Below are 54732 nucleotides of genomic sequence, written 5' to 3'. Positions count from 1 at the left end.
CGCCTCCACGCTCGGCCTCGCGCCCTGGCTCGGCGGCTGCGAGCTGATCGAGGGCGGCCCGAGCCGGCCCGGCCTCTACGGGTTGAGCGATACGCTGACGCTCGCGACCCAACGCTTCCTGCTGCGCGACCAGCCGCTCGTCCGCGAGTTTCCCCCCGAGGCGATCTCCAAGATCTTCCCAACGATCAACACCACCGATCCGGACAACCCGGATTACCGCCGCTCGAAGGCGATTGGGTTTTCCGATTGGCGCCTGCCGGTCAGCGGCCTCGTCGAGCGCCCGACCGCGTTCTCGCTCACCGAGCTGAAGGCGATGCCGGCGCGCACGCAGGTGACGTTGCATTCCTGCGAGCAGGGCTGGTCGGCCATCGGCGGCTGGACCGGCGTTCCGCTCTCGCACGTGCTGGCGAGTTGCGGCCTCAAGCCCGAGGCCCGCTTCATCGTGATCCGCACGGTGGACGGCTGGTGGGACAGCTACGACCTGTTCGACGCGCTCCATCCGCAGACGATCCTGGCCTACGGCATGAACGGCGGCGACCTCCCCATCGCCCACGGTGCCCCGGTGCGCCTGCGGGTCGAGCGCCAGCTCGGCTACAAGTCGCTCAAATATCTCAGCAGCATCGAGGCGACCGACCGCGTCTCCGGGCTCGGTCAGGGCCGCGGCAGCATGGTCTCCGAACTCGGTTTCTCGTGGTACGCGGGCATCTAAAGCGCGCCTTCGGGAGGCGGCAAAAAAGCGGGCGCGCGGGGCCGGAGGGGCTTGAGTCCGCTCCGGCCTGCGCTTATAGAACCGCTCGTCGGCGGCGGGCACCACCCGCGGCCAAGATGTCGCCGAAACCTCCAGCGGTTCGGCGAGAGAGGTTGGGGCCTTAGCTCAGCTGGGAGAGCGCTTCCATGGCATGGAAGAGGTCATCGGTTCGATCCCGTTAGGCTCCACCATTCCTCTGCATTGGGTACGTTGACGACGAGACCTTGCCGAGACCTCCAGCGGTTACGGCGAGACGGTTTGGGGCCTTAGCTCAGCTGGGAGAGCGCTTCCATGGCATGGAAGAGGTCATCGGTTCGATCCCGTTAGGCTCCACCAAATTTTCCGCTTCGCAGACAGCCGCCTCCGGGCGGCTTCTTCGTTTCGGCACCTGCTCTACGCCGCACGGGAATGGACCTTTCGAGGCCAGCGACGTATGCGCTGCACCATGGATGCGGCGGCCAGGATGTTGATGGCGGGACTCGCGACGGCCGGTGCGCTGGCGCCGCCGGCCGAGGCGCAGACACAGGAAATCCGACGAGAGGCGCAGGATGAGGCCGGGACGCGCGCGGTGATCGAGACCCTCAGCGCCCGCCTTCTCGCCGCGCCGAGCGCCACCGCCGTGCTGGAGGCGTGGTGCGCCGAGCGCGGTCTGGCCGCCGACCCCCGCCTCGTCGCCGTGCGGGTGCCCGGTATCGACAAGGCGCCGAGCCCGCTCCAGCGCGAGCGCCTCGCGGTCGGGCCGGACGAGACCGTGCGCTACCGCCGGGTCCGCCTCACCTGCGGCACCCACGTCCTGTCCGAGGCCGACAACTGGTACGTCCCCGGCCGGCTGACCCCTGAGATGAACGCGGCCCTCGACGGCACGCAGGTGCCCTTCGGCGCGGTGGTGCGCCCGCTCAAACCCAGCCGCCGCAACCTGTCGCTGCGCATGCTGTGGCGCCCCGAGGACGGCGCCGTCCCCGGCCCCGACGCGCCGCTGTTCTCGGTCGAGGCGGTGCTGTCGACCGGCGGCGTGCCGTTCTGCGAGGTGGCCGAGACCTATACCGGGGCGGTGCTGGCCCGCGGCGACCGCTGAAGCGACGCTTCAGCAACGGCTTGATGCGAGCGTCCCACCCATCCCTGAGGTGCTGAAGCGAAGCGGAAGCCTCGAAGGAGGGCTCCAGCGGATCGCGCGATCCCTGGAGCCCTCCTTCGAGGCTGCTTCGCAGCACCTCAGGATGAGGGAGATGGGTGGGAGGATCGAGCCGGGCAGGCGCTTAGAGCCGCGCCAGCAACTCCGTCTTCTTCTGCGCGAACTCGGCCTCGGTGAGCACGCCCTTGCGATGCAGCTCGGCCAGCCGTTCGAGGATGGACAGGGTCTCGTCGAATCCGCTTGTCCGCGGGGCAGGCTTGGCCGGGGCCGGCGTGTCCGGGCGCGGGGCGGGAGAAGGCTCCGGCGTGAGGGATGCCTCGACCTTCGGCGCCGCCTTCGCGGCCTCGGCTTCCTTCGCTTCGGCTTCGACCGGCGTCAGGTCGCCCAAGGAAAAACTGCCCGCCGGGCCGCTGAACCGGAACGATCCCGTGCCGCCCTGCTGCTGCGACACGCCGGTCACCTCGCGGTCGCCGAGGTCGTAGAGCTTGACCCGTCCGCCGGTCTCGACCGCGAGCCGCCGGCTCGTCGGGAAGAACGCGTAGCGCGTCCCGTCCTGCGCGCCGACGCTGGAGGGCACGCCGAGCCCGTCCGGCCACCAATTGCCCGCGCCGGGCAGGCCGTGCGTCTCGGGCGGCGGCAGGGTGGCGGCGAGTTCGGTGCAGAGCGCATCGACCCGCGCCTTGAGGGCGTGGTCGTTCATCCGCCCGACCATGATCATGCCGCCGCGCGACCACTGCCCGAGGCCGCCGAGGTCCGGATGGTCGAACTGGGCCATGTTGCCGTGGCCGGCCTCCAGCGCCCGCACGAGATGCTGCACCACCTCGACGCCGACCCCGTGCCGCTCGGCGACTGCCGCGAGGTTCGTCCGCCGCTCGGCCGTGTCTTCGCTCATGTCCGACCGCTCCTGTCGTCTCGCACCGCGGGAAACGCCTTCGTCCATGCCGGGTTTCGTGTCCTGGGCGCAGGCGAGCGTTGCCACATCCGCTCGCTGCCCGGAAATAATTGCTGCGATGCGGCTTCCGCAGGGGAGCTTCACCGTTGCGTGAACGTTCACAGACGCGACGGGGCCACCGCGGGGGGCCCGCCACGCTGACAAGTGGAATGACGATGGCCGATCAGGACAGGATTGTGGGCACGAAGCCGCGCACCGCGCGCTCGCGCATCCGCGAGGGCTCGCCCCATCCCCGCGGGGCCACCTGGGACGGGCGCGGCGTCAACTTCGCGCTGTTCTCGGCCCACGCGACGAAGGTCGAGCTGTGCCTGTTCGACGATGCGGGCGAGAAGGAGATCGAGCGGATCGAGCTGCCCGAATACACCGACGAGGTCTGGCACGGCTACCTGCCCGACGCGCGCCCCGGCACGATCTACGGCTACCGGGTGCATGGCCCCTACCAGCCGGACGCCGGCCACCGCTTCAACCCGAACAAGCTGCTGATCGACCCCTACGCCAAGGGGCTGGTCGGCACCATCGAGTGGAACCCGGCGCTGTTCGGCTACAAGATGGAGACCGGCGACGACCTCACCTTCGACGAGCGCGATTCCGCTCCCTACAACCGTCGTTCGCGCGTGATCGACCCCGCCTTCACCTGGGGCCGGGACGAGAAGCCCCGCGTGCCGTGGGAGCGCACGATCGTCTACGAGACCCACGTGAAGGGCTTCACCAAGCTGCATCCGGCGGTGCCGGAGAAGCACCGCGGCACCTATGCCGGCATGGGCCACCCGGCCGTGCTCGACTACATCAAGAGCCTCGGCATCACCTCGGTCGAGCTGCTGCCGGTGCATTCCTTCGTGCAGGACGACTACCTGCAGCAGAAGGGCCTCATCAACTACTGGGGCTACAACACCATCTCGTTCTTCACGCCCGCCCGGCGCTACGCCGCGGTGCCGGACTTCGCCTTCTCCGAGTTCAAGGAGATGGTCGCGCGCATGCACGGCGCCGGCCTCGAAGTCATTCTGGACGTGGTCTACAACCACACCGCCGAGGGCAACGAGAAGGGCCCGACGCTGTCGTTCAAGGGCGTCGACAACGCCTCCTACTACCGTCTGCTGCCGAACCAGCCGCGCTACTACATCAACGACACCGGCACCGGGAACACCTTCAACCTGTCGCACCCGCGCGTGCTGCAACTCGTCACCGACAGCTTGCGCTACTGGGCGACCGAGATGCGGGTCGACGGCTTCCGCTTCGATCTGGCGACGATCCTGGGCCGCGAGCCCTACGGCTTCGACGAGGGCGGCGGCTTCCTCGACACCTGCCGCCAGGACCCCGTGCTCAACGACGTGAAGCTCATCGCCGAGCCGTGGGATTGCGGCCCCGGCGGCTATCAGGTCGGCGGCTTCCCCCCCGGCTGGGCCGAGTGGAACGACCGGTTCCGCGACGACGTGCGCGGCTACTGGAAGGGCGACGGCGGCCTGCTGCCGGGGCTGGCCTCCCGCATCACCGCCTCGGCCGACAAGTTCAACAAGCGCGGTCGCCGGCCCTGGGCGTCCGTCAACTTCATCACCGCGCATGACGGGTTCACGTTGAACGATACGGTGTCGTACAACGAGAAGCACAATATGGCCAACGGCGAGGACAATCGCGACGGCCACGGCCACAACCTGTCCTACAATTACGGCGTCGAAGGCCCGACCGACGATCCGGCGATCCGCTCGGTGCGCCTGCGCCAGATGCGCAACCTGCTGGCGACGCTGTTCCTGTCCAAGGGCACGCCGATGCTGCTGGCCGGCGACGAGTTCGCCCGCACGCAGAACGGCAACAACAACGCCTATTGCCAGGACAACGAGGTGTCCTGGGTCGATTGGGGCGCCATCGGCGAGGAGGAGCGGGATCTCGCCGAGTTCACCCAGCGCTTGATCCTGCTGCGCAACGCCCTGCCGATGCTGTCGCGCGGTCGCTTCGTGACGGGGGCCTACGACGAGGATTTCGGCGTCAAGGACGTGACGTGGCTGACGCCGGCCGGCACCGAGATGGCGCCGGAGAACTGGAACGACGGCAATTCCCGCTCGCTCGCAGTGCTGCTCGACGGGCGCGCCCAGCCCTCGGGCATCCACCGCCGCGGCGAGGATGCCACGCTGCTCCTATTCTACAACGCCTATCACGACGTCGTCGGCTTCACCTTCCCGGACACGCCCGGCGGCACCGCCTGGACCCGGCTCCTCGACACCAACCTGCCCGACGATCAGGAGGTCGCGAGCTTCAAGGTCGGCGAGACCTACGCGGTCACGGGTCGCTCGATGCTGATGTTCGTCCTGAAGCCCGACGAGGGCGAGGACGGCGAGCACAGCGCCACCGAGCGCTCGTACCAGTTCGTCATGCAGGCGTTCGAGCGGGCCAACGTCGAGAGCGTGCGCTTCGGCATCGACACGGAGGAATGACGCCGCCCTGGCGGGCGGGGGACTCAACCTCCCGCGCCCGCCGTGGCATGAGACGCACGAAGGGGGGACGGGACGCCGGCCACCCCGCGCCGGAGGACGGCCCGTCGATGACCGATATCCCCGAGAAGCCGTCCCACAACGCCCATCCGCGCGTCGAGGCGGGTCTCGCCGGCCACGAGTTCGAATCGGGCAGCGGCATCTTCTTCGCCGCCGTCGAGATGACGCGCATGCCGATGACGGTGGTCGATCCCAACCTCCCCGATCAGCCCATCGTCTTCGTCAACCAAGCCTTCCTGACGATGACCGGCTACGAGAATGAGGAGGTCGTCGGCCGCAATTGCCGCTTCCTCCAGGGGCCGGACACCGACCCGGAGGCGAAGGCGAAGCTTCGCGCCGCGATCGACCGGCGCGAGGACATCTCGCTCGAGCTGATCAACCACCGCAAGGACGGCTCGGCCTTCTGGAACGCCCTGTTCGTCAGCCCGGTCTTCAACGCGGCCGGCGACCTCGTGTACTTCTTCGGCTCGCAGCTCGACATCACCCGCCGCAAGCAGGCGGAGGAATCGTTGAGCCACGCCCAGAAGATGGAGGCGCTCGGCCAGCTCACCGGCGGCATCGCGCACGACTTCAACAACCTGCTGCAGGTCATCCTCGGCTACGCCGATTCGCTGGCGACCAATCTGGAGCGGCCCGATGCCGACCGCGCCCGGATGGGCCGCGCCGTCGGCAACATCCGCGAGGCCGCCGAGCGCGCCTCGACCCTGACGGCGCAGCTCCTCTCCTTCGCCCGCAAGCAGCGGCTGGAAGGCCGCACGCTGAGCCTCAACACGCTGGTCGAGGAGATGCGCCAGCTCGCCGGGCGGACGCTCGGCGAGACCATCGCCATCGAGACCGACCTCGCCCCCGGCCTCTGGCCCTGCCGCCTCGACCCGACGCAGGCCGAGGTCGCGCTGCTCAACATCCTGATCAACGCCCGCGACGCCATGCCGGAGGGCGGGCGCGTCACCATCGCGACCCGCAACCGCGAGCCGAGTTCCCCCGGTGGCGCGCGCTGCGTCGCCGTCGAGGTGACGGATACGGGCTCGGGCATCCCCTCCGACGTGCTGGCGCGGGTGATGGACCCGTTCTTCACCACCAAGGAGGAAGGCAAGGGCACGGGCCTCGGCCTCTCCATGGTCTACGGCTTCGCCAAGCAATCCGGCGGCACCGTGCAGATCGAATCGGTGGTCGGCGAGGGCACCACCGTGCGCCTGCTGTTTCCGGCGAGCGACGAGGCCGCCGCCGAGGCGTCGTCGAGTGCGCCGACATCGACCGAGCCGCAGCGCGGCAGCGAGACCGTTCTGGTCGTGGACGATCGCGCCGACGTGGCCGAACTCGCCCGCGCGATCCTGCGCGATTACGGCTACGGCACGCTGCTCGCCCGCCACGGCCGCGAGGCGTTGGAGATCCTCGACGACCATCCCGAGATCGACATCCTGTTCTCCGATCTCATCATGCCCGGCATGGACGGCCTCAGCCTCGCCCGCGAGGCGCGCCGCCGCCGCCCCTCGCTCAAGGTCCTGCTCACCACCGGCTACGCCGAGGCCTCTCTGGAGCGAACCGGATTGCCGCGTCCGGAGTTCGAGATTCTGAACAAGCCCTACCGCCGTGCCGACCTGATCCTGCGGCTGCGGGCGGTCCTCGACGCGCCGGGAGTCTGAGCGGCGCCGATCACGGGAGAGTCACATGGCCCGCGGCGACAAGTCGAAATACACGGACAAGCAGGTCCGCAAGGCCGAGCACATCGCCGAATCCTACGAAGCCCGCGGCGTGCCCGAAAAGGAAGCGGAGTCCCGCGCCTGGGCCACGGTCAACAAGGACGACGGCGGCGGCAAGAAGCCCGGCGGCTCCGGCCGGGGCAAGGCCACGGACCATCCGGCTGCGCACAAGGGCGGCCGCACCGGCGGCACCGCTTCCGCCGCCCGCACCCCGGAACAGCGCTCGGCCTCGGCGAAGAAGGCCGCCGAGACGCGCAAGCGGAACGCGGCGAAGAAGGCGGGGTAGGACGGTTCTCGACCGGCCGCGGGCCACCAACCGCTCCGGGTACCCGCTCCGTCATTGCGAGGCGGAGCCGAAGCAATCCAGGGCTCCGAACCATCCGGAGAGGTCTGGACCGTTCCGTCGGCGAGGTCTCGCCCCCTCCGAAAAGGTCACGCCCTGGATCGCTTCGGCTCCGCCTCGCGATGACGGCGCGGGGCGGATTTCGAGTCGATCAACCGGATAAGATGCGGGAGACGAATCGGAGTGAAGACGGATGCGCCGGGCTGATCGCGGAGGTATCGGAAGCCTCGGTTACGCGAGCGCCTTCGTCCTCCTTCTCGCAAGCGCCCCGATCTTCTCGATCGCCGCCCACGCGGCCTCCGGCCCCTTTGACCGCCAACAGGCGGAAGCCGGCCACGTGATCTACAACGATCACTGCGCCGAGTGTCACGGCCCCGAACTGGCCGGCGCCCTCGGCGCCTCGCTGATCGATCCGGCCTTCAAGGCGAAGTGGGGCGGCCGACCGGTCTCCGACCTCCGCGACTGGATTTTTGCGAACATGCCGCCGAACGCGCCGGGCACGCTGCCCGACGCTCAGCTCGATCCGATCGTGGCGTGGATCCTGATGAAGAACGGCGTCGCGCCGGGGGCGACGCCGCTGAGCAAGGCGAATGCGGGCGCGGTGTTTCCGAAGGAGTGATCGATCCAGCGGAGCGCGTCGCCGCCTAAAAACCCTCCCCCCTCCGCGGGGGAGGGTGCCTCGCGGATGCGAGGCGGGAGAGGGGAGCGACGATGCCGGATAATGCGGAGCCGGCCCCTCACCCGCCCGCTCCGCGGGCACCCTCTCCCGCGGAGGGGAGAGGGTTGAGCGGTGGCGTTACGCCATCGCGGCCTTCAGGTTCTCATCGACCTTGTCGAGGAACCCGTTCGTCGTCAGCCACTTCTGATCCGGGCCGACCAGCAGCGCCAGATCCTTCGTCATGTGACCGGCCTCGACGGTGTCGACGCAGACCTTCTCCAGCGTGGCGGCGAACTTGGCCAGATCGCCGTTGTCGTCGAGCTTGGCCCGGTGCGACAGGCCGCGGGTCCAGGCGAAGATCGAGGCGATCGAGTTGGTCGAGGTCGCCTTGCCCTTCTGGTGCTCGCGGAAGTGGCGCGTCACCGTGCCGTGGGCGGCCTCGGCCTCGACGGTCTGGCCGTCCGGCGTCATCAGCACCGAGGTCATCAGGCCGAGCGAGCCGAAGCCCTGCGCTGCGGTATCCGACTGCACGTCGCCGTCGTAGTTCTTGCACGCCCAGACATAGCCGCCCGACCACTTGAGGCATGAGGCCACCATGTCGTCGATCAAGCGGTGCTCGTAGACCAGCCCGAGCGACTGGAACTTCGACTTGAACTCCTCGTCGAACACCTTCTGGAACAGGTCCTTGAACCGGCCGTCATAGACCTTGAGGATGGTGTTCTTGGTCGACAGGTAGACCGGGTACTTGCGCGCGAGGCCGTAGTTGAACGAGGCGCGGGCGAAGTCGATGATCGACTGGTCGAGGTTGTACATCGACATCGCGACGCCAGCGTCCGGGAACTTGAACACCTCCTTCTCGATGACGGTGCCGTCGTCGCCCTCGAACTTGATCGTCAGGCGGCCCTTGCCCGGCACCTTGAAGTCGGTGGCGCGGTACTGGTCGCCGTAGGCGTGGCGGCCGATGACGAAGGGCTGGGTCCAGCCCGGCACGAGGCGCGGCACGTTCGAGCAGATGATCGGCTCGCGGAAGATGACGCCGCCGAGGATGTTGCGGATCGTGCCGTTGGGCGAGCGCCACATCTCCTTAAGCTTGAACTCCTCGACGCGGGCCTCGTCCGGCGTGATCGTGGCGCATTTCACGCCGACGCCGTGGCGCTTGATCGCCTCGGCCGCATCGACCGTGACCTGATCGCCCGTCGCGTCGCGGTGCTCGACGCCGAGATCGTAATAGTCGAGATCGAGATCGAGGTAGGGGTGGATGAGCTTGTTCTTGATCTCCGCCCAGATGATCCGGGTCATCTCGTCGCCGTCGAGTTCGACGACCGGATTGGCCACCTTGATCTTCGCCATGTCGGTCCCTCAGTGACCCGGGCGCCTACGCGCCCGGCCGGCTGCCGTCCGCGTCGTCCCGGAACCTCGTCGCCGCCCCTATAACGCAGCGCAGCAACACGACAAAGTCGGGCCGCGACGGGCTGTTTCGGATGGGCGATTCTGTCACCGCCCCGCTTGCACACTTCTGACGCGAGAACCGCGCCAGATCGGAGGGCCGACCCGAGTCGGCGTCGCTTCCGGACAAGCGCGCGGGGCCGCATCGCCTTATCCGGCCTGGACAAACCCGCCCGGCGCTGCGACGACCCGCGCCGGATCAAGGCTTTAAGGAGACACCATGAGCGACCGCATCATCCTACGCGCCGGCGAAGCCCTCGTCGCGGGCGGCCCGCCCAACACCGCCGCCGAGCCCGAGGTCATCATCGGCGAACTCGACGGGCCGGTCGGCACCGCGCTCGCGACCCTCACCGGCGATCAGGTGGTCGGCCATTCCCGCGTGTTCGCGCTGCTCAACACCGACATCATGGTGCGCCCGGTGACGCTGTGCGTCTCCAAGGTGAGCGTGACCGAGAACAAGTACACCTCGATCCTGATGGGCACGGTGCAGTACGCCATCGCCAACGGCGTGCTGGACGCCGTGCGCGCCGGCTACATCCCCAAGGAGAAGGCCAACGATCTCGGCATCATCTGCTCGGTCTGGCTCAGCCCCGGCATCATCCAGGACCAGAACATCGACCACAAGGCCCTGTTCGACATCCAGCGCCGCGGCATGACCGAGGCGATCCGCAAGGCCATGACCAACGAGCCGTCGATCGACTGGCTGTTGGAGAACCAGGACAAGATCGTCCACAAGTATTACCAGATGGGGTTGGACGGGAAGATCTGAGTTTATTGGAGAGTTTGCGCCGCCGGCTTCGCTGGCGGCGCGCTCCGCTTGGACTGCGCGGTCGTCGCAGATATCATGACGCGTCACCGCGTCAGCGAGAGGCTTATGTCCGGCAGCGCCGATCTCGGCCCCCACATCGAGAGCTACGTCGCCTCTCTCGTGCGCGAGGGGCGCTACGGTTCCCGTTCGGACGTTCTACGTGAAGGCGTCAGGCTGATCGAGGAGCGTGAGAAACGCCTCGCGGCGCTCGATGCTGCCCTGGACCGTGGCATCGCGGACGCCGATGCCGGCCGCGTGATACCGGCCGACGAGGTTCGGTCACGCCTGATCGCAAAGTACGAGGCGTTGGACGCGTCGTCGGCGCGGAAGGGATGAAGGTCGTCTTCTCCGAGGCGGCTCTGGCCGACCTCGAAGCGATCGGCGACTACATCGCCCGCGACAACCCGCGCCGTGCCGTCAGCTTCGTCGATGAGTTGGTCGCTTGCGCCGAGCGAATCGCCGACGCGCCCGAAGGCTTCCCGCTGATCGAGCGCGACCGCCGCCGCGGTATCCGCAAACGCGTGCACAAATCCTATCTGATCTTCTATCGGGTCCGAGGGGACGAGATCGAAATCCTTCACGTCCTGAACGGCGCGCAGGACTGGGACGCCATGGCCCTCGCCGCGGATTGATGACATCACGCGCGCCATCGCCCCCGAACCCGACGCGCGAACCAACGCCCATGACCGCCCCCATCGTCATCCTGGTCGAGCCGCAACTCGCGGAGAACATCGGCATGACCGCCCGCGCCATGGCGAATTTCGGCTTGTCCGAGCTGCGGCTGGTTGCGCCGAAGAACGGCTGGCCGAAGAAGGGCGTGCGCGAGGCGGCCTCCGGCGCGACCCACGTGCTCGACGGGGCCAAGGTCTACGCCACGCTCCCCGAAGCGATCGCCGACCTCCACGCCCTGTTCGCCACCACGGCGCGCGAGCGCGGGCAGATGAAGCGCGTCTTCGCGCCCGAGCCCGCCATGGCGGAGGTGGCCGGGCGGATCGGGCGGGGTGAGCGGATCGGGCTGATGTTCGGGCGCGAGCGGGTCGGGCTCACCAACGACGAGGTGTCGCTCGCCGACGCAATCGTGACGTTTCCGGTCACGGAGGAATTCCCCTCGCTCAACCTCGCCCAGGCCGTGCTGCTGATGGGCTACGAGTGGCGCCGCGCCGCCGGCCTCGCGACCCTGCGCTTCTCCGGCGAGATGCTGTCGCCCCCCGCCACGCGGGAGGCGCTGCTGTCGCTTTTCGCGAGCCTTGAGGCGACGCTGGAGCGGGCCGGGTTCTACCCGCCGGAGAAGCGCGAGATCATCGCCCGCAACATGCGCGATATGCTCCACCGCATGAGCATGACCGAGCAGGACGTGCGCACCTTCCGCGGGGCCCTGCGGGCGTTGAAGCCCCGCAATGGGACCGATTAGTCGATCCGGATCACGATCTTGCCGACATGGCTCGCCTCGGCGAGCGCGGCGAGGGCCGCGGGCGCCTCCTCGAAGGCGAAGGTGCGGTCGATGACCGGCGCGATCCCGTGCAGCGCGATCACCCGGTTCATGTCCTCGAACATCTCCCGCGAGCCGACCGCGACGCCGCGCACGAGGCAGCTCGCACCCAGGATCGCCAGGGGGTCGATCGCCTCGCCCTCGGCGAGCAGGCCGATCAGCCCGATATGCCCGCCGGCCCTGGTCGAGGCGATGGAGCGCGGCAGCGTGCCGGTGCCGCCGACCTCCACCACGTGATCGACGCCCGCACCATCGGTCAGGCGGCGCACCTCGCGCTCCCATTCGGGATGGCTGCGGTAGTTGACCGTCTCGTGCGCGCCGAGCGCCTTGGCCCGCTCCAGCTTGGCGTCGCTCGATGAGGTCGCGATCACCCGCGCCCCGGCGGCCTTTGCGAGTTGGATCGCGAACACCGAAACGCCGCCGGTGCCGAGCGCCAGCACGGTCTCGCCGGCCTTGAGCGGCTTGCAGCCGTAGAGAGAGTTCCAGGCCGTCACGGCGGCGCAGGGGAGGGTGGCGCCCTCCTCGAAACTCAGATGGTCGGGCAGGCGCACGAGGCCGTCGGCATCGAAGACCTGATATTCGGCGAGCACCCCGTCGATGGCCCCGCCCAGCGCCGTGTGCCACATATCGTCCACCTGCGCGCCGCCGAGCCAGCTCTGCGCGAAGATGGCGGCGACCCGCTCGCCGCCCCGAAACCGGCGCACGCCCTCGCCGATGGCGACGACCTCGCCGGCCCCGTCCGAGACCGGGATCAGCCGGTCGAGATTGACCGCGAACGGGTAGCGGTTCCGGGCGATCAGCAGGTCGCGGTAGTTGAGCGCGGCGGCGCGCATCCGCACCAGCACCTGCCCGCGCCCCGGCTCGGGCTTTTCGCGCTCACTCAGGCTCCAACTCTCCAGTCCCTTGGCGGCGGACATCTCGTAGGCGCGCATCGAGCGTTCTCCGTAGCTGCGTCGCGTCGGCATATGGGGAGAGGCCGCCCGAAGGCGATTTTTTTCCCGCGGCAGCCTTGGCGACCCACCCCGATCTCACCGCCTGCCCGGAATGGTGCGACTCAGCCTTGACTGTAAGTTTGCGCTCCGCCTATCAGATATAGCAACATGCATATTGATCGGTGCGAGCCCGCCTTGAAGCGCCTTCCCTCCCGGTTCATCCCGGCACTCGCCGCCCTGCTGCTGTCCGCCGCCCCGGCCTCAGCTTCCGGTCACGGCATCGACACCGAGCATCTTTTCGGCTTCACCGAGGGCTCGGACATCGGCGCGCCTCCGGAGAAGGAACTGGAATCCGAGACCACGGCGCGGCTCGGCAAGCGCGGCGGCGCCTTTCGCGCGCTCGATTCCGCCCTGGTACTGAAGGTGCCGCTGAGCGACCGCTTCCGCCTCGCGCCGGGGCTGGCCTTCGCGGGCTACACGATGCGCGGCGTGCCGGGCCTCGACGACCGCGAGGTCGCGGCGCTGGCCGGCGGCTTCATCGAGACGCGGGCGCGGATTTTCACCCGCGACGAGGCTCCGTTCGGGCTGACCCTCAACACGGTGATCGGCGCGATCCGGCTCGATGCGGCGACGGGGCTCGGCGCCCGCGGCCTCTCGATCGAGACCGGACTGCTGATGGACCGGGAGATCGTGCCGGGTGAGGTCGTGGCCGGCCTCAACGTGGTCTACGCGCTCGGCCGCTCACGGCTCGACGGAATCGCGGGCGACCAGCAGGCCTCGAACCTCGAAGTCGCCGGCGCGGTGGCCAAGCGCTTCGGGCCGGGCTTCTTCCTCGGCCTGGAGGCCCGCTACCTCCGCGCCTATTCCGGCCTCGGCCTCGACCGCTTCGCCGGACAGGCGGTGTATGTGGGTCCGACGTTCTACCGGGAACTGACGGAGGAGACGTGGGTCTCGTTCACCTGGGGGACGCAGGTGGCGGGCAGCGAGGCGCGGGCTGGCCAGGATCGCGACCTGACGAACTTCGACCGGCATCAGGTGCGGCTGCGGATCGGCACGCATTTCTGAGAGACGGTACCGGTTTATCCCACCCATCGCCCTCATCCTGATGTGCCGCGTCAGCGGCCTCGAAGGAGGGCTCCAGAAGTCTCGGCGATCACTGGAGCCCTCCTTCGAGGCTCCGCTTCGCTGCGCACCTCAGGATGAGGGGGATGGATCGGAGGCTCCGCGCGCGATGTCCGAACCCCTCAGGGCCGGATCTCTATCGGCGTACCGACATCGACCTTCGAGAAAATCTCGCGCATCTCGGCGTTGGTCACGCCGACGCAGCCCTGGGTCCAGTCCATCATCCGGTGCAGCGTCCCGGCCCAGGAGAACCCGTTCATCAGGCCGTGAATCATGATGTCGCCGCCGGGCGGCTCGCCGCGGGCCTGCGCTGCCGCGGTGTCGGCGGGGGAGGGGTAGGAGACCTTGAGCGAGAGGTGGGCGACGCTGCGCGGGTTGCGATACGAGATCGCGTAGACGCCCTCGGGCGTGCGGCCGTCGCCCTCGCGGGTCTTGTGGCCCGTGGGCGTGAAGCCGAGCGAGACCGGGTAGGTGGCGAGCACCGTGTCGCCGCGGAGGAGCGTCAGGCGGCGGGCCGCCTTCTCCACGAGGATGCGGTCGGCCCGCTCGGGCTCGGGCACCAGCGGCGGCTCGGTGCGGCCGATCTGGAGATAGTCGGCGGCCACGACGCCGCCCGCGCCGAGCCCGAGGAGAGCGAGAACGGCGAGGAGGCGGCGCATGGCTCAGGCGACCTTGGCCAGCGCCTGCTCGATGTCGGCGATCAGGTCCTCGGGGTCTTCGAGGCCGATCGACAGGCGCACCGTCTCCGGCCCGACGCAGGCCGCCGCGCGCTCCTCGGCGCGCAGCTGCCGATGGGTGGTGGTGGCCGGGTGGATCGCCAGCGTCTTGATCTCGCCGATGTTGACGAGGTGCGAGACGAGTTCGAGCGCGGCGATGAACTTCAGCGCGGCCGGCTCGCCCCCTTTGAGCGCGAAGGTGAAGATCGAGCCCGGCCCCTGCGGGCAGTAGCGGTTGGCCAGCGCCTCGCCGGACTGGCCGGGGAGCGCCGGATAGCTCACCCACTCCACCGCCGGATGGTCCTTGAGGAAGGCGGCGATCTGCTTCGCGTTGGCGCAGTGGCGCGCCATGCGCAGCGGCAGGGTCTCGATGCCGGTGAGCGTCAGGAAGGCGTTCATCGGCGACAGGCCCGGCCCGAGGTCGCGCAGGCCGAACAGGCGGCAGGCGACCGCGAAGGAGATCTCGGGGAAGCGCTGGCTGACGATCAGGCCGTCATAGTCCGGCCAGGGATCGTTGATGAGGTTGTAGCGCGAGCCTTTCGAGGCCCAATCGAACGTGCCGGCGTCGCAGATCATGCCGCCGATCACCTGCCCCGAGCCGCCCAAAAATTTCGAGGTCGAGTGGACGACGATGTCGGCGCCGTACTCGATCGGGCGGATGAGCGCGGGCGAGGCCAGCGTGTTGTCGATGACGAGCGGCAGGCCGTGCTTCCTCGCGACCGCGGCGATGCCCTCGATGTCCATCACGGTGGCGCAGGGGTTGACGATCGACTCGCAGATGATCGCCTTGGTGTCGGGCGTGATCGCGGCCTCGAACGCTTCCGGCGTCAGGTCGGCGGCGAAGTGGGGCGTAAGGTCGTAGCGGCCCTCCAGCCGGCGCATCAGGCCGAGCGAGCCGCCGAACAGGCGCGGCGAGGCGACGTAGGCGTCGCCCGACTGCATCAGCGTCATCATCACGAGCAGCACAGCCGACTGGCCGGACGACACGGCAACGGCCGCCTTGGCGCCCTCCAGCGCGGCGACCCGGCGCTCCAGCGCGGCGACCGTGGGGTTCGAGCCGCGCGAGTAGGAGAAGCCGGTCTTGCGCATGGCGAAGATGTCGGCGGCCTGCTCCGTCGAATCGAACACGAAGCCGTTGGTGAAGTAGATCGGCTGCGCCCGCGCGCCCGTGGCGGGATCGGGCGCGGCCCCGGCATGGACCGCCTGCGTGGCGAGACGGTAGGTTTTAGGCTCCGGGCTCATGGTTCGACCTGACGATGGCGGTGTGGCCGGTCTTCTGCCGCGAAACGCGGTTCGGTGAAACCCCGCGTGGTGGGGAGACAGGGCTGCGGCGACGGCCGTCGTCGCAATCTAACCGCCCCTTGTTTCGACCACCGTCATTCCGGGGCGCCGAAGGCGAACCCGGGATCCACAACTGGCCGCGACGGTGCAGCTTCAGCCGGGCATCCCGCATCACGGGTGGATTCCGGGTTCCGCTACGCGGCCCCGGAATGACGGTGAGGGTGTGTCCCCGAGAATCAGGCCGCGCGCTTGAGGCAGGCCTTCAGCGTCCGCACCAGCATGGTCGGCGCGTAGGGCTTCGGAATGAACTGCGCGCCCTCCGGCATGTCGCCGGGGCCGGGGGTGCCCATGCCGGAGACGATCAGCACCGGAATCTCCGGCCAGCGATGCGCGACCACGCGGGCCAGGGCGAAACCGTCCATCGAGCCCATCGGCATGTCGACGTCGGTCATCAGGATCTCGACGTCGGGTCGGTCCTTGAGCACGGCGAGCGCCTTGTCGGCGTGGGGGGCTTCCAGCACGTCGAAGCCGGCCTCGGCGAGCGTGTCCGAGGCCTCCATCAGCAGCAGGCCATCGTCTTCGACGAGGAGGACGACGGGCGGTGCTGCGGGTTCATCAGTCATCAGGGACGCAAACGATTCCGGACCTGGGGAGGTTGCGGCGTAATTCGCACCTGCAGCGGGGTCAAGGAAGCCCCCGCCGCCATCCCTGGGTGAAAGCGCCGCGCCGCGCGCCGCCTCAGGCGTGCACGGCCAAGGGCTTAGGCGCGGAAACGGCGGCCGGGCGCATCCGGTCGAGCGCCTCCGGGCGCGGGCCGCCGGTCGCCCAATCGAGCAGTTCGACGGTGTGGACGATCGGGATCTCGGTGCCCTTCCCGATCTGCGTGGCGCAGCCGATATTGCCGGTGGCGATGAGGTCGGGCTGCATCCGCTCGATGTTGGCGACCTTGCGCTCGCGCAGCCGGTTGGCGATTTCGGGCTGGAGGATGTTGTAGGTGCCCGCCGAGCCGCAGCAGATGTGGCCCTCGGGCACGTCCTTCACGGTGAAGCCCGCCTTCTTCAGCAGCGTCTTCGGCTCGGTGCGGATGGCTTGCCCATGCTGCATCGAGCAGGCGGAGTGGTAGGCCACCACGAGGTCGGTGTCCTCCACCGGCGGCAGCAGGCCGATCTCGGCCATGTACTCGGTCACGTCCTTGGCGATGCTCGAGACCCGCTTCGCCTTCTCGGCGTAAGCCGGGTCGTCGCGGAACATGAAGCCGTAATCCTTGATCGTCGTGCCGCAGCCTGACGCCGTCACGATGATCGCGTCGAGGCCGTCGCGGTCCATCTCGGCGATCCAGGCGTCGATGGTGCGCTTGGCGTGGCCGTGGGAGGAGTCCTCCTTGCCCATGTGGTGGGTCAGCGCTCCGCAGCAGCCTTCGCCCTTGGGCTGCACCACCTCGACGCCGTGGCGGTTGAGCAGGCGGATCGCCGCCTCGTTGAAGTCCGGCCGCAGCACGCTTTGCGCACAGCCGCGCAGCAGCGCGACCCGGCCGCGGCGCTTCCCCGGCCCGGAATCGCGGCCGGTCTGAAACAGGTCGCTGACCTCCTGCGCCGAGGTGTCGGCGGGAAAGACACCGGGCCGGTCGAACCGGTTGCGGTTGGGCAGCTCGGCGGGCGCGAGGTCGAGCATCGCCGCGAGCCGGTTGCCGACGCGCGGCACCCGGGCGATCAGCGGGCGGAACGGCGCGCCGATTTTGGCGCCGAGGAGCGCGAGGCGGAAGCGGTTCGGATAGGGCAGCACGAAGGCCAGCACCGAGCGCAGCAGCCGGTCGCTAAGCGGGCGCTTGTAGGTCTTCTCGATGTGGGTGCGGGCGTGATCGACGAGGTGCATGTAATGCACTCCCGACGGGCAGGTCGTCATGCAGGACAGGCACGAGAGGCAGCGATCGACGTGCTTGACCACCTCGCGGCTCGCCGCCTTGCCGCCCTCCAGCATGTCCTTGATGAGGTAGATGCGACCGCGCGGGGAATCGAGTTCGTCGCCGAGCAGCAGGTAGGTCGGGCAGGTCGCGGTGCAGAAGCCGCAATGCACGCAGGTGCGCAGGATTTTCTCCGAGGCCGCCATGGCGGGATCGGCGAGCTGCTCGGGGGAGAAGCTGGTCTGCACGGCGCGTCCTCGGTCTGATTTTTCTTTGAGGCTGGCGGCTAGTTAGGGCGCCGTTCTTAGAACCGTACCAGATCGCCGCGCAATCGGTTCCGCGTCGCAGGCCGGGCCACACCTGCTTCTGCCTTCGCCACCGTCATTCCGGGGCCGCGCAGCGGAACCCGGAAACCACGACTGGCCGCGACGCTTCGTACAGCCGCGCATCACGGGTGGATTGCACGCCTCCGGCGCGCCCCTCCGGTTCCGGGTTCTCGCCCATGGCGAGCCCCGGAATGACGGGGTGTTTCACCGCTCCCGCGACGCCGACAGCAGCCGCGCGATGAACCAGATCGGCACCACCACCGCGGCGCCGGCCAGCACCCAGCGGCCGAAATCGTGGAAGGTGTCGAAGCCGAGGTCGATCAGCTGGCGCACGAGGTCGTAGCCCTGCCAGAACAGCAGGCCCGGCGTGAGCCCGAGCATCGCCATCACGGCGCCGACCAGCACCGACAGGAACAGCAGCTTGACCGCCACCGCCGCAGGCGAGCCGCCGAGGAATCGGTTGAGGGCCGAGCGGGGGCGCGGGGCGCCGTAGCGCGGGTCGGCGTAGCCGCCCGGTCCCGGAGGCAGGCCGCGCCGCGTGTCGTGATCGCCGATCATGCCGTTCCGGTCCTTCATCCCCAGCCACCAGCCTGCGCGTGCGTTGCTCCGCCGCCACAGCCGTGTGAAACCGCGCGCCCCGATCCGTCGTTGGACGCTTTCGCGGCCTCTGCCAGATGGCACCGGGGCGCGTTCCGCTCAAGATGGCGGGCTGCTGCCGAGTTGAAACCCGAGAAAGGCCCATGATCGACCACGCCCTGTTCGACCCGGCGACGATCGATCCGGAGACCAAGGCGCTCAACGCCGAGATCGTGGCCGCCCATGCGGCGCAGCCCGACCCGTGGTCGCTGCCGATCGCCGACGTACGCGCCCGCCGCCGCGAGGGCACCAAGGCCTCGCCGGCCATGCCGCGCAGCGCCCGCGCCGAGACGCTGACCATCGACGGACCCGGCGGCCCGCTGGCGCTTCGCGTCATCCGGCCCAGAGCCAAGCCGCGCGGCGCCTATCTCCACATCCACCGCGGCGGCTGGGTCTGGGGCGCGGCCGACGAGCAGGACCCGTGGCTGGAGCGCATCGCCGATGCCTGCGGCTTCGTCTGTCTCTCGGTCGAGTATCGGCTGGCGCCCGAGCATCCCTATCCGGCGGCGCTGGAGGATTGCGAGGCCGCCGCCCTCTGGCTCGCCGGGCCGGGCCGGGCTGAACTCGGCGTCACCGCGCTGACCATCGGCGGCGAATCGGTCGGCGCGCATCTCGCCGTGATGGTGCTGCTGCGCCTGCGCGACCGGCACGATCTGCCGCGCGCCTTCCGGGGCGCCAACCTCAATGCCGGCTTCTACGATCTCGGCCTGACCCCGAGCGTGCGGCTGTGGGGCGAGGAACGCCTCGTCATCAACTCCACCGATCTGGAGCGCTTCGCCGACGGCTATGTCCGCGAGGGCATCGACCGGCGCCGCCCCGATGTGTCGCCGCTCTACGCCGAGCTGAAGGGGCTGCCGCCCGCGCTCTTCACCGTCGGCACCGCCGACCCGCTCCTGGACGACACGCTCTATATGTCGGCCCGCTGGGCGGCGGCCGGCAACGGCGGCCACACCGCGGTCTATGCCGGGGGCTGCCACGTCTTCGTGCGCTATCCCGGCCCGCTCACCGAGCGGGCGCTTGAGCTGATCGACCGGTTTCTGATGGCGCTGGCGTGACGCGGGTGGCGGACCGGGCCCGGCGCCTTACCTGAGCGGCGTGCCCCCCTCCGATCTCCCGCCGCGTTTCGCCGACTGGTTCGCCGCCCGCGGCTGGCAGCCGCGCCCGCATCAGCTCGAACTGTTGGCGACCGTGCAGGCCGGGCGCTCGGCGCTGCTCGTGGCGCCGACTGGGGCCGGCAAGACGCTGGCGGGCTTCCTGCCGAGCCTCGTCGAGCTGAGCGAGAAGGGGAGGGGCAAGCGCGGACTGCACACGCTCTACGTCTCGCCGCTCAAGGCGCTCGCCGTCGACATCGCCCGCAACCTCGATGCGCCGATCGCCGGGATGAACCTGCCGGTCACGGTCGAGACCCGCACCGGTGACACCCCGGCCCACAAGCGCACCCGCCAGATCACCCGCCCGCCGGATATCCTTCTGACGACGCCGGAGCAGCTTTCGCTGCTGCTGGCGCATCGCGAGGCGGAGGGGTTTTTCGCAGGGCTGCGGACGGTGGTGCTGGACGAGTTGCACGCGCTCGTCACGTCGAAGCGGGGGGATCTGCTGGCACTGGCGCTGGCGCGATTGCGCCGGCTGGCGCCGGGGCTAAGGGCCATTGGGCTCTCGGCGACCGTGCGTGAGCCGGACGAGTTGCGAAAGTATTTGGTGGCGCAACACCAAAACCCTCCCCCCAACGAACTTCGGGCTTGCCCGAATTTCGCAAATGAAGACCCAAGTCGGGCAAGCCCGACTTGGGTGGGGGAGGGTGTCCGCGGAGCGGACGGGAGAGGGGAACCACGCCTCCGCTTGGCCGCCATCGACGCGAAATCCTCGGAAGCGTCGCTCCCCTCTCCCGACCCCCTTCGGGGGCCACCCTCCCCCGCAGAGGGGGGAGGGGATGCCGCGGCGGCGTTGAGAGTGAATACTTCGGCGCCCTTCATGGCCGACCTCGTGGTCGCCACTGGCGGCGCCAAGGCCGACCTGCACATGCTCGACATCGGCCGCACGCTACCGCTCGCCGGCCACACCGCCAAGCACGCCATGCCGGCGATCTACGACCTGATCCGCACCCACCGGACCGTGCTGGTCTTCGTCAACACCCGGCTCCAGGCTGAGTACACCTTCCAGGAACTCTGGCACCTCAACGACGACACCCTGCCCATCGCCCTCCACCACGGCTCCCTCGACGCCTCGCAGCGCCGTCGGGTCGAGGTCGCGATGGCGGCGGGGCAGTTGAGGGCGATCGTCTGCACCGCCACCCTCGATCTCGGCATCGACTGGGGCGACGTCGATCTCGTGGTCAATGTCGGTGCGCCGAAGGGGGCGAGCCGGATCATGCAGCGCATCGGCCGGGCCAACCACCGCATGGACGAGCCGTCCAAGGCCTATCTGGTGCCGGGCAACCGTTTCGAGATGCTGGAATGCCGCGCCGCCCTCGACGCGGTGGAGGAGGCCGCGCAGGACACCCCCGACGCCCGCATCGGCGCCCCCGACGTGCTGGCCCAGCACGTGCTCGGCATGGCCTGCGCCGACGCCTTCGATCCCCTCGACCTCTACGACGAGATCGTCTCCGCCGCCCCCTATGCCGGCCTGTCCTGGGAGGATTTCGAGGCGGTGGTCGATTACGTGGCGACCGGCGGCTACGCTCTGCGCGCCTACGAGCGCTTCGCCAAGATCCTGAAAGACGCGGACGGCAGGTGGAGGGTGCGCGACGCGCGGGTGGCGCAGCAATACCGGATGAATGTCGGCACCATCGTCGAATCGACCCACGTCAAGGTCCGGCTCGCCCGGCAGCTGCGCGGAAAACCCGGCACGGTGCTGCCGAAGTCCGGCCGGGTGCTCGGCGAGATCGAGGAGGATTTCTGCGAGACGCTGACGCCCGGCGACACCTTCCTGTTCGCGGGCGAGGTGCTGCGCTTCGAGGGGCTGGCCGAGGACGAGTGCATGGCCACCCGCGCCGGCCCCGGCACCGATCCGGCGATTCCTTCTTACGCCGGCTCCAAGTTTCCCCTCTCGACCTTCCTGGCCGCGCGGGTGCGGGCGATCATCGCCGACCCGTTCGAGTGGGACCGGCTGCCGCCGCAACTCGCGACCTACCTCGCGCAGCAACGCCGTCACTCGGTGCTGCCGGGTGAGCGCGACCTGCTGGTCGAGACCTATCCGCGCTCGGGCCGCTACTACCTCACCGCCTTCCCGTTCGAGGGAAGGCTCGCGCACCAGACGCTCGGCATGCTGCTGACGCGCCGGCTGGAGCGCGCGCGCCTGCGCCCGCTCGGGTTCGCCGCCAACGATTACGGCATCGCCATCTGGATGACGAAGGACGTGAGCGAGCGCATCGCCCTCTCGCCGGGCTTCGTGGAGGCGCTGTTCGACGAGGACATGCTCGGCGACGATCTCGAAGCGTGGCTCGACGAATCCGCCATGATGAAGCGCACCTTCCGCCAATGCGCGGTGATCGCCGGGCTGATCGAGCGGCGGTTTCCGGGGCAGAAGAAGACCGGGCGACAGGTCACGATCTCGACCGACCTGATCTACGACGTGCTGCGCCGCCACCAGCCCGACCACCTGCTCCTGCGCGCCGCGCGGCAGGATGCGGCAACCGGACTCCTCGACGTGACCCGCCTCGGCATGATGCTGAGGCGCATCCGGGGGCGAATCATCCACCGATCCCTCGACCGGGTCTCGCCGCTCTCCGTCTCCGTCATGCTCGAAATCGGGCGCGAGCGGGTCTACGGGGAGGGGGCCGACGACATCCTGGCCGAGGCCGAAGCCGCGTTGCTCGAAGAGGCACTCGGCTAGGCGTCGCCCCTCAGACACGTGTGAGGATGCGACCTTGGCCCAGAGCCAACGACTCGAGAAGAATGTGAAGGGCACCGACCTGTCGCTCGCCGGAGAGGCGCTGAGCCTCGACCGCAGCGGCGCCCTGTGGCTGCCGGAGCACCGCACGCTGGTCGTCTCCGACCTCCATCTGGAGAAGGGCTCGGCCTTCGCCGCCCGCTCCGGTCAGTTCCTGCCGCCCTACGACACGCGGGAGACGCTGGCCCAGTTGCACGAGGCGGTGCAGCGGCTCGATCCGGCCTGCGTGGTGGCGCTCGGCGATTCCTTCCACGACGCCCGCGGCCCCGAGCGGATGGAGCCGGGCGACCGCGCCCTGATCGCCGCCCTGCAGGAGGGCCGCGACTGGGTCTGGATCGCGGGAAACCACGACGCCGCGGTGAGCGAGGGCGTCGGCGGGCGCTATTGCGAGACGGTTTCGATCGGCGGCCTGACGCTCCGCCACGAGCCGCTGGCGGGCGCGGAGGAGGGCGAGATCGCCGGGCATCTCCACCCTTGCGGCAAGGTCTCGATGCGCGGGCGTTCGGTGCGCCGCCGCTGCTTCATGAGTGACGGGTACCGCCTCGTGATGCCGGCCTTCGGCGCCTTTGCCGGCGGGCTCAACGTGCGCGACGCCGCTTTCGAGCCACTGTTTCCGAAGGGCTTCACCGCCTACCTGCTCGGCGACGGGCGGGTCTTCGCCATCGGCAAGGCGATGCTCGGGCGCGACTGAACTCAGGCGCCGCCGAAATCTTCCGAGTTCGGCGCCTCGTCGTCGAGGCGCGCGATCAGGTCGCGGAAACGGTCGGGGATCGGTTGCTGGACGAGGGAATCGTAGAGGCTGCGCAGCTGGTTGCCGATGCGTTGCTGGGTGTGGTCGCTCAGTCCGCTGCGGTGTGGCGCATCCGGCCGCTCGCCGGCACCCGGTTCGCCGGCCGGCTCGTCCTCGTTCATCCTCGGTCGATCCCCTTGTGCCGCAGCGACTCGCCGCGATTGTGTTGCGGCTTGACATGAGTCATGGCTTCGGCAGCAACGCCGCCCCACGGGTTCGGTTCCGAGGGGGCTCAGGAACGGACGGGGCACCGCCGCGTTAGCGGCGCATTGATAACGACGAAGAGCGCAGAGGCTCAGGGGAATCCATGTCGACAGCACAACTGGTCGTGCAGCACCTGCCTTACCTGCGCCGCTACGCCCGCGCCCTCACCGGCAGCCAGGTGGCGGGCGACGCCTACGTGGCCGCGACCCTGGAGACCTTGGTCAACGAGCCCGAGACGCTCGGCCGCTCGACCAACGTGAAGGCCGACCTGTTCCGCGTCTTCACCCGGATCTGGAACTCGCTCTCGGTCAACGGTCACAGCGAGCAGGTGCAGCACGATCTCCCGGCGGAAGTCCGCCTCGGCCAGATCACGCCGCTGCCGCGCCAGGCCTTCCTGCTCTCCTGCCTCGAGGGGTTTTCCGAGGAGGATGCCGGCGTGATCCTCGACGTGGACGTCGCCAAGGTGCGCGACCTCGTCGATGAGGCCGGCCGCGAACTCGCCGCCGACATGGCCACCGAAATCCTCATCATCGAGGACGAGCCGCTGATCGCGATGGACCTTGAGGCCCTGGTGGAGGGCCTGGGCCACAACGTCATCGGCGTCGCCCGCACCCGCACCGAGGCGATCAAGATCGCCTCCGAGAGCAAGCGCCCCGGCCTGATCCTCGCCGACATCCAGCTCGCCGACGGCTCGTCCGGGCTCGACGCGGTCAATGACCTGCTCAAGACCTTCGAGGTGCCGGTGATCTTCATCACCGCCTACCCGGAGCGCTTCCTCACCGGCGAGCGCCCCGAGCCGGCCTTCCTCATCGCCAAGCCGTTCCAGCCGGCGAACGTCTCGGCGGTCATCAGCCAAGCGCTGTTCTTCCAGCAAAGCGCCCGCCGCCGCGAAGCCCGCTCGGCCTGATTTTTCTTGAATTCGAACAAAGAAGGCGCCGATCCACCCGGATCGGCGCCTTCTTCGCGTTCTTAGTGATGCTCGGGCATCCAAACCCTCGCCGTCATTCCGGGGCCGCGCAGCGGAACCCGGAATCCACGACTTGCCGCGACGCCATCCGCAGCCGCGCATCACGGGTGGATTCCGGGTTCGCCTTCGGCGCCCCGGAATGACGGTGGAGGGGAACGGCCAAGAAAAAACGGGCCGGACTGCTGTCCGACCCGTTGAGAAGGTTCCGGCCGATGCACAAGGGGAATGCGGGGAGGACCAGATGGCCGGGTTGCTGTCTCAACGGTCCGCCGGGGGGAGGGTTCCGGATCGGTCGCTTTTTTCGCCCGCGCGGCATTTCTGCAACGTTTCCTGAAGCCCGCGCCGCCCCCGCGCTCCGCGAATCGCCAACCGGTTAACGCGGCCAATACTGTCCTGCATCGAAGCGGCACAGTGAAGGAACCGCAGAACGCATCGCCGCGTTGTGCCGACATCCTGTCAAGCTCCCCTTTCGGAGATCGCAAAGATGCTTCGGCCCGGCTTCGTTCTCGGCGTGACTGGTCCTGCTGCGATCCTGACGCTGATGGTCCTGCCGATTGTGCGCCACGGTGCCGACGCGCTCGCCGCGCCGGCCCCCGCGTCCCGCTTGGCGATGGAAGCGCCGGCCGCCGCGCCGCTGCCGGGTCTGCGCCCCTACGACACCGCCATCAGCCCGATCCGCGTCGCCACCGCGCCGCGCCCGCTCGATCGCGTCAAGCCCGCCGCGCCGACCCGCGAAGTGCAGGAGCTGCCGGCCAAGCCCAAGCGCCTGACCCGTGAGGGCTGCGAGACGCCGATCAGCTCGCTCGCCGGCCCGGAGGCCCGCCGCATGGTGCCCGGCCGCTGCATGGCCTGAACTTCAGGCCGACACCTTCTCGACATCCGCCGTCGGCCCGCCCGGCCCCATCCGCTCGCGGGTGACCAAGCGGTCGCCGGGGCCGAAGGGCCCGAGCGGCACGTCCCGGTCCGGCAGCACCACCGTGGTGTTCGGGCCGACATGGACGAGGACGTAACGGCGCAACGGCAGCGAGGACGCCGCCCAGCGCCGCAGCTGGTCGTGATACGGCGCCCGCTTCCAGGCATTGGCCTGCCCCGGATCGACCTGCACGTTCATGAACCGGGTCACGGGGTCGAGGCTCAGCACCATCTTGGCCCGGTCAGGCCGCCATTCCGGCCCCATCCAGTTCTCCGTCATCCACAGGCAGTGGAACGCCCGGCAATGGTCCGGCCGCGTCGCGTGGATGCCGCAGCCCGCACCGGGCTTCAGATGCCGGCACCAGCGCCCGGCCGGGCTCTCGACCGCGGGCACCTCGTAGACCTTGCAGCACAACGTGCAGGGGCCGCATTCCCGGCCCGGAGCGGGCGTGGCGACGATGGCGGCGGGGTCGAGCATCGGTGAAACGGTTCCGGGCGGTCTGCGCGGGTGCGGCGCCTTCCTGAGCGGGATTGCCGCCGTTAGTGTGGCGGCGTGCCGGCCGTTCCCGTCGGTGTAGCCGCCGGTCCGCCGCCATGCTGTCGAACATCGCCGCCCGCGACGTCGAGACCCTGATCCATCCCTACACCAACCTCTCCACCTTCCGGGAGACCGGCTCGCTGGTGCTGGAGCGCGGGCACGGGGTCTGGGTCTACGATTCGGACGGGCGCCCCTATCTCGAAGGCATGTCCGGGCTGTGGTGCACTGCGCTCGGCTACAGCAACGAGGAACTGGTCGAAGCCGCCGCCGAGCAGATGGGCAAGCTGCCCTTCGCCCACCTGTTCTCCGGCCGCAGCCACGATCCGGCGATCGAACTCGCCGAGACGCTCAAGGAGCTGATGCCGGTCCCGACCTCGAAGATCTTCTTCACCTCGTCGGGCTCCGAGGCCAACGACGCGCAGATCAAGCTGCTCTGGTACATGAACAATGCGCTCGGGCGCCCGCGGAAGAAGAAGATCATCGGCCGCCGCAAGGGCTATCACGGCGTCACCGTGGCGACCGCCTCGCTGACGGGCCTTCCGGCCAACCATACCGACTGGGACTTGCCGATCCCCGGCTTCCTCCACGCCGCTTGCCCGCACCATTACCGCGGCGCCGAGGCCGGCGAGAGCGAAGAGGCGTTCTCAAAGCGCCTCGCGGACGAACTCGAAGCCCAAATCCTCGCCGAGGACCCGGAGACGGTCGCGGCCTTCTTCGTCGAGCCGGTGATGGGCGCGGGCGGCGCCATCGTGCCGCCGGCCGGCTATTTCGACGCGATCCAGCCGGTGCTGGAGCGCTACGACGTGCGCCTCGTCGCCGACGAGGTGATCTGCGGCTTCGGCCGGCTCGGCACGTGGTTCGGCTCGGAGGCGCTCGGCATCCGCCCGCACACCCTGTCGTTTGCCAAGGCGCTGACCTCCGGCTACCTGCCGCTCGGCGGCATCAGCATCGACGAGCCGCTCTACCGCGCCATGCTCGACGAAAGCGCCAAGCTCGGCGGCTTCGGCCACGGCACCACCTATTCCGGCCATCCGGTCGCCTGCGCGGTGGCCAACCGCGCGCTGCACATCTACCGCCGCGACCGCATCGTCGAGCGCGCCGCCGAGAAGGCGCCGCACTTCCAGGCCCGGCTCTCCTCGCTCAGTGACCACCCGCTGGTCGGCGAGGCCCGCGGCATCGGCCTGATCGGCGGCATCGAACTCGTCGCCGACAAGTGCGACAAGCGGCAATACCCGCCGAAGGCCGGGGTCGCGGCCCGCTGCGTCGCCTTCGCCCAGGACGAGGGGCTCATCGTCCGCTTCCTCATGGGCGACCGCATCGCGGTCTGCCCGCCGCTCGTCATCGAGACCGACGAGATCGACACCCTGTTCGAACGCCTGCGCCGAGCGCTCGACCGCACCGCGGCGTGGATCGCGCAGGAGGGCCTGGAGCCGATGCCGGCGGTTTGATTTTTTCCGCACTTTCCGCCCGTCATTCCGGGGCCGCGCAGCGGAACCCGGACCCGGAGGGGCGCGCCGGAGGCGTGCAATCCACCCGTGATGCGGGATGCCCGGCTTGAAGCTGCACCGTCGCGGCCAGTCGTGGATTCCGGGTTCGCCTTCGGCGCCCCGGAATGACGGGGCTGAGGTTCGGGGCCTCGCCTTCTTCAACCTCGCTCTGACATTCGTCAGCACGACCGGCCCCTGCAATCGAATTTTGAATGCACCGCCTCTCCAGCCATACGGCCGAAGCAGCGCCTTCATCCATCAAAACTCCGCCGAGTGCGCTGCAAGATCGGCGTTGTTGCAAAGCAGTATCAGGCCAGGAAAAACACGCCGCCTCTTGCGTGCTCATTTCCACGGCCTGCCCGAAAATCAGCCTTCGCAGGAACCTTAAGCTTACGTTCAGGTGAACGGGACGATCGTTATGTCGCCGACTTCGCAATCTCGCCCAAAACGGGTTGTTGAGTGGGCTCGTACCCGGCTCGCCCGCCGGGTGGATTTCGAGCCGAACCCGCCGTCACGGCCGTCCCGCCATCGAACCAGGACAGGACATATGTACGCCCCCAGCCGCACCTCGTCGTTCGCGATACAGCCGGGCACCGCCCGCGTGTCCGTGACCGAGGACCGCGAGAGCTTCCGCCCCGTCGCCCTGCCGGCGCTCGCCGCCGCCGTGCACGTGAACGCCGCCGCCGTGAAGGCGGCCCGCGCCAAGGCGGCCGGGAAAGTGTTTCGGATCGTCCACGAGGACGAGCCCGTAGAATAGCAGGGCCATCGCTTGCAGCGATCGCCCTGATTTTTGTGCTGGCCTCAGTCGCCGGCGCCCGCCTCCGCGGGCTTAGGCTTTCGCTCCGCTCGACGCCTCGGCAGGGCCGAGGCCCGCTGCGCGCGGCGCTCTTCGCGCCGCGAAGCCGCTGATGCGGCTTCGAGCGATGGTCGTGGCCGACTCATCGCTGGGGCTTGACGCGGCCGCCGAGCCGGTGGCTCTGGCGGCATGCTGATCCTCCCCACACGACGGCAGGTGCTGACGGGCCTGGGCGCTTCCGCGCTCGGCCTCGGCACCACGACCGGCGCCTATGCCTTCGTGGTCGAGCCGCGCTTCCGGCTCGTCGTCACGCCCTACGCGTTGACGCCGCCGGGCTGGACGCCGGGCCTGAGCCTCCGCGTCGCGATCATCGCCGACATCCATGTCTGCGAGCCGTGGATGCCGCTCGACCGCGCCGCCGAGATCGTGGATGCGGTCAACGCCCTCAAGCCCGACCTCGTGCTGCTGCTCGGCGACTATCCGGCCTCGCGCAGCGTGACGTGGAAGCGGGTGCCGCTGCCCGATCTGGTGCGGCTGTTCGAGGGCCTGCATTCCCCGCTCGGAACCTACGCCGTGCTCGGCAACCACGATTGGTGGGACGACCGCGCGGCGATGCTGGCGCGGCGCGGGCCGGTCGAGGTGCGCCGCCTGCTGGAGGCGCGCGGCATCCCGGTTCTGGAGAACGACGCCCTGCGCCTGACCCATGACGGTCGCCCGTTCTGGCTCGCGGGGCTGGCCGATCAGGAGCCGTTCCTGCTCGCGGGCGATCCGCGCAGCCTCGCCGACATCCCTGCGACGATGGCGAAGGTGACCGACGACGCGCCCGTCCTGCTGATGGCGCACGAGCCCGACATCTTTCCCAAGGTGCCTCAGCGCGTGTCGCTGACCCTGTCCGGGCACACCCATGGCGGCCAGATCCGCCTGTTCGGCGTCTCGCCGATGCTCGCCGGCACGCGCCGCGAGCGCTACGCCTACGGCCATGTCGTGGAGGACGGGCGCCACCTCATCGTCTCGGGCGGCCTCGGCGTCAGCAAGGTGGCGGTGCGCTTCGGCGTGCCGCCGGAGATCGTGCTGCTGACCCTCGGGCAGGCTGCACCCGGCGCTTAAAGCATCGGCCCGAAAGGTGGGTACCGGCTTGTCAGAGAAAGCCGATGCGGCACAGAAACTTGGACAATCGTCCTGGATTTCATATCCAAGACGATTGTCTAAGGCTCCAGGGTGTCGAGGTCGCGCAGGCCTGCCCAGGTCTTCCAGTCGCCCCAGGCCTCGTTCAGGGCCGCGACCGCGCCGGGACGGTCCGCGGCGACGCCGCCGCGGCGGAACGGCAGGCCGCCGATGTCGAGGTTCATCCCCCAGGACCATTGCTCGGCGCCGGGCGCGGCGCTGATGCAATCGATGCGCCCGACGATGAGTGCGCCGCTGGTGGCGAAGTAGGTCTCGCGCGGGTGGTCCTGCAATCGGGTGAAGACGAGGACCGCCACGCCAAAGAACTCAGCGCCGTCCGGTCGGCGGGACGTGCAGGAAGCTGCGCTCGCCGGTCGCCGCCTCGGCGACGTGCTGGATCGTGTCGAGGAGCTGCGCGATCGGACGCGGCCCTTCCGTGGGGGCGAGCAATTGCGGCGTGACGCGGCGGCCGGCGGTGCGACCCGCCACCAGTTGCGCCTCGCTGAGGACATCGAAACTACGGCCGGCTCGTCGGGTCATGGCTCCTCCTGCGCTCGGCAGAATGTGCCCCGTTCATGGTAAACGGCGCGTTAACCGGCGCCGTTCCCGAGGCGCCGCGAGGCCGCAGCACTGCCGCTAAGCCCTTGAAAAATATCAAGCCGGAAGGGTTGTCGCGCCGCGCCGGTGCGCATCCTCCGCCCACAGGTGGAGCGCGGCATAGGCCCGCCACGGGCGCCACGCCTCGGCCCGCGCCAGCAGCCCGGCGCGACTCGGGCGGCCGGTGCCGGAATCGAGGGCGCGCATCAGGCCGATATCGGCGGGCGGGAAGGCATCCGCCTGCCTCAGCGCCCGCATCGCGACGTAATGCGCGGTCCACGGACCGATGCCGGGCAAGGCCGTCAGCCGCGCCACGCTGGTCTCCAAGTCGGGCCCAGGAGCGAACAGGTCGGGCGCGTCGAGGCAGGCGGCGGCGAGCCCCTGGATCGCCCGGCCGCGGGCGCGCGGCATGTTGAGGACCAGCGACACGTCCGCCGCGACGAGCTGCGCCGGCTCGGGAAAGGCGTGGGTGAGGCTGGGCGCGGCGGCCTCGGTGGGAAGCGGCGTGCCGAAGGCGGCGACGAGGCGCCCGGCGAGCCGCGTCGCCGCCGCCACCGAGACCTGCTGCCCGAGGATCGCCCGCACGGTCAGCTCGAACGGATCGAACGCGCCCGGCATCCGCAGCCCCGGCCGCCGCCGCACGAGGTCGGCCATGTAAGGGTCGTCGCTCAAGCCGGCGGCGATGGCGGCCGGGTCGGCCTCGCTGTCGAACATCGTTCGGAGTTGCGCCAGCACCGCATCGCGCGCGGCGTCGTCCAGACCCGGCGCTTGGAAGCGCACCAGCAGCGCCGGGGCGTCCAGGGCCGGAACCACGCGCAGGGTGCCGAACCTGTCACTGAACCGGAACGTCCGGCTGTAAACGCCGTCCGTCACCGTCTCGACGCCGGGGCTCGCGTGATCAGTCAGGAAGGCGGCGAGCCGGGGCCAGTCGTAGGGCGGGCGGTAGGGGAGGGCGTGGTCCGTCATCGGCGGTGGACGGCTCCCTCGCGAAGGCTCAAGGGCTGTTCGAGCGGCTGATCCCACCCATTCCCCTCATCCTGAGGTGCTCCGCGAAGCGGAGCCTCGAAGGAGGGCTCCAGAATAGCGCGGCTGGCTGGAGCCCTCCTTCGAGGCTGCTTCGCAGCACCTCAGGATGAGGGGCGTGGGTGGGATGGGTTTACCGACAAAAAATCAGACGAGCGGCACCGGCTCCGTCGCCTCGAACTCGGCGGTGTCGCCGACGAGGTCGGTGACCGAAATGGCGACCGTGCGGCCGTTCTTCAGGGTCAGCACCGAATCCGGCACGAGCCAGATCGGGCGCAGGCCCGCATAGGTGCCGGTCAGCGTACCGTGCGCGGTCACGGCGCCGGAGCGGCGCTCGATCACCAGCTTGTAGCGCACCTTGGCCGTCGCCACGCCCTCGGCCGAGACGGTGCCGCGTCCGCTTGCGACCTGCAGGACTTCGTTCGGCTCGAACATGGGCGCGTGCCGCTACGCAAAACGGGATCAAGAGGCAAGGACGATTGCCTGTTGATCCCGAGTTACGGCATCGCCACCCGGTCGCCAAGGGCCGGGCCGCGCGCCACGCGCGTTTTCCGCAAGGGCCGCACGAACTTGTCAGGCCGCGGGCACGTCCCGCACCACGACGCGCCCGCGCTCGACCGAGAGCGCCATGCGCCCGGCCTTGAGCGCCAGCGCCTTCTCGCCGAACAGGCCGCGGCGCCAGCCCTGGAGCACGGCGAGGTCGTCGGCGCCGTCGTCGGCGAGGGCTTCGAGGTCGTCGACGGTGGCGATGATCTTGGGCGCCACGCCCTCGGCCTCGGCCACCGCCTTCAGGAGCACCTTGAGGAGGTCGACCAGAGCGCCGTTGTTGCCGCCGCGCGTGCGAGCGCGCTCGGGCGCCGAGATCTGCGACAGGTCGCGGGCGAAGCCCCGCTCGACCGCGGCCAGGATCTCGCCGCCGGTGCGCGAACGCTCGAACCCGGCGGGGATCGTGCGCAGACGGCCCAGGGCCTCGACGCTGCGGGGGCCGGCGGTGGCGATGTCGATCACCGCCTCGTCCTTGAGGATGCGCCCGCGCGGCACGTTGCGGCTCTGCGCCTCGGCCTCGCGCCAGCCGGCCACCTCCATCAGCACCGCGATCTCCCGCGGCTTGCGCATGCGGCCCGACAGGCGCTTCCAGGCGAAGGCCGGATCGGCCCGGTAGGTCTCGGGCGAGGTGAGGACCGCCATCTCCTCGTCGAGCCACAGGCCGCGGTCGGTGCGCAGCAGCTCGGCGGCGAGCACCTGATAGATCGTGACGAGATGGGTCACGTCGGAGAGCGCGTAGGCGAGCTGCGCCTCGGAAAGCGGGCGGCGTGACCAGTCGGTGAAGCGGGACGACTTATCGATGCGCGCCTTGGCGACGTCGTTGACGAGCTGCTCGTAGGAGACGGAATCGCCGTAGCCGCAGACCATCGCGGCGACCTGCGTGTCGAAGAACGGATGCGGCAGGAGCCCGCCCATCAGCCAGATGATCTCGAGGTCCTGGCGGGCGGAGTGGAACACCTTCACCACGCTCTCGTCGGCCATCAGGTCGAGGAAGGGTTTCAGGTCGATGCCTTGTGCCAGCGGATCGACGAGGCAGGCCGTGCCGTCCGGCCCCGCCATCTGGATCAGGCAGAGTTTGGGGTAATAGGTCGTCTCCCGCATGAATTCCGTATCGACCGTGACGAACGGCTGAGCGGCGAGGCGGGTGCAGGTCTCGGCGAGGGCCTGGGTGGTGGCGATCAGTTCCATCGCACGGCTATACCGAACCTCCGCCTCGCCTGCGAGACGAGCCGGGGCCGATTTTGCGTGGAGAACGAGGGTCTCAGGCCGCCCGGCGCGTGCCGCGGGGGTGACTTGCCCGCCTCTGCGCGTCGGCGCGGGCGAGCAGCCAGTCGAGGATGCCGGCTTCGATACGCTGGCCGCTCCGCATGTCGGTGAGCCGGCGGATGCGGTCGGCGCGCAGGCCCCGGTAGAGCCCGTGCGCCCGGTCGGTGCCACCGAGCAGCGTGCGGCCGGGCCCGAGTTTCAACTCGCGCGCGTCCAGCGTGCGGGTCGTCCAGGCGCCGCGGGCGTCCTCGTAGACGACCTCGAAGGTGCCGGACAGCGGCACGATCCGCCACGCCGAAGCCGGCGCCGGGCTTTGCAAAAAGCTGTGGAAATCCATGAGCTTCATATGGGATCGGGGGCGTTCCCGAACAAGCGGAGCCGGGTCCGCGGACGGCGGGGTTCGAAGCCGGTGCGCCGCGCGTTTTTGCCCTTCGAAATCGTCATCGAACCAAGCTATGGTCACGCTTGTTGAAAGGGTCCGGTCCCGGTGCGTCCGGGACGGGTCCGTGAGAGGCGAACATGCGTAGGCGAGATTTCAGGACGGCGTTGGCCGCGGTACCGGCCCTGCTGGCTCTGGTGTTGGCGAGCGTCTTCGCTCCGCAGGGGGCCTCGGCGCAGAGCTTCCAGACGGCGGCGCCGCACGCGATCCTGGTCGATGCCGAATCCGGCTCGGTCCTGTTCGAGAAGGCCGCCGACGAGCTGTTTTCCCCGGCCAGCATGGCCAAGCTGATGACGGCGGAGATCGTGTTCGGCGCCCTCAAGGAGGGGCGGCTGACCATGGACACCGAGTTCCAGGTGACCGAGGACGCGTGGCGCCGCGGCGGCGCGGGCGGCGGCGGCTCGTCGATGTTCGCCCAGGTCAACAGCCGCATCAAGCTGTCGGACCTCCTGCGCGGCCTGATCGTCCAGTCGGGCAACGACGCGGCGATCACCATCGCGGAGAACATGGCCGGCACCGAGGAGGCCTTCGCCGGCATCATGAACCGCCGCGCGAAGGAGATCGGCATGGCGCGCTCGACCTTCCGCAACGCCACCGGCTACTCGGCGCCGGACCAGAAGGTCACCGCCCGCGACATGGCCAAGCTCGCCCAGCACCTGATCGATACGTATCCCGAATATTACAAGATCTATTCCGAGCGTGAATTCACCTGGAACAAGATCAAGCAGCAGAACCGCAACCCGCTGCTCACCCTCGACATCGGCGCCGACGGCCTCAAGACCGGCTATTTGGAAGAGTCCGGCTACGCACTGACCGGCTCGGCGGTGCAGAACGGCCAGCGCCTGATCATGGTGGTCTCCGGCCTCAAGACCGCCCGCGACCGCGCCGCGGAGACCCGCAAGCTGATGGAGTGGGGGTTCCGCGCGTTCGAGCCGCGTCAGGTCTTCGCGCAGGGGGAGACCGTGGCCGAAGTCTCCGTGTTCGGCGGCGAGAAGGGGTCGGTTCCGGTCGTCGCCAACAAGCCGGTGCGGCTCCTGCTGCCGCGCGGCTCGTCGGAAAGGGTGTCGGCCCGCGTCGTCTACCAGGGCCCGCTCGCCGCCCCCGTGGAGCAAGGCCGCGAGGTCGCCCGCCTGCGCGTCACCCGCGGCGACACGCTGGCGCTGGAGCAGCCGCTCTACGCGGGCGAGTCGGTGGCCGCGGGCACGCTGACCCAGCGGGCCATGGACGCCGCGATGGAAGTCGGTAGCGACCTGCTCCGCAAGGCGTTCGACAAGGCGAAGGGCGGATCGCAGACCGGTACGGCGAACGGGAATTCATAAGGCCGTTACATCGACGGGTCGCGTCGTGATCACAGCAACGCGCGGCTCATCCCACCCAACCTCCTCATCCTGAGGTGCCCGCCTCGGCGGGCCTCGAAGGAGGGCTCCAGCGGATCGCGCGATCCCTGGAGCCCTCCTTCGAGACCGCTTCGCGGCACCTCAGGATGAGGGCGCGTGTTGGAGAACGGACTTGCTGGAAGCGCTGAAGCCTTACGGCGCCGAGGCCGGTGCGTAGGCCCTGATGCCCAGCGGCAGGTCGGCGCCGGGGCGGCGGAAGCGGTCGGCGGTCTCGGTGGCACGGGCCAGCATCGCGGGGCCGACGCTCACCGACTCCCACGGGCCGGTCAGCGCGAAGGAGGCGGCGTGGCGCGGGGCGCCCTCGGTCCCGGCCCGCGGGGCGACGTCGGCGCGGGCCTCGACGCGGCGGCGGGCGAGGTCCAGACGGCCGCTGAGCGAGGCGGTCAGGCCGCGGCCGGCAAAGCTCCCCTCCACCACCTCGCCGACGCCGTCGGAGAACAGCAGCGACAGGGCGGCGTGCTCGTAGGGCGTGCGGCCGTTGCGCCGGGCGAGCGCGCCTTGCGCGACGGCGCCGCTGCGCTGGAGCACGTCCGAGAGGTCGAGCCCGGTGATGGCGCCGTCCTCGCTGCGCAGCGCGACGCGGCCGGCCACGCTGCCCGCGAGGCTGCCGGCGTCGCGGCCCGTCCCCTCCAGCACGAGGCTGCCGCGGGTGGCGCCCTGGACCCAAGGGTCGGTGCCGAGATCGCTCATCAGCGCGCCGAGGTCGACGCCCTCGACCTGTCCCTGCGCCTTCACGCGGGTGGTGGCGCGGTCGCCCGCGTCGGAGACGAGCACGACCCGGCCCTTCACCGTGCCGCCGCGCACGGAGGCCCGGCCGAGCGAGGCCTCGATTCCGCTCTCGCGCACCATCACGCCGCAGGCGAGATCGGTGATCGGAAGCGGGCCGATGCGGGCGTTGGCCGCCGAGATGCGCAGGTCGAGGTCGCCGCTGGTGAGCGGCGCCAGCGCGATCGATTGGGCGCGCCACGCCTGCGGGTCGGTGCCGCCGTCGAAGCCGGTGAGCCGCATCAGGCCGGCGAGCAGCGGCGAGAGGTTGAGCGTGTCGGCGGCGAGCGTCGCCTGCACGGCGTTGCGGCCGGGCCCGAAATCCGCCGAGCCCGCGCCTTCGAGCACGTTGCCGCCGGTGGTCACCTTCACCCGCGGGAACTGCACCTCGCGCGAGGCGGCCTCGAACGCGCCCTCCACCGTGAGATCCTCGGCGAGCGGCGCGAGCGCCACGTCGCCGCCCGTCCAGGCGAGCGTCCGGGACAGGGAGCGGATGCGCAAGGCACCGTTGCCGGTCGCCTTGAGGCCGTCGTCGCTCAGGGAGCCGCTGCCGTCCGCCGTGAATGAGCCGGCGGGCCAGGAAAGGTGGGCCGCGAACGGGCTGGTCTGCCCGGCGGCGAGAGCCCGCGGCTGAAGCTCGGAGAGGACAAACTGCGCCCGCGCGCCGTTCCACGTCAGGCCGCCGGAGAGGGCGAGGTTGGCGCGCCACGCCACCGTCAGCTCGACGTCGCGGGCGGTCTGCCGGGTGCCGTCGCGGGGATCGCGTCCGGTCACGGTGGCGCGGGTCAGGACGAGGCGGCGGGGATGGGCGCCGTTCTCGGCGAGCCCCCCGGCCAGCCGCTCGGCGGCCTTGCTCCAGCGGGTGTCGTCGGCATCCTCGGGCAGATGAATCGCGGCACCGTCGAGGATCAGCGACTCGACCGCGACGCGACCGGTGAGAAGGGCCGCGGTGTCGAGTTGAAGCGCGAGCCGCCCGCCCGTCGCCAGGACCGGGCCGGAGGACGTGCTCTCGGTCAGGCGCACATCCGAAAACGTGATGCGGGGCAGCGGTAGCAGCACGATCTCGGTGGGGCCGCCCGCGCTCAGCGACACGCCCCAGCTCTCCTGAAGACCGCGTCCGACGAAGCGGGCCACGCCCGGCGCCTCGACGGTCCAGGGCAGGCAGGCGGCGATCAGCCCGGCGGCGACCAGTCCGAGGCCGAGAGCGGAGAGGGTGCGGCGCGGCGACATGGCACTCCGGCTGGGGAGGAAACGAATCGGAAGTGGCCTGGACCGGATCGGCGAGCGTGGTGTCGTCCGCCTGAAGGCGTCTCCTGAAACGAGCATCCGCCGCGCCCCCGCGAAAAATGTCGTCAGGGACGAACTTCTAGCGGCTCGTCAGCGGCTTGTCTCTCGCCGTGCGGCGGCACGGGACCGATATGCAGAGCTTCCTGACACCTCTTCGGGCGCCCCCGCCGCCGTCTCTCGCCGGCAATTGCGTCGCAGGTTTGACGAACGCCCTGTTGCAGTGCACATCCCCCGATATGCACCGACCGGGGGGCGAGCCCGCTGCGGGGACATGACCGCGCGCGGGCCAAAACCTCTCCGGAACGCGGGCGAACGACGTCGAGCGACGACGGAAGGACGGTTTCGATGAAGAAGGTACATCCGGACCCGAAGGCGGCCCTGGCCGGCCTGCTGCGCGACGACATGACGATCATGTGCGGCGGCTTCGGCCTGTGCGGCATCCCCGACGAGCTGATCGACGCGATCCGGGATTCCGGCGTGAAGGGCCTGACCGTCGTCTCCAACAATGCCGGCATCGACGGCGTCGGCCTCGGCAAGCTGCTCGAGACCCGTCAGGTCGCCAAGATGATCTCGTCCTATGTCGGCGAGAACAAGGAATTCGCCCGGCAGTATCTCGGCGGCGAGCTGGAGATCGAGTTCAACCCGCAGGGCACGCTGGCCGAGCGCATCCGTGCGGGTGGCGCGGGCATCCCGGCCTTCTTCACCAAGACCGGCGTCGGCACCAAGGTCGCCGAGGGCAAGGAGGTGCGCGAGTTCGACGGCGAGCACTACGTGATGGAGCGCGGCCTGTTCGCCGATCTCGCCATCGTCCACGCCTGGAAGGGCGATACGGAAGGCAACCTCGTCTACCGGAAGACCGCGCGCAACTTCAATCCGATGATGGCCACCGCCGCCGAGGTGACGGTCGCGCAGGTCGAGCACCTCGTCCAGCCGGGCGAGATCGATCCCGACCACATCCACACGCCGGGCATCTTCATCGGCCGCATCATCCACGTGCCGACCCGCGAGAAGCGCATCGAGCAGCGCACCGTGCGCAAGCGCAAGGAGCCGGAAGCGGCGGCGGCCGCGGGCGGCGGCCAAATCTAAGTCTTTGGGATTCGGCCGAGAGGCCTTTTCGCGCGACGCCGCCGCCTCCGTTGGCCGGCGCGTCGCCCCGATGGTGCGAAACGAGGGAAAGTCACAAAAATGGCCTGGACCCGCGAGCAGATGGCGGAGCGCGCCGCCAAGGAGCTGGAGGACGGCTTCTATGTGAATCTCGGCATCGGCATCCCGACGCTGGTGTCGAACTACATCCCGGACGGCATGTCGGTGCAGCTGCAATCCGAGAACGGCATGCTCGGCATGGGGCCCTTCCCCTACGAGGGCGAGGAGGACCCCGACCTCATCAACGCCGGCAAGCAGACCATCACGGCGCTGCCGACGACCAGCTACTTCTCCTCGGCCGATTCGTTCGGGATGATCCGCGGCGGGCACATCGACCTGTCGATCCTCGGCGCCATGCAGGTCGCCGAGAACGGCGACCTCGCCAACTGGATGATCCCCGGCAAGATGGTGAAGGGCATGGGCGGCGCCATGGACCTCGTGGCCGGCGTCAAGAAGGTCGTCGTGGTGATGGAGCACGTCGCCAAGAACAAGGACGGCACCGAGAGCGCGAAGCTGCTGAAGTCCTGCGACCTGCCGCTTACCGGCACGCAGGTGGTCGACATGGTGATCACCGATCTCGGCGTCTTCACCATCGACAAGAAGGGCGAGGGCGGCATGACGCTGGTCGAACTCGCCGACGGCGTCACCGAGGACGAGATCCGGGCCAAGACCGAGGGCGCCTTTACCGTCGCGCTTCGCTGAAGCATCGGTCCAAAAGGTGGCAGCCGGCTTTTGGAAAAAGCCGATGCGGCACGGGAATCGAGAAACGCCGTCCTGATGCCATCAGGCCGGCGTTTCTCGTCCGGCCCTTTTCGGGACGCCTGCGCCCCTCTCCGGGGGGCTATGGCTAAGCCGGCATTAAGCCGTTTCGTCGAATGCTGCGCACCGGCCGGCAGGCGCCTTGAGAGCGCACCGGCCGGGGGTTTTGCGGCGACGAGAGGCTTTTCGCGTATGCGTAGCGTTGCGGGCACGGACAACGTCATTCCCTTCCGCCGTCCGGCACCGGTTCGGACGACGGGGTTCGGGGACTTCGAGGCCGGGCCGCGCAGCCGCGCGCGGGCGGACCAGCGCAGCCTGATGGACGCGGTCTACGCCACCGGCAGCCTGAAGGTGCCCGCGGGCGACCGCGAGACCAAGCTGATCGCCTCGCGGCTCCAAGTCTACGGCTTCCTCACCATCGAGGAGATGGACGAGGACGGTTCCTTGCGCCGCCTGCGCCCCTCCGAGGCGATCCGCGCCCGCGCCGAGCGGCCCTGGCGCCTGTCCAAGGCGAGCTACGGCGGCGGCGCGAGCCTCGCCGTGACGATCCCCTCGGTGGACGACTTCCTGTTTGAGCCGGCCGGGATGCCGGTCTGACGGGGCTCCGTTCTTTCGCTGATTCGTTCTCTCCGCGGCTGTCGGTCGGCGCTTACGGCACCGGGCGTCGGCCGCGTTTGCGTTTCGTGCGCCATACGGGGCGGGTGCGTTCAATCGCCTTCACAAATCGCGCGAGAGCCGGATGAGGCAGTCTCCTCCCCGCAAGGGGGAGGGGACCCGCGCTTTTGCGGTTTGGCAGGCCCGGCTGCTCGGGAAGGCTCAGCCGGTCGCCCGCGTCTCCGGCGCCCCGATCCGGGCGGCCAGGGCCACCAGCGTCTCGGCCAGCAGCGCCGGCAGAGCCGTGGCGTCGCCCGTCGCCGCGCCGGCGCGTGCGGAGGCCTCGATGCCGCCGGCCGTGTCCTTCATCCGGGCCGCGCCGATATTGGCGCTCATCGACTTGAGGCTGTGGGCCGCGCGCGCCGCCGCCGGGGCGTCGCCGTTGCCGAGCGCGGCTTCCAAATCGGCCAGGGCGCCCGGCGCCTGTCGGGCGTAGAGGCGCAGGACGTGGGCGACGAAGTCGCGGTCGCCGAGTTCGTTGAGGTTGGCCAGCGTCTGCTCGTCGAGCAGCGCGCCGACGGGGGCGGGCGGCGCCTGCTCGGTCGCGGGCAGCGGGGGCTGCTCCGTCGCCTCCTGCTCGGCGACGTGACGGGCCAGGACCGCGGCGAGCTGGGTCAGCGTGAAGGGTTTGGCCAGCATCCCGTCCATGTCGGCGGCCTGCCACGCGACCGCGCCCTCGCCGACGACGTGGGCGGTGAGCGCGACGATCGGCACGCGGGCCGCGCCGGTCTCGGCCTCGCGGGCGCGGATCGCGAGGGAGGCGGCGAAGCCGTCGAGGACCGGCATGCTGCCGTCCATCAGGATCAGGTCGAAGGCTTGCGACGCGCTCAGGCTCACCGCCGCCGCGCCGTCATCCACGCAGGTCACGGCGGTGACGCCGAGCCGCGACAGCGCCTCGGTGGCGACCTCGCAGTTGACCGCGCTGTCGTCGGCGACCAGCACCCGCGCGCCCGCGAAGGAGGGCAGGGCGGCGGGCCGCGCCTCCGCCTCGCGGGCGGGCGCGATGGCCGTGAACGGCGCGCCGGTGGCGAGCGCGGCGAGCACCGGGCGCCACTCGGACTGGACCAGGGGCCAGCGCATCAGCTCGTCGGCGAGCCCGCGCGCCAGCAGGTCCGGCCCGGCCGGATCGCCGATCGGCACCAGGGCGACGATGCGGGCGGCCGATTCCGGGCGGCGGCCGAGCGCCGCGAGGTCGGAGGCGAGCGCGATGCGGTGGGCGCCGGGTTCCGTGCCGAGGCGGAAGCCCGCGGCCGAGAGGTCGGCTTCCAGCACCGTACGGGTCGCGCTGCCTATGGCGCCGAGGGAAACCAGAGCGGGCAGGCCCGCGGCGAGGCGCGTCGTCGGCTCCGCGGGCACGGCGCCGTCCACCGGGATGCGCGCCCAGAAGGTCGAGCCCTCGCCGACCCGGCTCTCGACGCCGACATGGCCGCCCATCGCCGCGATCAGCCGCTCGGCGATGGAGAGGCCGAGGCCCGTGCCGCCGAAGCGGCGGGTGGTCGATTGGTCGGCCTGGGAGAAGGCGGTGAAGATCTGCCCGAGCTTGTCCTCCGGGATGCCGATGCCGGTGTCGGTGACGGCGATGCGGAGGCATCCGCCCTCCATCTCCATCCGCACCAGCACGTGGCCGGCCCCGGTGAACTTGAGCGCGTTCGAGACGAAATTGCCGAGCACCTGCCCCAGGCGCACCGGGTCGCCGAGCAGGCTCGCGGGCACGTCGGGCGCCACCTGCGCGGCGAGGTCGAGGCCGGCGGAGCGGGCGCGCTCGCCGAACAGGGTCACGACGGTGTCGGCCACGTCCCGCGGGCTGACCGGGATGCGCTCGACCTCCAGCTTGCCCGCCTCGACCTTGGCGAAGTCGAGGATGTCGTTGATGATCGCGAGCAGCGATTGCCCGGAGCGGGCGATGACCTTGGCGTAGCGCTGCTGGCGCGGCGGCAGCTCGGCGTTCGCCAGGAGTTCGGCCATCACCAGCATGCCGTTCATCGGCGTGCGGATCTCGTGGCTCATGGTGGCCAGGAAGGTGGATTTCGCCGCGTTGGCCGCATCCGCGCTTTGCTTCGCCTCGAACAGGTCGGCGGTGCGGAGCGCCACTTCGCGCTCCAGGCCGGCGCCGTGCTCGGCGATCGCCCGGTCGCGCTCGTTGACCGCCCCGAGCAGCGCGTTGAAGGTCTTGGCCAGCCCCTCGAGCTCGTCGCCGCCCTGGATCGCGGCGCGCTGGGTGTAGTCGTGGTGGCGGCGCACGCCGTCCATGGTGGTGGCCAGCGCCGCGAGCGGGCGCGTGACCGAGCGCTGCAGCCGCAGCGACACGGCGAGGCCGAGGACGAGCGCCAGCAGGCCGGCGAGCAGCGCCGTGCCGGCGACTTCGCCGATGCGGGCGGCGAGATCGCGCGAATCCGAGACGATGACGACGCGCCCGACCTCGCGGGCGGTCTCGATCACCGGCACCGTCACGCGCAAGGTGCGCGTCGTCATCAGGTCGATGGGCGAGACCGCGCCGCGGTCGAGATCGATGTCCTCCGACAGGCGCAGGCCGATGCCCTGCTCGGCGAGGATGCCCCCCTCGCCCTCGATGGCGGCGTAGACGACCGTGCCGTCGCCCGCGACCGCGCGGAGCGTGGCGAGCGCGCCGGCCTCGTCGCCCCGCGCGGTGGCGTCGGCGGCTGCGGCGGCGATGACCTGGGCGGTCATGCGCAGGGCCTCGCGCTTGTCGGCGGCGTAGCGATCGACCTCGCGCCATGCCGACAGGCCGGTGGCCAAGAGCAGCGCCCCGGTCACGGCGCCCGCGACGATCAGGGCGAGCCGGCCCGCCAGCGAGCGCAGCGGGTTGAGGGAGGCGAGGCGCATCGCTCGAATCGTCCGTTCAGGCCGCGAAGGCGCGGCACTGAGACTGCACGTCGTCCCAGCCGGCGAGGAAGGCGGCGACGCAGGCCGGATCGAAATGGGTGCCGGCGTTCTCCTGAAGGAAGGCGGCCGCGGCTTCCGGCGTCCACGGCTTCTTGTAGGGGCGCTCGGAGACCAGCGCGTCGAACACGTCGGCGACGGCCACGATGCGCCCGCCGATGGGGATCGCCTCGCCCTTCAGACCCGATGGATAGCCGGTGCCGTCCCAGCGCTCGTGATGGCTCGCGGCGATCTCGGCGGCGAGCTGCACCACCTCGGACGAACTGCCCTGGAGGATGCGCCGGCCGCGGTCGGCGTGCTTCTCCATCTCGCGGCGCTCGTCCGCCGAGAGCGGGCCGTTCTTGAGCAGGATCGAATCCGAGAGGCCGATCTTGCCGACATCGTGCATGGTCGAGGCGAGCCCGATCCGGGCGACCTGGGAGGACGGCAGGCCGAGGTTGCGCGCGATCACGGTGGCGTAGGCGGCCACGCGCGCGATGTGGTCGCCGGTGTCGGTGTCGCGATGCTCGGCGGCGCGCATGAGCAGCGCGATGATCTCGCGCTCGCGCGCCTCGCACACGGCGACCGCGGCGGCGACCTCGCGGGCTAGGATGGCGGACCGCTCCTGCTCGCGGCGATGGGCGCGCGAGAGCCGCAGGAGGTTCGTCACCCGGGCGCGGATCTCGACCGGGTCGGTCGGCTTGCCGAGGAAGTCGGTGGCGCCGCGCTGGAGCGCCTCGCGGCGCAGGCTCTGCTGGTCGAGGCTCGTCACCATCACCACCGGCACGTGGGCGAAGCCCGGAAGCTCGCGGGCGGCGGCGATGAATTCGAGCCCGGTCATGCCCGGCATGTCGTAATCGGTGATGACGATGCCGATGCGGGCCACGTTCCCCCGCAGATAGGCCAGGGCCAGCGCGGGCTCGGTGAAGTCCACCGCGCGGCAGCCCGGCACCGGGGCGAGCGCGCGGGCGAGCAGCAGGTTATTCATCTCCGAATCGTCGAGGATGAGCGCGATCAGCGGCTCGCCGTCGTCGAGCCCGGCATGGTCCTCAGGGGCCGGGGCGTGTGAAACGTGGCTGTCCATGGTCGCCTCCGGTCGAACCCCGTATCGGTCACTGGCTCAGGAGGAGCCGCCCGGAGACCGGGCCGACGCCCTTGGGCACCGGCACGCTGGTGCCGGAGTAGTTCGCGTTGAGATACAGGTTCGGTCCTTCATAAAGGTTGATCTGGCGCGCCACGACGACGGTGTAGGCCGACATGTCGGCCACCGGCTTCGAGGAGTCGATCACAAGGCGCCCGTGCGGCAGGTGGATGGTGCCGAGGATGGTGCGGGCGTTGTCGCTGATGATGCGGTAGATCCGCATCGGCTGGGTCGGCGTCACCAGCGGCGGTGGAGTCGGCGCGATGCTGTCGCCGAGCAGGGTATCGACGAGGGCGACCGGATCGATCGGCGCGTAGACGGTCGCGTCCTCCGACATCAGCAGCCCGGCCATCGGGCCCGTGGTCGGGGCGGTGAGGCTGATGGTGGTCTTCTTGTCGAACAGCAGGCCCGAGTTGTTGCCGGTGAAGAACAGGCCGACATCCTTGCCGGTCAGCGAGGCCTCCTTGTCGACGATCAGCGGGCCGTCCTTGAACACGTAGATGCCGGGGTTGAGCGTCACCGCGGCCTTCTTGGTGATCTTGAGCCCGCCGCAATAGGTGCCGGGGTTCAGCGTCACGTTCGTCGGGACGACGTTGCTGCCCTTGCTCGGGCCGGTGGCGACGTCGATGACCCTGAGGACCGCGTCGAGCAGCGAGCATTGGCCGATCTGCGGAATCGGGCGGTCGCGCAGCGGGTCGGGGATCACCGGGCAGCCGGTCTGCGGATTGGGGGTGAAGTTCGCGCTCTGGTTCTCGAAGCCGCCCACCGAGCAGATCGTCTGGGCGCGGGCCATCGAGGCGTTGCGGCCGACCATGCCGGATTTGCTGGTCGAATTGGAATAGAGCGCGCAATCGTAGGCGGTGACCTGCGCCTTCTGCTGCACGGCGAAGGCGCCGGAAGCGGACGGATCGAGGGCGAGCATGCACAGGCGCATCTTGCCGACGACGCTGGCCTTGGCCTGCGCCGAGATCGCCATCGTGCCGAGCCCGACGAAGGGGCCGAACATCAACGGGACGGTCTGCTGCGCCCGTGCGGACACTGTGGTCTTGTCGCCGCCCACGGTCACCTGGATCGCGACCGGCGAGGCCGGGTTCGCCTTGGCCTCGGCCTGGATCGTCTGCGTCGTCAGGCCGATGATCGAATCGGTGTTCGACACCACGAGCTTGAGGGCGTTGCCGCCGGCCAGCACGCCAGCATCGACGGCGGCCTGGAGGTTGCTGCGCGACGAGACGAGGCGGGCGTAATCGACCGCCCCGCCGACCATGCCGACGAGGGCGGTGGCCGACAGGCCGAAGATCACGGCGACCGAGCCCCGATCCGCCCGGCGCAGGCGGCCGACGGCTTCCCACCAGCCCGGCGGCTTCATCCCGAATAGACCCATCCGAGCCGCCATGGCGACCGCCAACTCCGCTGAGATCCGAAGCCGTGATCTAGACCGGAGGGCCTAACGGAAGAACGTACATCCCGGCTCGAATCCCCGGTCGGCAGGGCCGACCTCGAACCTTGATGAAGATTCGGTGAAGCTCGGCTCGACCACGGAGAGGCATTCCGGGCGCCGGAGCAAAGGTCCGTTCCATTTCCCGCAGGGGTCAAGCGACCGGGCTCGGAGCCGAGACAGCCTCGAAAACCAAAGAAGAATCAGCGCGGGCAGGGCTTTCCGCCGGGCAGCACGATCTCGGGCTGGCCGTTGTAGGCGATGCCGTCCCGCACCGGCCAGGACGTCTTTCCGGTGAAGACCAGCCCGTTGAGGACGGGAAAGAACGAGAACAGCGGCCGGTAGGCCAGCTGCGTCTCCACGAGGACGAAGCGGTCGCCCTTCTGGCCCGTGCCCGCGGGCGGCGGTCCGAGGGTCGAGCCGACGGTGCGGGCGGTGTCGCCCTGCTGCAGGCTCGAGCAGACCTTGGCGATGTAGACGTTGCCGTCTTGATAGACTCCGCCCGCGGTCAGTCGGATGCCGAGCCCCGCGACGCTGTAGGGGGCGGCCACGAGGTGGGCGGCGGCGTAGACGTCCTCGATCCGGGTCTGGTCCTGGCGGGAGATCAGGTCGGCCATGGCGGTCGTTGCCTGCGACAGGCGGTTCTGCGTCGCCACCGCCCGCGGCATCTCGATCGCGCCCATGAACAGAAGCATCAAGAGCGGCGCCACGAAGGCGAATTCGACCGCCGTCGCTCCGCCCTCGGCGGGGACGAAGCGCCCGAGCCGCCGTTTCAGCGCCGCTCCTAACACGCTCTTCCCTCGAACCCTTCGGTGCGGAAGACCATGGTGGAGGTGAGGAGCTGGCGCCGACCCGGCATCGACTGGCCGGTGAAGTCGAGGAAGCGGAACGGGCGCAGCACCGCGACGGCGACCCGCAGGCTGACGACGCTGCTGCCGGTCGGGCAATCGAAATGGGAGCCGAAACCCTGGGCCCAGTTGCCGGTCTTGGCGTCGTAGGGGGCGGCGACCTGCGCCGGGCTGAAGCTCTCGGTAGGCACGAGGTCGATCCGCAGGTCCTCGCAGCGGAACATATTGAAGCCGCCGCCGCACATGGCTGCGCGCAGCCGCACGGCGGGGTCGTCGTCCATTGAGTTGCTCTGGATCGAGCCGATGCGCAGGAACCGCGCCCCGCGCTCGACCGCCACGTCCAGGCGATGCTGGGCGTAGACGAGCAGGGACGCCTCCAGGATGACGGCGACGAGGGCGAAGAGCGGCAGGGCGACGAGGGAGAACTCGACCACGGCGACGCCGCGCTGGTCGCGGCGCAGGCCATGCAGCCTGCCGCCGATCCCGGCCTTCGCGCCTGCGCCGGTCGCGCTGATGCGGTGCTCTCCCACGCTGTCCGGTCTTCGTCGTGCTTCGCGGCCGCCCGCCGGCGGGGAGGGGATGATCGGCCGGGTTCTTGGCGCCCCGCGACCCTAGAGCCAGTCTAGGCGCGGGCCTCTTTACGCTCCGTGAAGTCGTCCCCCGAGATTCCGGGGCGATCTGTCAAAAGATAGGAAACGACGATCACGGATCGGCGAAGGCGACACCGCGGCTTTCGCTTCGACGTTGCGCCGGAAGGGCGGATCGGCTAACGCTGCCCCCGATTTCCCTATCGGTAACCGTGAAGGATCGCCGGTGCTCTGCGCACCCCCGGTCCCGCTTTCGTTCCCGGTAGGGTCGTCGGCCCTCGGCCATCGCTTGTTCCAGCATGCGTCGGCCCTCCCTCGAGGAGGTTGGCCCGACCGGATCGTTCCATCCGGCGGCCGGCGGTGACGGGGGTCCATGCCACACTTGCCGTCGGCGCGGCCTCCCGCGGGAGGCCATCTAGGAGAGAGAATGTCCGCTGGTCTGAACGTTTCCCAGCCGAGCCGCGAAGATTTCGCGAGCCTGCTCGAGGAAAGCTTCCTCAATCACGAGATCACCGAGGGTTCGGTCGTCAAGGGTCGCGTCGTTGCGATCGAGAAGGATGTCGCCGTCATCGACATCGGCGCCAAGACCGAAGGTCGCGTCGCCCTCAAGGAATTCAACGGCCCCGGCCGCGACACCGAACTCGCCGTCGGCGATGAGGTCGAGGTCTACGTCGATCGCATCGAGAACGCGCTCGGCGAGGCCGTCATCTCGCGTGACAAGGCGCGCCGCGAGGAGAGCTGGGTCAAGCTGGAGAAGTCGTTCGAGAACAACGACCGCGTCACCGGCACGATCTTCAACCAGGTCAAGGGCGGCTACACCGTCGATCTCGACGGCGCCGTGGCGTTCCTGCCGCGCTCGCAGGTCGACATCCGCCCGGTGCGCGACGTGACCCCGCTGCTCGGCACGCCCCAGCCGTTCCAGATCCTCAAGATGGATCGCCGCCGCGGCAACATCGTCGTGTCGCGCCGCACCGTGCTCGAAGAGAGCCGCGCCGAGCAGCGCTCGGAGCTGGTGGCCAACCTCGAAGAGGGTCAGGTCATCGACGGCGTCGTCAAGAACATCACCGAGTACGGCGCGTTCGTCGATCTCGGCGGCATCGACGGCCTGCTGCACGTCACCGACATGGCGTGGCGCCGCGTGAACCACCCGTCCGAGGTCGTGACCATCGGCCAGACGGTGAAGGTCAAGATCATCAAGATCAACCACGAGACGCACCGCATCTCGCTCGGCATCAAGCAGCTGCTCGCCGATCCGTGGGAGGGCATCGCCGCCCGCTATCCCGAAGGCGCCAAGCTCAAGGGCCGGGTCACCAACATCACCGATTACGGCGCCTTCGTGGAGCTGGAGCCGGGCATCGAGGGCCTGATCCACGTCTCCGAGATGAGCTGGACCAAGAAGAACGTCCATCCGGGCAAGATCGTCTCCACCTCCCAGGAGGTCGAGGTGCAGATCCTGGAAGTCGATTCGGTCAAGCGCCGCATCTCGCTCGGCCTCAAGCAGACCCTGCAGAACCCCTGGGACGGCTTCGCCGAGAAGCATCCCGTGGGCTCCGAGGTCGAGGGCGAGGTCAAGAACAAGACCGAGTTCGGCCTGTTCATCGGCCTCGAAGGCGACGTCGACGGCATGGTCCACCTGTCGGACCTCGACTGGAACCGTCCCGGCGAGCAGGTGATCGAGGAGTACAAGAAGGGCGACATCGTGCGCGCCCAGGTTCTCGACGTCGATGTCGAGAAGGAGCGCATCTCGCTCGGCGTGAAGCAGCTCGGCGGCGATCCCTTCGCGGAAGCCGGCGAGATCAAGAAGGGCCAGATCGTCACCTGCGAGATCGTCGAGGTGAAGGATTCGGGCCTCGAAGTGAAGCTCGTCGACACCGACATGCAGACCTTCATCCGCCGCGCCGAACTCGCCCGCGACCGTGCCGACCAGCGCCCCGAGCGTTGGGCCGCCGGTGAGAAGGTCGATGCCCGCGTGGTGCAGTTCGATCGCAAGGCCCGCCGCGTGCAGGTCTCGATCAAGGCCCTCGAAGTGGCCGAGGAGAAGGAGGCGATGGCCCAGTTCGGCTCGGCCGATTCCGGCGCCTCGCTCGGCGACATCCTGGGCGCCGCCTTCAACAAGAAGAAGGGTGGCGACGAGGAGTAAGATGAAGCGCCCCGGAGTTTTTTAGCCTCCTGGGCCTTCTCCCTCGCGCGACCGACGGCCCGAGGAGCGGAGACCCCGCTTCTCGGGGTTTTTTGTTTTTGGCACCTGCCGTTCGAGCATCGCAAGGCGAGCAGGACCGGGCATTCTCCTCCCCCTTGTGGGGAGGAGGTAGGAGGTGGGGGTGGTGCAGGAGGCACCGTAACGCCTCATCCTGAACCACCCCCACCCCGAACCCCTCCCCACAAGGGGGAGGGGGACTCTCGCCCGGCCTCGCTTCGTAACACCGCACCCCGGTCCACCCGCGATCCCCCGGCCTCCCGCCGCCGACCCCTTGCCGCCCCGCGCCCGGCGGGTCTAAACACGGCCGCAGGTTGGTGAACCCGCCCGAATCCAGGCGCGCCAAGGACTTGGCCGATCCACGGCCGGAGCCGGCGCCTCGAAAACCGGGAGGGGTGACCCGAACGACCTAGTGCGGTTCGCAGCCCCCGGCGCAGACTGGCGAGCGGCGAATCGTGGAAAAAAGCGGCCCGTCGAGGCCGAGCGCCAGGGAGTGGACCGTCGGATGGCCGCAGACGCCGAGTTCCTGATCGACCGCCGTCGCCTGCGCCGCAAGCTCACCCTGTGGCGGGTGGTCGGCGTCGGCGCCCTCATCCTCGCGGTCGGCGCGGTCGGCTACCGCGCCCGGGTCGGCGAGGGCCGGTTCTTCGCCGCCAACCAGGACCAGATCGCCCGCATCTCCATCGGCGGCTTCATCGCCGGCAGCGAATCGACCCGCAAGCTGATGGAGCGCGTCGGCAAGGCCGAGTCCGTGCGGGGCGTCGTCCTGTCGATCTCCTCGCCCGGCGGTACCACCACGGGCTCGGAGGAGCTGTACCGCAACATCCGCGCGCTCGCCGACAAGAAACCCGTCGTGGCCTTCGTCGACGGCACGGCGGCGTCCGGCGCCTACATCGCGTCCATCGCCGCCGACCACATCGTCGCCCGCGAGACCGCGCTCGTCGGCTCCATCGGTGTGCTGTTCCAGTATCCCGAGGTGTCCGGCCTGCTCGACCGGGTCGGCGTGAAGGTCGAGACGGTGAAGTCCTCGCCGCTCAAGGCCGAGCCCTCGGGCTTCGCCCCGACCTCGCCGGAGGCGAAGGCCGCGCTCTCGGCCATCGTCATGGAAACCTACGGCTGGTTCCGCGGCCTCGTGGCCCAGCGCCGCGGCATGGACGAGGCGCAGCTCAACGCGGTCGCCGACGGGCGCGTGTTCAGCGGGCGCCAGAGCGTGCCGCTCAAGCTCGTGGACGAACTCGGCGACGAGCGGCAGGCGGTGGCGTGGCTCGAGAAGGAGCGGAACGTCCCGGCGAAGCTCCCGGTGAAGGACTGGAAGCCGAAGGCCGAGGGCGGGCTGAAGCTGTGGTCGTCGCTCGGCACCGCCGCGGACCTCGCCGGCTTCGATGGCCTCGCCGCGCGCCTGCGGGCGGTCGGCGACGAGGCCACGGCGCTCGGGCAGGGCGGCCTGCTCGCCCTATGGCGCCCGGCGCCGTAAGCCCCCCAGCGCCGCCTCGCACCCGGAAGGTTGCCGCATGATCAAGTCCGAACTCGTGCTCAAGATCGCCGAGCAGAACCCGCATCTCTACCAGCGGGACGTCGAGACCCTCGTCAACGCGATCCTCGACACCATCGCCGACGCGCTGGCCCAGGGCGACCGGGTGGAGCTACGCGGCTTCGGCGCCTTCTCGGTGAAGCGGCGCGAGGCAAGGCGCGGGCGCAACCCCCGCACCGGCGAGTCGGTGGCGGTGTCCGAGAAGGCGATCCCGGTCTTCAAGACCGGCAAGGAGATGCGGCTGCGCCTCAACCGCGCCGGCATTGGCGAGGAGCGGGCGGAGGCCTGAACCTTCCGCTGCCTTCGCCCCGTGACGGCCGCGGTCTGCCGCCCTAACTCTGTCGCTGAACGCGTCCGCCGCTATCCGTCGGGCACGTGCCAAGAATCCTCGTCGCGCCGTCCGAGCCGTCCCGGCTCCCGCGGCGGCCCGCTCCGGCACTGACCGGATCGGGCCGGCCGGGGCGGCGGGACCGATCCGTCGGAGACCCGTTGGAATGATCCGTTTCCTCAAAGCCCTGGTGCTGGTGCCGGTCGCGGTCGTGGTGGTGCTGCTCGCCGTCGCCAACCGGCAGGAGGTCACCCTGTCGTTCGATCCGTTCTCGCCCGAGCCTCTGTTCAGCGTCGTGCTGCCGCTCTACGCCGTGCTGTTCGGCGCGGTGGCGCTCGGCGTCGTGGTCGGCGGCATTGGCAGCTGGCTGAGCCAGAGCGGCATCCGCGAGCGCGCCCGCTACCACCGCCGCGAGGCCGACCGCCTCGCCAAGGAGGCCGCGACCCTCAAGACCTTCGGCACCCCCGCCGAGAACAATTACGGCGTCGCCGGCACCCACGCCGCCCTGCCGGCCCCCGCCGGCCGCTGAGGCCCCCAACGGTCCCACCATGTCGCGCGTGTGCGTCAAGATCTGCGGGCTCGTCACCGAGGCGACGCTCGACGCCGCGCTCGACGCAGGCGCCGACCTCGTCGGCTTCGTGCATTTCGCGCGTAGCCCGCGCCATCTCGCCCTCGACGCGGCCGGTCACCTCGCCCGCCGGGCCAGGGGCCAGGCCGAGCGAGTGCTGCTCCTCGTCGATCCCGACGACGCCCTGCTGGCGGCAGCGGTCGAGACGGCCGATCCCGACTGGATCCAGCTCCACGGCCGCGAGAGCCCGGAGCGCGTGGCCGAAATCCGCCGCACCATCGGGCGCCCGGTGATGAAGGCGCTGGGCATCGCCACCGCCGCCGATCTTTTGGCACTTCCCGCCTACGCCGAAGCGGCGGACCGCCTGCTTCTCGACGCCAAGCCCCCACCCAGTGCGCCGCTGCCCGGCGGCAACGGCGTGTCGTTCGACTGGGAACTCCTCGCCGGAGCGAGCCTGCCCGCGGGCACGATGCTCTCCGGCGGCCTCGACACGCGAAACGTCGCCGAGGCGCTCGCCCGCACCGGGCTCACCGCGGTCGATGTCTCCTCCGGCGTCGAGGTGCGGCCGGGCGAAAAGGACGTAGGCCGCATCGCCGCCTTCGTCGCCGCCGCCCGCGGCCGGGGCTGAAACCGGTCTCCGGGTGTAAAGCGTTGCAGCGATTGGCATCGGACGCCGCATTGCAGCCGGCGTCCCATGGGTCTAGCACGCGGGCTTGAGAATCGATGCCCGCCAAGGACCGCATCCCGTGACCGTGAACCCCGCACCCAACTCCTTCCGCACCGGGCCGGACGAGCGCGGCCGCTTCGGCATCTTCGGCGGCCGCTTCGTGGCCGAGACGCTGATGCCGCTGATCCTCGACCTCGAGAAGGCCTACGAGGACGCCAAGGCCGACCCGTCGTTCAAGGCCGACATGGAGAGCTACGGCACCCACTACATCGGCCGCCCGAGCCCGCTCTACTACGCCGAGCGCCTGACCGAGCACTTCCGCGCCCAGGCCCCGAAGGGCAACGGCGCCAAGATCTACTTCAAGCGCGAGGAGCTGAACCACACCGGCTCGCACAAGGTGAACAACGTGCTCGGGCAGATCCTGCTCGCCCGCCGCATGGGCAAGCCGCGGATCATCGCCGAGACCGGCGCGGGCCAGCACGGCGTCGCCACCGCCACCCTCTGCGCGCGGTTCGGCCTGAAATGCGTGGTCTACATGGGCGCCGTCGATGTCGAGCGGCAGGCCCCCAACGTGTTCCGCATGAAGATGCTCGGCGCCGAGGTGGTGCCGGTGCAGTCGGGCACCCGCACCCTCAAGGACGCGATGAACGAGGCCCTGCGCGACTGGGTCACCAACGTCGCCGACACCTTCTACTGCATCGGCACGGTGGCGGGCCCGCACCCCTATCCGGCGATGGTGCGCGACTTCCAGTCGGTGATCGGCCACGAGACCAAGCAGCAGATGCTGGCGCTGGAGGGCCGACTGCCGGATTCGCTGATCGCCTGCATCGGCGGCGGCTCGAACGCCATGGGCCTGTTCCACCCCTTCCTCGACGACCGCGAGGTCGAAATTTTCGGCGTCGAGGCAGCCGGCCACGGCGTGTCGAGCGGCCTGCACGCCGCCTCGCTCACCGGCGGCAAGCCGGGCGTGCTGCACGGCAACCGCACCTACCTCCTGATGGACGCCGACGGCCAGATCGCCGACGCGCACTCGATCTCGGCGGGCCTCGATTATCCGGGCATCGGCCCTGAGCACGCATGGCTGCACGAGGCGGGCCGCGTCACCTACCTCTCGGCCACCGATTCCGAGACCCTGGAGGCGTTCAAGCTGTGCTCGGCGCTGGAGGGCATCATCCCGGCGCTGGAGCCCGCCCACGCCCTCTCCAAGGTCGCGGAACTGGCCCCCACCAAGCCCGCCGACCACCTGATGGTGCTCAACCTCTCGGGCCGCGGCGACAAGGACATCCCCCAGGTCGCCAGGATCTTCGGCCAGACGCTCTGAGGCGGGGGAAGGGGCCGGCAAAGAACCTGGGATCTCGGCGCCGCAAGCCGTTGACACCCCCGGCCCCTTCTTCCTATACCGCCGCCCACCGGGGGACGCCGCAGGCGCCCTCCGCGACGGTGGCGGGGTAGCTCAGTTGGTTAGAGCAGAGGAATCATAATCCTTGTGTCGGGGGTTCAAATCCCTCCCTCGCTACCACTGAAATTGCTGGCTTTTTTCCATTCTGCCGGTATTCGAAGAATCTCTCGTACCGACCTCGTACCGACAGTCGTTAAAGCTGGGATTGGGCGGTTCGAGTTTTAAGGGCTGAAACCGGAACGGCGTTTCCGTTCCTTCGTTGCGATGAGATGGTCACTCCTCTCGCAAAGCTCGCCAACTCACTGATTCGACTGCTAAATTTGCCCTACCTGGGCTTTTTTGACGTCGTGGTGGCACTCGCGAGTGTTCTCCGGATCGGGTGGACCTGTCGTCATCCCAAAACCGGCAGCTACTAGTTCGGGCACGCGTAGAGAAGGAACTGCTGCTCCTTACCAGAAGGAGTAAGGAGCGCAGGAGCCGTCGGACGAAGTACACGGAGCTGGCCCCAACGCGGGACCTTCTTCTCGCGGCCATCTAGTTCGATGACGCCGCCGCTCCTTAGGCGAAGCGCAGCTGACTGGGCGGCGTCGCCACGTGCGATCGGCGGAGTGTCCGATGCGGAAGCCGACGATCACATGAAGGAGCGGCAGGCGCATTTCGATTCCTTCCGACATGTGAATGCATCGACGACAGGCTGAAGAGCGGCAGCAACCGGCAGAGCAGCATGATGACGCCGAGCACCTCTGAGAAGGCGCTCCCCACCAACCGTTCAAATCCGCGGATGCATGTAGGCGGCATCGATGCGGCGGTGGACAAGCGACGCAAGCGTCAGCAGATCCAGAGCGTCCGTCTGCGCCATTACCCAGTTGATTCGCGCTTCGTGCGCGGTGGGGTTGCGGAACATTCCGAACACGCCTTTGAGGAGATTTGCGAAACCCTTCTGCTCGTCGCGCTCGCTTTTCGTCGATAGCGGGTTGATCGCCAGCAACGAAAGTTCACCGCCCAGCGCGCGGTCGACGAGTGTGGCGCCATCGTCCTGCAAGCCGGTGCTGACCCGCAGCTTGTCCGCGATCGATTTCACCGCCTCGAGCGTGGCGTGGAAATAGTTGTCGACCAGGAGCTCGCTCCGGCAGAAGCGCAGCACGTCGGGGTGAACGCCGCGCCATTCGAGGTCTGCGCGCAGATCGCGCGCCCGTCGTTCGGCTTCCCGTAACGTCGCAACCGCAGCGGCGGAGCCGAGCGTCCAGGTATGACCCAGGCTGTGTGAAAACGTGCTGATTTGGTAGAGTAAATCCCGATCTGGGGAGGTCGGGATGAAACGCTTCATCGCAGGTGAGGACCGTCAGCAGATCACGCTCCTTCCCGACTGCCTGGACGACTACATCACCGCCGACAACCCGGTTCGCCTTGTCGAAGTGTTCGTCGATGAGCTCGATCTGGGCGCGCTCGGCTTTGCGGGCGCAGTGCCAGAGGCCACGGGCCGTCCGGCCTACCATCCAGCGACGCTGCTCAAGATCTACGTGTACGGCTACCTCAACCGCGTGCCGTCGAGCCGCCGCCTCGAACGCGAGAGCCAGCGCAACATCGAGCTGATCTGGCTCACCGGTCGGCTGATGCCCGACTTCAAGACGCTGGCCGACTTCCGCAAGGACAACGGCCCGGCCATCCAGGCCGCCTGCGCGCAGTTCGTGGTGCTGTGCCGCCGGCTGAACTTGTTCAGCAAGGCTGTGGTCGCGATCGACGGCAGCAAGTTCAAGGCGGTCAACAACCGCGACAAGAACTTCACCGCCGCCAAGGTCGAAGCCCGGCTGGCGCAGGTCGAGGCGAGCATCGGTCGTTACCTCGCGGCGCTGGATC

Annotated in this window: 53 protein-coding genes and 3 tRNA genes (1 of these 56 only partly in view); 33 read left to right on the top strand and 23 right to left on the bottom strand. The window is 69.6% G+C overall.

Annotated features, from left to right (window positions below; all coding sequences use genetic code 11):
- The 4 genes from AAHG03_RS17895 to AAHG03_RS17880 all read left to right on the top strand — a co-directional run.
- Positions 1–709, top strand: the 3' portion of a protein-coding gene (locus tag AAHG03_RS17895) for a molybdopterin-dependent oxidoreductase (RefSeq protein WP_342152114.1). 35 nt of this gene lie to the left of the window's left edge; 709 of the gene's 744 nt are visible here — the last part of the coding sequence; its start codon lies beyond the left edge, outside the window; the stop codon is at positions 707–709.
- 154 nt (positions 710–863) lie between these two features.
- Positions 864–939, top strand: a tRNA-Ala gene (locus tag AAHG03_RS17890).
- A gap of 69 nt (positions 940–1008) precedes the next feature.
- Positions 1009–1084, top strand: a tRNA-Ala gene (locus tag AAHG03_RS17885).
- A 127-nt stretch (positions 1085–1211) separates the two neighbouring features.
- Complete coding sequence (locus AAHG03_RS17880; RefSeq protein ID WP_342152113.1) at positions 1212–1823, top strand: hypothetical protein; 612 nt, start codon at positions 1212–1214, stop codon at positions 1821–1823.
- A gap of 181 nt (positions 1824–2004) precedes the next feature.
- Here the strand turns inward: AAHG03_RS17880 and AAHG03_RS17875 are convergent, their stop codons facing one another.
- On the bottom strand, positions 2005–2772 hold the full coding sequence (locus AAHG03_RS17875; RefSeq protein ID WP_342152112.1) for an SHOCT domain-containing protein: 768 nt from the start codon (positions 2770–2772) through the stop codon (positions 2005–2007).
- 215 nt (positions 2773–2987) lie between these two features.
- Here AAHG03_RS17875 and glgX point away from each other — a divergent pair, with 215 nt between their 5' ends.
- From glgX to AAHG03_RS17855, 4 genes are all read left to right on the top strand, one after another.
- The gene (gene glgX, locus AAHG03_RS17870; protein ID WP_342152111.1) at positions 2988–5258 is read left to right on the top strand and encodes a glycogen debranching protein GlgX; all 2271 of its coding nucleotides are present in this window, start codon (positions 2988–2990) and stop codon (positions 5256–5258) included.
- 107 nt (positions 5259–5365) lie between these two features.
- Positions 5366–6958 carry a histidine kinase famiy protein gene (locus AAHG03_RS17865; RefSeq protein WP_342152110.1) on the top strand — a complete coding sequence of 531 codons (1593 nt, stop codon included), beginning with the start codon at positions 5366–5368 and terminating at the stop codon, positions 6956–6958.
- Between the two features lie 25 nt (positions 6959–6983).
- On the top strand, positions 6984–7301 hold the full coding sequence (locus AAHG03_RS17860) for a plasmid stabilization protein (RefSeq protein WP_342152108.1): 318 nt from the start codon (positions 6984–6986) through the stop codon (positions 7299–7301).
- A 250-nt stretch (positions 7302–7551) separates the two neighbouring features.
- Positions 7552–7977: a c-type cytochrome gene (locus AAHG03_RS17855; protein WP_342152107.1), complete on the top strand. Its 426-nt coding sequence runs from the start codon at positions 7552–7554 to the stop codon at positions 7975–7977.
- 177 nt (positions 7978–8154) lie between these two features.
- On the opposite strand, the gene AAHG03_RS17850 is transcribed toward AAHG03_RS17855, so the two are convergent.
- Positions 8155–9366, bottom strand: a complete 1212-nt coding sequence (locus AAHG03_RS17850) for an NADP-dependent isocitrate dehydrogenase (RefSeq protein ID WP_342152105.1) — start codon at positions 9364–9366, stop codon at positions 8155–8157.
- Between the two features lie 316 nt (positions 9367–9682).
- On the opposite strand from AAHG03_RS17850, the gene AAHG03_RS17845 reads away from it, so the two are divergent.
- The 4 genes from AAHG03_RS17845 (at position 9683) to AAHG03_RS17830 (ending at position 11681) form a co-directional block, all read left to right on the top strand.
- A complete protein-coding gene (locus AAHG03_RS17845) occupies positions 9683–10231 on the top strand; it encodes a formaldehyde-activating enzyme (RefSeq protein ID WP_056246899.1) in 549 nt (182 codons plus the stop codon).
- Positions 10232–10336: 105 nt separating this feature from the next.
- Positions 10337–10606, top strand: a complete 270-nt coding sequence (locus AAHG03_RS17840) for a type II toxin-antitoxin system ParD family antitoxin (protein WP_342152237.1) — start codon at positions 10337–10339, stop codon at positions 10604–10606.
- Positions 10603–10902 carry a type II toxin-antitoxin system RelE/ParE family toxin gene (locus AAHG03_RS17835; protein WP_342152104.1) on the top strand — a complete coding sequence of 100 codons (300 nt, stop codon included), beginning with the start codon at positions 10603–10605 and terminating at the stop codon, positions 10900–10902. The genes AAHG03_RS17840 and AAHG03_RS17835 overlap by 4 nt, the downstream gene beginning before the upstream one ends.
- Positions 10903–10952: 50 nt before the next feature.
- Complete coding sequence (locus tag AAHG03_RS17830) at positions 10953–11681, top strand: RNA methyltransferase (protein ID WP_342152103.1); 729 nt, start codon at positions 10953–10955, stop codon at positions 11679–11681.
- On the opposite strand, the gene AAHG03_RS17825 is transcribed toward AAHG03_RS17830, so the two are convergent.
- Positions 11678–12691, bottom strand: a complete 1014-nt coding sequence (locus AAHG03_RS17825) for a zinc-dependent alcohol dehydrogenase family protein (protein ID WP_342152102.1) — start codon at positions 12689–12691, stop codon at positions 11678–11680. The two genes, AAHG03_RS17830 and AAHG03_RS17825, sit on opposite strands and share 4 nt — an antisense overlap.
- Before the next feature lie 195 nt (positions 12692–12886).
- Between AAHG03_RS17825 and AAHG03_RS17820 the strand changes: the two genes are divergently transcribed.
- Positions 12887–13756 (top strand): hypothetical protein, encoded by an 870-nt coding sequence (locus tag AAHG03_RS17820; protein ID WP_342152100.1) that lies wholly within the window; start codon positions 12887–12889, stop codon positions 13754–13756.
- A 179-nt stretch (positions 13757–13935) separates the two neighbouring features.
- Here AAHG03_RS17820 and AAHG03_RS17815 read toward each other — a convergent pair whose 3' ends face one another.
- The 5 genes from AAHG03_RS17815 to AAHG03_RS17795 form a co-directional block, all read right to left on the bottom strand.
- Positions 13936–14472, bottom strand: a complete 537-nt coding sequence (locus AAHG03_RS17815; RefSeq protein WP_342152099.1) for a L,D-transpeptidase family protein — start codon at positions 14470–14472, stop codon at positions 13936–13938.
- Positions 14473–14475: 3 nt separating this feature from the next.
- On the bottom strand, positions 14476–15771 hold the full coding sequence (locus AAHG03_RS17810; protein WP_342152098.1) for an O-acetylhomoserine aminocarboxypropyltransferase/cysteine synthase family protein: 1296 nt from the start codon (positions 15769–15771) through the stop codon (positions 14476–14478).
- A gap of 275 nt (positions 15772–16046) precedes the next feature.
- Entirely contained in the window at positions 16047–16433 is a 387-nt protein-coding gene (locus AAHG03_RS17805; RefSeq protein WP_342152097.1) for a response regulator, read from the bottom strand.
- 115 nt (positions 16434–16548) lie between these two features.
- Positions 16549–17958 (bottom strand): heterodisulfide reductase-related iron-sulfur binding cluster, encoded by a 1410-nt coding sequence (locus AAHG03_RS17800; protein ID WP_342152096.1) that lies wholly within the window; start codon positions 17956–17958, stop codon positions 16549–16551.
- A gap of 282 nt (positions 17959–18240) precedes the next feature.
- Positions 18241–18594, bottom strand: a complete 354-nt coding sequence (locus AAHG03_RS17795; RefSeq protein WP_342152095.1) for a DUF6460 domain-containing protein — start codon at positions 18592–18594, stop codon at positions 18241–18243.
- A 182-nt stretch (positions 18595–18776) separates the two neighbouring features.
- On the opposite strand from AAHG03_RS17795, the gene AAHG03_RS17790 reads away from it, so the two are divergent.
- From AAHG03_RS17790 to pdeM, 3 genes are read left to right on the top strand one after another with little or no spacing between them, the layout of a single operon-like run.
- A complete protein-coding gene (locus tag AAHG03_RS17790) occupies positions 18777–19727 on the top strand; it encodes an alpha/beta hydrolase (protein ID WP_342152094.1) in 951 nt (316 codons plus the stop codon).
- A gap of 40 nt (positions 19728–19767) precedes the next feature.
- Positions 19768–22503 carry a ligase-associated DNA damage response DEXH box helicase gene (locus tag AAHG03_RS17785; RefSeq protein ID WP_342152093.1) on the top strand — a complete coding sequence of 912 codons (2736 nt, stop codon included), beginning with the start codon at positions 19768–19770 and terminating at the stop codon, positions 22501–22503.
- A 34-nt stretch (positions 22504–22537) separates the two neighbouring features.
- The gene (gene pdeM / locus AAHG03_RS17780; protein ID WP_342152092.1) at positions 22538–23251 is read left to right on the top strand and encodes a ligase-associated DNA damage response endonuclease PdeM; all 714 of its coding nucleotides are present in this window, start codon (positions 22538–22540) and stop codon (positions 23249–23251) included.
- Positions 23252–23253: 2 nt separating this feature from the next.
- Here the strand turns inward: pdeM and AAHG03_RS17775 are convergent, their stop codons facing one another.
- The gene (locus tag AAHG03_RS17775) at positions 23254–23472 is read right to left on the bottom strand and encodes a NepR family anti-sigma factor (RefSeq protein WP_342152091.1); all 219 of its coding nucleotides are present in this window, start codon (positions 23470–23472) and stop codon (positions 23254–23256) included.
- 185 nt (positions 23473–23657) lie between these two features.
- Between AAHG03_RS17775 and AAHG03_RS17770 the strand changes: the two genes are divergently transcribed.
- On the top strand, positions 23658–24461 hold the full coding sequence (locus AAHG03_RS17770; RefSeq protein ID WP_342152089.1) for a response regulator: 804 nt from the start codon (positions 23658–23660) through the stop codon (positions 24459–24461).
- A 544-nt stretch (positions 24462–25005) separates the two neighbouring features.
- Positions 25006–25374, top strand: a complete 369-nt coding sequence (locus AAHG03_RS17765; RefSeq protein ID WP_342152087.1) for a hypothetical protein — start codon at positions 25006–25008, stop codon at positions 25372–25374.
- A gap of 3 nt (positions 25375–25377) precedes the next feature.
- Here the strand turns inward: AAHG03_RS17765 and AAHG03_RS17760 are convergent, their stop codons facing one another.
- Positions 25378–25911, bottom strand: a complete 534-nt coding sequence (locus tag AAHG03_RS17760; protein WP_342152086.1) for a hypothetical protein — start codon at positions 25909–25911, stop codon at positions 25378–25380.
- 116 nt (positions 25912–26027) lie between these two features.
- Here AAHG03_RS17760 and AAHG03_RS17755 point away from each other — a divergent pair, with 116 nt between their 5' ends.
- The 3 genes from AAHG03_RS17755 (at position 26028) to AAHG03_RS17745 (ending at position 29361) form a co-directional block, all read left to right on the top strand.
- Positions 26028–27419, top strand: a complete 1392-nt coding sequence (locus AAHG03_RS17755; protein WP_342152085.1) for an aminotransferase — start codon at positions 26028–26030, stop codon at positions 27417–27419.
- A gap of 586 nt (positions 27420–28005) precedes the next feature.
- Positions 28006–28215, top strand: a complete 210-nt coding sequence (locus AAHG03_RS17750; RefSeq protein ID WP_342152084.1) for a hypothetical protein — start codon at positions 28006–28008, stop codon at positions 28213–28215.
- A gap of 228 nt (positions 28216–28443) precedes the next feature.
- Positions 28444–29361, top strand: a complete 918-nt coding sequence (locus tag AAHG03_RS17745) for a metallophosphoesterase (protein ID WP_342152083.1) — start codon at positions 28444–28446, stop codon at positions 29359–29361.
- Positions 29362–29459: 98 nt separating this feature from the next.
- Here AAHG03_RS17745 and AAHG03_RS17740 read toward each other — a convergent pair whose 3' ends face one another.
- The 6 genes from AAHG03_RS17740 to AAHG03_RS17715 all read right to left on the bottom strand — a co-directional run bounded on the left by AAHG03_RS17740 (position 29460) and on the right by AAHG03_RS17715 (position 33187).
- On the bottom strand, positions 29460–29735 hold the full coding sequence (locus tag AAHG03_RS17740; protein WP_342152082.1) for a hypothetical protein: 276 nt from the start codon (positions 29733–29735) through the stop codon (positions 29460–29462).
- A 10-nt stretch (positions 29736–29745) separates the two neighbouring features.
- Positions 29746–29958 carry a hypothetical protein gene (locus AAHG03_RS17735; RefSeq protein WP_342152081.1) on the bottom strand — a complete coding sequence of 71 codons (213 nt, stop codon included), beginning with the start codon at positions 29956–29958 and terminating at the stop codon, positions 29746–29748.
- Positions 29959–30072: 114 nt separating this feature from the next.
- On the bottom strand, positions 30073–30981 hold the full coding sequence (locus tag AAHG03_RS17730; RefSeq protein WP_342152080.1) for a DNA-3-methyladenine glycosylase family protein: 909 nt from the start codon (positions 30979–30981) through the stop codon (positions 30073–30075).
- Positions 30982–31185: 204 nt separating this feature from the next.
- Positions 31186–31473, bottom strand: coding sequence for a hypothetical protein (locus AAHG03_RS17725; protein ID WP_342152079.1), 288 nt, complete (start codon positions 31471–31473; stop codon positions 31186–31188).
- 138 nt (positions 31474–31611) lie between these two features.
- Positions 31612–32772 (bottom strand): ribonuclease D, encoded by a 1161-nt coding sequence (gene rnd, locus AAHG03_RS17720; protein WP_342152077.1) that lies wholly within the window; start codon positions 32770–32772, stop codon positions 31612–31614.
- Between the two features lie 73 nt (positions 32773–32845).
- Complete coding sequence (locus AAHG03_RS17715; protein ID WP_342152236.1) at positions 32846–33187, bottom strand: hypothetical protein; 342 nt, start codon at positions 33185–33187, stop codon at positions 32846–32848.
- A 182-nt stretch (positions 33188–33369) separates the two neighbouring features.
- Here AAHG03_RS17715 and AAHG03_RS17710 point away from each other — a divergent pair, with 182 nt between their 5' ends.
- A complete protein-coding gene (locus AAHG03_RS17710; protein ID WP_342152076.1) occupies positions 33370–34608 on the top strand; it encodes a D-alanyl-D-alanine carboxypeptidase family protein in 1239 nt (412 codons plus the stop codon).
- Between the two features lie 210 nt (positions 34609–34818).
- Here the strand turns inward: AAHG03_RS17710 and AAHG03_RS17705 are convergent, their stop codons facing one another.
- Positions 34819–36681 (bottom strand): AsmA family protein, encoded by a 1863-nt coding sequence (locus AAHG03_RS17705; protein WP_342152075.1) that lies wholly within the window; start codon positions 36679–36681, stop codon positions 34819–34821.
- Between the two features lie 402 nt (positions 36682–37083).
- On the opposite strand from AAHG03_RS17705, the gene AAHG03_RS17700 reads away from it, so the two are divergent.
- The 3 genes from AAHG03_RS17700 to AAHG03_RS17690 all read left to right on the top strand — a co-directional run bounded on the left by AAHG03_RS17700 (position 37084) and on the right by AAHG03_RS17690 (position 39237).
- Positions 37084–37824, top strand: coding sequence for a CoA transferase subunit A (locus AAHG03_RS17700; protein ID WP_342152074.1), 741 nt, complete (start codon positions 37084–37086; stop codon positions 37822–37824).
- Positions 37825–37923: 99 nt separating this feature from the next.
- Positions 37924–38583 carry a 3-oxoacid CoA-transferase subunit B gene (locus tag AAHG03_RS17695; RefSeq protein WP_342152073.1) on the top strand — a complete coding sequence of 220 codons (660 nt, stop codon included), beginning with the start codon at positions 37924–37926 and terminating at the stop codon, positions 38581–38583.
- Positions 38584–38832: 249 nt separating this feature from the next.
- On the top strand, positions 38833–39237 hold the full coding sequence (locus tag AAHG03_RS17690) for a hypothetical protein (RefSeq protein WP_342152072.1): 405 nt from the start codon (positions 38833–38835) through the stop codon (positions 39235–39237).
- A gap of 219 nt (positions 39238–39456) precedes the next feature.
- Here the strand turns inward: AAHG03_RS17690 and AAHG03_RS17685 are convergent, their stop codons facing one another.
- From AAHG03_RS17685 to AAHG03_RS17665, 5 genes are all read right to left on the bottom strand, one after another.
- Complete coding sequence (locus AAHG03_RS17685) at positions 39457–42138, bottom strand: hybrid sensor histidine kinase/response regulator (protein WP_342152071.1); 2682 nt, start codon at positions 42136–42138, stop codon at positions 39457–39459.
- Positions 42139–42154: 16 nt separating this feature from the next.
- Complete coding sequence (locus tag AAHG03_RS17680; protein ID WP_342152234.1) at positions 42155–43192, bottom strand: HD-GYP domain-containing protein; 1038 nt, start codon at positions 43190–43192, stop codon at positions 42155–42157.
- 94 nt (positions 43193–43286) lie between these two features.
- Entirely contained in the window at positions 43287–44708 is a 1422-nt protein-coding gene (locus tag AAHG03_RS17675) for a TadE/TadG family type IV pilus assembly protein (RefSeq protein WP_412759768.1), read from the bottom strand.
- A gap of 245 nt (positions 44709–44953) precedes the next feature.
- Positions 44954–45541 (bottom strand): TadE/TadG family type IV pilus assembly protein, encoded by a 588-nt coding sequence (locus AAHG03_RS17670; protein WP_342152070.1) that lies wholly within the window; start codon positions 45539–45541, stop codon positions 44954–44956.
- Positions 45535–46128, bottom strand: a complete 594-nt coding sequence (locus tag AAHG03_RS17665) for a TadE/TadG family type IV pilus assembly protein (RefSeq protein ID WP_342152069.1) — start codon at positions 46126–46128, stop codon at positions 45535–45537. Before AAHG03_RS17665 ends, AAHG03_RS17670 begins: the two co-directional genes overlap by 7 nt.
- Positions 46129–46612: 484 nt before the next feature.
- On the opposite strand from AAHG03_RS17665, the gene rpsA reads away from it, so the two are divergent.
- The 7 genes from rpsA (at position 46613) to AAHG03_RS17630 (ending at position 52995) form a co-directional block, all read left to right on the top strand.
- Positions 46613–48325, top strand: a complete 1713-nt coding sequence (gene rpsA, locus AAHG03_RS17660; protein ID WP_342152068.1) for a 30S ribosomal protein S1 — start codon at positions 46613–46615, stop codon at positions 48323–48325.
- 562 nt (positions 48326–48887) lie between these two features.
- Entirely contained in the window at positions 48888–49856 is a 969-nt protein-coding gene (gene sppA / locus AAHG03_RS17655; RefSeq protein ID WP_342152066.1) for a signal peptide peptidase SppA, read from the top strand.
- 37 nt (positions 49857–49893) lie between these two features.
- On the top strand, positions 49894–50202 hold the full coding sequence (ihfB, locus tag AAHG03_RS17650) for an integration host factor subunit beta (RefSeq protein WP_056246699.1): 309 nt from the start codon (positions 49894–49896) through the stop codon (positions 50200–50202).
- A gap of 205 nt (positions 50203–50407) precedes the next feature.
- Positions 50408–50770, top strand: coding sequence for a LapA family protein (locus tag AAHG03_RS17645; RefSeq protein ID WP_342152064.1), 363 nt, complete (start codon positions 50408–50410; stop codon positions 50768–50770).
- A 19-nt stretch (positions 50771–50789) separates the two neighbouring features.
- Positions 50790–51437, top strand: a complete 648-nt coding sequence (locus tag AAHG03_RS17640; RefSeq protein ID WP_342152063.1) for a phosphoribosylanthranilate isomerase — start codon at positions 50790–50792, stop codon at positions 51435–51437.
- Positions 51438–51555: 118 nt separating this feature from the next.
- Entirely contained in the window at positions 51556–52797 is a 1242-nt protein-coding gene (gene trpB / locus AAHG03_RS17635; protein WP_342152062.1) for a tryptophan synthase subunit beta, read from the top strand.
- Between the two features lie 121 nt (positions 52798–52918).
- Positions 52919–52995: transfer RNA gene (locus tag AAHG03_RS17630), tRNA-Met, on the top strand.
- A 649-nt stretch (positions 52996–53644) separates the two neighbouring features.
- Here the strand turns inward: AAHG03_RS17630 and AAHG03_RS17625 are convergent.
- Positions 53645–54202 carry a TIGR02391 family protein gene (locus AAHG03_RS17625; protein WP_342152060.1) on the bottom strand — a complete coding sequence of 186 codons (558 nt, stop codon included), beginning with the start codon at positions 54200–54202 and terminating at the stop codon, positions 53645–53647.
- Here AAHG03_RS17625 and AAHG03_RS17620 point away from each other — a divergent pair.
- On the top strand, positions 54189–54732 hold a 544-nt coding region (locus AAHG03_RS17620; protein WP_342152059.1), incomplete at its 3' end, for a transposase. The genes AAHG03_RS17625 and AAHG03_RS17620 overlap by 14 nt on opposite strands.

Source organism: Methylorubrum subtropicum, assembly GCF_038442325.1.
GTDB classification, from domain to species: Bacteria; Pseudomonadota; Alphaproteobacteria; order Rhizobiales; family Beijerinckiaceae; genus Methylobacterium; species Methylobacterium subtropicum.
The sequence above is the reverse complement of the archived record's forward strand: the minus strand, read 5'-3'. Positions and strand labels throughout refer to the sequence as shown.

Excerpts from the sequence above, each read along its gene's own strand:
- AAHG03_RS17795 (WP_342152095.1), bottom strand. The coding sequence starts at position 18,594 with ATGATCGGCGATCACGACACGCGGCGCGGCCTGCCTCCGGGACCGGGC.
- AAHG03_RS17715 (WP_342152236.1), bottom strand. The coding sequence starts at position 33,187 with ATGGATTTCCACAGCTTTTTGCAAAGCCCGGCGCCGGCTTCGGCGTGG.
- AAHG03_RS17760 (WP_342152086.1), bottom strand. The coding sequence starts at position 25,911 with ATGCTCGACCCCGCCGCCATCGTCGCCACGCCCGCTCCGGGCCGGGAA.
- AAHG03_RS17750 (WP_342152084.1), top strand. The coding sequence starts at position 28,006 with ATGTACGCCCCCAGCCGCACCTCGTCGTTCGCGATACAGCCGGGCACC.
- AAHG03_RS17805 (WP_342152097.1), bottom strand. The coding sequence starts at position 16,433 with ATGACTGATGAACCCGCAGCACCGCCCGTCGTCCTCCTCGTCGAAGAC.
- glgX (WP_342152111.1), top strand. The coding sequence starts at position 2,988 with ATGGCCGATCAGGACAGGATTGTGGGCACGAAGCCGCGCACCGCGCGC.
- AAHG03_RS17840 (WP_342152237.1), top strand. The coding sequence starts at position 10,337 with ATGTCCGGCAGCGCCGATCTCGGCCCCCACATCGAGAGCTACGTCGCC.
- AAHG03_RS17755 (WP_342152085.1), top strand. The coding sequence starts at position 26,028 with ATGCTGTCGAACATCGCCGCCCGCGACGTCGAGACCCTGATCCATCCC.
- AAHG03_RS17855 (WP_342152107.1), top strand. The coding sequence starts at position 7,552 with ATGCGCCGGGCTGATCGCGGAGGTATCGGAAGCCTCGGTTACGCGAGC.
- AAHG03_RS17775 (WP_342152091.1), bottom strand. The coding sequence starts at position 23,472 with ATGAACGAGGACGAGCCGGCCGGCGAACCGGGTGCCGGCGAGCGGCCG.
- AAHG03_RS17645 (WP_342152064.1), top strand. The coding sequence starts at position 50,408 with ATGATCCGTTTCCTCAAAGCCCTGGTGCTGGTGCCGGTCGCGGTCGTG.
- AAHG03_RS17695 (WP_342152073.1), top strand. The coding sequence starts at position 37,924 with ATGGCCTGGACCCGCGAGCAGATGGCGGAGCGCGCCGCCAAGGAGCTG.
- AAHG03_RS17860 (WP_342152108.1), top strand. The coding sequence starts at position 6,984 with ATGGCCCGCGGCGACAAGTCGAAATACACGGACAAGCAGGTCCGCAAG.
- AAHG03_RS17725 (WP_342152079.1), bottom strand. The coding sequence starts at position 31,473 with ATGTTCGAGCCGAACGAAGTCCTGCAGGTCGCAAGCGGACGCGGCACC.
- AAHG03_RS17850 (WP_342152105.1), bottom strand. The coding sequence starts at position 9,366 with ATGGCGAAGATCAAGGTGGCCAATCCGGTCGTCGAACTCGACGGCGAC.
- AAHG03_RS17640 (WP_342152063.1), top strand. The coding sequence starts at position 50,790 with ATGTCGCGCGTGTGCGTCAAGATCTGCGGGCTCGTCACCGAGGCGACG.
- AAHG03_RS17810 (WP_342152098.1), bottom strand. The coding sequence starts at position 15,771 with ATGAGCCCGGAGCCTAAAACCTACCGTCTCGCCACGCAGGCGGTCCAT.
- AAHG03_RS17710 (WP_342152076.1), top strand. The coding sequence starts at position 33,370 with ATGCGTAGGCGAGATTTCAGGACGGCGTTGGCCGCGGTACCGGCCCTG.
- ihfB (WP_056246699.1), top strand. The coding sequence starts at position 49,894 with ATGATCAAGTCCGAACTCGTGCTCAAGATCGCCGAGCAGAACCCGCAT.
- AAHG03_RS17730 (WP_342152080.1), bottom strand. The coding sequence starts at position 30,981 with ATGACGGACCACGCCCTCCCCTACCGCCCGCCCTACGACTGGCCCCGG.
- AAHG03_RS17690 (WP_342152072.1), top strand. The coding sequence starts at position 38,833 with ATGCGTAGCGTTGCGGGCACGGACAACGTCATTCCCTTCCGCCGTCCG.
- AAHG03_RS17875 (WP_342152112.1), bottom strand. The coding sequence starts at position 2,772 with ATGAGCGAAGACACGGCCGAGCGGCGGACGAACCTCGCGGCAGTCGCC.
- AAHG03_RS17865 (WP_342152110.1), top strand. The coding sequence starts at position 5,366 with ATGACCGATATCCCCGAGAAGCCGTCCCACAACGCCCATCCGCGCGTC.
- AAHG03_RS17625 (WP_342152060.1), bottom strand. The coding sequence starts at position 54,202 with ATGAAGCGTTTCATCCCGACCTCCCCAGATCGGGATTTACTCTACCAA.
- AAHG03_RS17705 (WP_342152075.1), bottom strand. The coding sequence starts at position 36,681 with ATGTCGCCGCGCCGCACCCTCTCCGCTCTCGGCCTCGGACTGGTCGCC.
- AAHG03_RS17825 (WP_342152102.1), bottom strand. The coding sequence starts at position 12,691 with ATGCGCGCCTACGAGATGTCCGCCGCCAAGGGACTGGAGAGTTGGAGC.
- AAHG03_RS17845 (WP_056246899.1), top strand. The coding sequence starts at position 9,683 with ATGAGCGACCGCATCATCCTACGCGCCGGCGAAGCCCTCGTCGCGGGC.
- AAHG03_RS17815 (WP_342152099.1), bottom strand. The coding sequence starts at position 14,472 with ATGCGCCGCCTCCTCGCCGTTCTCGCTCTCCTCGGGCTCGGCGCGGGC.
- AAHG03_RS17735 (WP_342152081.1), bottom strand. The coding sequence starts at position 29,958 with ATGACCCGACGAGCCGGCCGTAGTTTCGATGTCCTCAGCGAGGCGCAA.
- AAHG03_RS17685 (WP_342152071.1), bottom strand. The coding sequence starts at position 42,138 with ATGCGCCTCGCCTCCCTCAACCCGCTGCGCTCGCTGGCGGGCCGGCTC.
- AAHG03_RS17880 (WP_342152113.1), top strand. The coding sequence starts at position 1,212 with ATGTTGATGGCGGGACTCGCGACGGCCGGTGCGCTGGCGCCGCCGGCC.
- AAHG03_RS17770 (WP_342152089.1), top strand. The coding sequence starts at position 23,658 with ATGTCGACAGCACAACTGGTCGTGCAGCACCTGCCTTACCTGCGCCGC.
- AAHG03_RS17745 (WP_342152083.1), top strand. The coding sequence starts at position 28,444 with ATGCTGATCCTCCCCACACGACGGCAGGTGCTGACGGGCCTGGGCGCT.
- rnd (WP_342152077.1), bottom strand. The coding sequence starts at position 32,772 with ATGGAACTGATCGCCACCACCCAGGCCCTCGCCGAGACCTGCACCCGC.
- sppA (WP_342152066.1), top strand. The coding sequence starts at position 48,888 with ATGGCCGCAGACGCCGAGTTCCTGATCGACCGCCGTCGCCTGCGCCGC.
- AAHG03_RS17835 (WP_342152104.1), top strand. The coding sequence starts at position 10,603 with ATGAAGGTCGTCTTCTCCGAGGCGGCTCTGGCCGACCTCGAAGCGATC.
- AAHG03_RS17790 (WP_342152094.1), top strand. The coding sequence starts at position 18,777 with ATGATCGACCACGCCCTGTTCGACCCGGCGACGATCGATCCGGAGACC.
- AAHG03_RS17700 (WP_342152074.1), top strand. The coding sequence starts at position 37,084 with ATGAAGAAGGTACATCCGGACCCGAAGGCGGCCCTGGCCGGCCTGCTG.
- rpsA (WP_342152068.1), top strand. The coding sequence starts at position 46,613 with ATGTCCGCTGGTCTGAACGTTTCCCAGCCGAGCCGCGAAGATTTCGCG.
- AAHG03_RS17675 (WP_412759768.1), bottom strand. The coding sequence starts at position 44,708 with ATGGCGGCTCGGATGGGTCTATTCGGGATGAAGCCGCCGGGCTGGTGG.
- AAHG03_RS17830 (WP_342152103.1), top strand. The coding sequence starts at position 10,953 with ATGACCGCCCCCATCGTCATCCTGGTCGAGCCGCAACTCGCGGAGAAC.
- AAHG03_RS17765 (WP_342152087.1), top strand. The coding sequence starts at position 25,006 with ATGCTTCGGCCCGGCTTCGTTCTCGGCGTGACTGGTCCTGCTGCGATC.